Raw genomic sequence first — 56,575 nt, forward strand, 5'->3', positions numbered from 1 at the left:
ATCCAAACAAATAAATAAATTCTTAAATTTCAATATATTAATCATTTATAACGGTTATCTTAACAACGTCATGAAGTTTTTTCTGTGAGGTGGCGAGGGGAATTTTCCGCAAATCAGCCATTGCAAATCGATTAAAACAGTGCCAGCATTAATCACAACAAGTCATATAGTGATTACTTTTGATTAAAACCAGGAGTCAAACGATGAGTAAAGTGAAAACCATCACCCGTGAATCATGGATTCTGAGTACCTTTCCGGAGTGGGGTAGCTGGCTGAACGAAGAGATCGAGCAGGAACAGGTTGCTCCTGGCACATTTGCGATGTGGTGGCTGGGCTGCACCGGGATCTGGCTGAAATCAGAAGGCGGCGCCAACATTTGTGTTGATTTCTGGTGCGGCACCGGCAAACAGAGCCACGGCAATCCACTGATGAAAAAAGGCCACCAGATGCAGCGTATGGCCGGCGTTGAAAAGCTCCAGCCGAACCTGCGCACCACGCCTTTCGTGCTGGATCCTTTTGCCATTCGTCAGATCGACGCCGTACTCTCTACCCACGATCACAACGATCATATCGACGTGAACGTGGCGGCAGCGGTAATACAAAACTGCGCGGACGACGTACCGTTTATTGGGCCGCAGACCTGCGTGGATTTGTGGATTGGCTGGGGCGTGCCAAAAGAGCGCTGCATCGTGATGAAGCCGGGCGACGTAGTGAAAATCAAAGACATTGAAATTCACGCGCTGGATGCCTTTGACCGTACCGCGCTGATCACCCTGCCTGCCGACCAGAAAGCCGCAGGCGTACTGCCAGACGGGATGGATGAGCGCGCGGTGAACTACCTGTTCAAAACGCCTGGCGGTTCCCTGTATCACAGCGGTGACTCCCACTACTCCAACTATTACGCGAAGCACGGTAACGAGCATCAGATTGACGTGGCGCTTGGCTCTTACGGTGAAAACCCGCGCGGGATCACCGACAAAATGACCAGCGCAGACATGCTGCGTATGGCCGAAGCGCTGAACACCAAAGTGGTGATCCCGTTCCACCACGATATCTGGTCAAACTTCCAGGCCGATCCGCAAGAGATCCGCGTCCTGTGGGAGATGAAAAAAGACCGCCTCAAGTATGGCTTCAAGCCGTTCATCTGGCAGGTTGGCGGCAAGTTCACCTGGCCGCTGGATAAAGACAATCTTGAGTACCACTACCCGCGTGGTTTCGATGATTGCTTTACGATTGAACCCGATCTGCCGTTCAAATCCTTCCTCTGATTCTGAGGCCCAATCGCCAGACCTTGCGTCTGGCGATGTCATATTTATCTTAGTAATTTCACGCTATTTCAAATATCATCTTTTCAAATCAATTCTTATCGGAATAGCTCATGACGGAAGCGCAACGGCATCAAATTTTACTGGAACTCCTGGCGCAAACAGGGTTTATCACCGTCGAGAAAGTGATCGAACGTTTAGGGATCTCCCCCGCTACCGCGCGGCGGGACATTAACAAGCTGGATGAGGGCGGCAAGCTGAAAAAAGTCCGCAACGGTGCAGAGGCCATCAGCCAGCAGCGTCCACGCTGGACGCCGATGAACATCCACCAGGCGCAGAATCACGATGAAAAGGTGCGGATTGCCAGAGCGGCATCACAGCTGGTAAATCCTGGAGAAAGCGTGGTGATCAACTGCGGTTCGACGGCGTTTCTGCTGGGCCGTGAGATGTGCGGCAAGCCGGTGCAGATCATCACCAACTATTTGCCGCTGGCCAACTATCTCATTGACCAGGAACATGAAAGCGTGGTGATCATGGGCGGCCAGTATAACAAGAGCCAGTCCATCACCCTTAGCCCGCAGGACAGTGAAAACAGCCTCTACGCCGGGCACTGGATGTTTACCAGCGGCAAAGGTCTGACGGCGGATGGCCTGTATAAAACCGATATGCTCACCGCAATGGCAGAACAGAACATGCTTAACGTAGTGGGCAAACTGGTGGTGCTGGTCGACAGCAGCAAGGTCGGTGAACGCGCCGGCATGCTTTTCAGCCGCGCCGAGCAAATCAGCATGGTGATCACCGGCAAAAACGCCAACCCCGAGATCCTCAGCAAGCTGGAGGATCAGGGTGTCACAGTGCTGCGCGTTTAAAGGTGCTGACGGAAGAATTCCACGGTTGACTCCAGCGCGGCCGGGGTAATACGGTGCCGGACACCTGCTCCCCACAGGCAGGTCAGATTGCTGTCCAGCCCTTCGCGCTGTAGCGCCTGTTGCAGGCGGAACGTTTCACCGGGCGGTACGACGTCATCGGCGTCCCCATGCCACAGAAGCAGCGGACGATCGGCCAGCTGCGAAAGCGCATGGCTGACGTCCCATTCAGACAACAGGGCCTCAATCTCCTGAGGGGCCTGCGGCGGGAACAGCGTCTTTGCCAGTGATGTAAAGTAGCCCGATCCCATCAGGCAAGCGACGGACGTCACCTCCGGATGCCTGGCCATGATCCCCAGCGCCGTCATTCCGCCCATTGATGCGCCTGCGACCGCCAGCCGTTTCCCCTCCACCAGCCCGGCCTGCAAGAGCGCGTCACGCAGCCCGGCGAACTCGGTCAGATTGCCGTGCAGCGTTTGCCAGAACAGCCCCAGCCGCGCCTGCTCATCGCCCGTAAAGCGTGCCCCATGATTCGGCGCATCAGGCATGACCACCCGGAAACCGGCCTGCGCCAGCGCGACGGCAAAATAGCTGTAGACCAGCTTCGAGGAGAGAAAGCCATGATAGAAAACTACCGTCGGCAGCGGCTGTTCACCTTTACCAGCCGAAAAAGCATGGATGATTTCATGCCCACTCAGCTGGCGAGTTTCAATTTCAATCATTGTCGATCCTGTGCTGATGAATGATTCATAATGTTGAGAGCTGGATTACGGTTTCACGATATTTTCATTCGAAATCTACGTCCCAGATAACACTTCGGGAACATTCCCCCAAAACTAAATTCGCAGACAACTACACTATGGCTATCAGGAAAAGAGACAGGTTTATGCGCAGGCTTACGGCTTTATTGCTGGTCTCACTGCTCAGCGGATGTTCCATATTGCAGGGTACGCCAGAACCGGCGCCGCCGGTTACCGATCATCCTCAGGAAATTCGTCGTAATCAGACGGAAGGATTACAACGCCTGGGTACCGTATCCGCGATGGTTCGTGGTTCCCCGGATGATGCAGAAGACGCAATTGAAGCACAGGCAGTTGCCGCAAAAGCAGATTATTACGTCATCACGATGATTGATGAAACCATTATTACGGGACAGTGGTACGCCCAGGGAATTTTGTACCGTAAGTAAGCATCATCATTTGAACGACTTTTACACTGCTTTGCGTCCGTAGACATTTTCCTGTCCACAATAAACTCCATGCCAGCAACAATGGAAATGAGTTTATTCGCGAAGGATTGCCCGGCGGATACCGGAGACACGTGAAAAGGAGCTGACGATGAAACGAACCCTTGCTTTAACGACGCTATTGCTTTCAGCGGGCCTGCTGAGCACCACGGCGCAGTCGGCCGAATTTGCCAGCGCGGATTGCGTCACGGGCCTGAACGAGATTGGTCAGATCTCCGTCAATAATATCACGGGGAGTCCGCAAGACGTTGAACGTGTCGTCGCCCTGAAGGCCGATGAACAGGGCGCATCCTGGTATCGCATCGTCCAGATGCAGGAAGATCACCATGTTAATCACTGGCGCGTGCAGGCCATTCTTTATGCATAATCCCTTCCGATAAAAGCCACTTAATTTTAGTGGCTTTTCACTTTTGCAAATTTTTTACCTCTCCCGAAACTTAATAAAAACAAATATGTAACATTCAGTTACATTAAACAGATAAACGTTCTCTTCGCTCTGCCGTTGAACAGCCATCACTTTTCAATAATGAGCAATTTATGATCACCTTTTTCCGCCGGGCAGGTCTGGGCACGAAGCTATCGCTGCTAACAGGTGCAAGTGTCGCCACGCTTTTTTTGCTGTTCACTTTTCTGTTGAGCCACAACGCCAGCCAGCAGCTTGAAGATCTTGCGGTTGAAGACCTGCATAACCAGTCCACCGGCATGGTGGATATGGTAGAGATGTTCAACACCAGCCTGAGCGAAGAGGTTGAAAGCTATACCCGTCTGTTCACCACCTTTTTGCCACAGCCGCTGAACAGCGACAGCAGCCAGAGCCGGACCATAAACGGGCTTACCGTTCCTCTGCTGAAAGGCGGCGAAACGGAGTTGCATGAAAACAATACGCTTTCTGATGACTTCCTGAGCCGAACGGGCGCCATCTCGACGCTGTTTGTCCGCAGCGGTAACGATTTTATCCGCGTGGCCACGTCGCTGCGCAAAGAGAATGGCGACCGCGCCATCGGAACCGTTCTTGATACCACCAGCCCGGCATTTGCGGCTGTCACCAAAGGGGAGGTCTATCGTGGCCTCGCGCTTCTGTTCGGCAAGCGCTATATCACGCAGTACCAGCCTGTTAAAAATGCGGAAGGCCAGGTTATCGGGATTATCTTTGTCGGCGTGGACATCACCCATTCGTGGAACGTCATGCGCGAGAAAATCCTTAACCGTCGTCTGGGCGAGAGCGGCCACTTCTTTGTACTGGATCGCAGCAGCGGCAAAACGCGCGGACAGTATCTGTTCCATGCCAGCGATGAGGGCAAACTGCCCAACTGGGACACGGCGACACAGCAGCAGCTTCTGAGTGATAAAGCCGGCACGCTGGAGCGCGTGAGCGCAGATGGCCGTACGCTCAAAGTTGCCTACACGCCGCTGCCGGGCTGGAACTGGACCATCGTGGGTGAAGTGGATAAAGCCGTACTGCTTTCAAGCGTCACCACGCTGCGCGATCGCTTCCTGATGGCGGGCGTGGTGCTATCCGCGCTCTTCGCGGGCCTGTTCGTTATCCTCATTCGCCGGATGCTAACCCGCCCACTGCGCGCAGTGATCGCGCTTGCCCGGCAGTATGCCGCAGGCGATCTGCGCGCCAGCCTGCCGGTAACCCGCCAGGATGAGGTCGGCCAGCTGATTGATGCCATCAACGGGATCGGGGGCGGCCTGCAAAAAATTGTGTTGCAGGTCCGCGAGGCCGCAAGCGAAATCCATCTGGGGACTAACGCGCTGGCTTCAGACACCGGCGAGATCTCTGAACAGATCAACAAACAGGCCAGCAGCGTTGAGGAGACCTCCGCCAGCATGGAGCAATTAGCCGCCACCGTGCAGCAAAATGCCGCCAACATGGAGCAAACTCAGCAGCTGGTGGGGGAAACCTCACGCGCGGTGCATCAGGGTGGAGAGACGGTGACCCACGCAGTTTCCACCATGGATGATATTCGTGATGCATCGAAACGCATTGAAGACATTACCCGCGTGATTGAGTCCATCGCTTTCCAGACCAATATCCTGGCGCTCAATGCGGCGGTTGAAGCGGCGCGGGCGGGCGAGCACGGGAAAGGTTTCGCAGTGGTGGCGCAAGAGGTGCGCGCCCTGGCCGCACGCAGTGCCAACGCGGTAAAAGAGATTGAACAGCTGATTGGCGACACGCTGAACAAGGTGAGCGAAGGCCATGCGCTGTCTGAGCAGACGCGTCTGGCGATGGATGCCATCATTGTTCATATCGATAACATCAGCCAGCTTGTCACCGAGATCAACCACGCCTCCCGCGAGCAGTCTGCGGGGATTGGTCAGGTGAATCTGGCGATGACGCACATCGGTGAGGCATCGCATATCAATGCCGATCGCATCTCACGCAGCGAGCAGACGGCACAGACGCTGCGCGAGAAGGGTTCACATCTCACCCGGCTGGTGAGCCTGTTCCATCTGAAAGCTTAACCGACCCGGCCCGTGGCGCGCAGCAGCAGGTCGGTTTGCACCTGTTCGCTCATCAGCGTGCCGCCTCGGGTATCCAGCATCATGCGGCACCACGCCTGCGCCACGGGCGGCGATGCGTGCCGCAGCATCTGGCTTCCGGCCCCGAGTAAAAAGAGCTGCCGCGCGATCTCCCTGCCCTGCGCTTCCTGCGGTTTACGCAGCTTCTGCTGTAGCTGCCGCCAGCTGCGATCGAAATGCCTGTCCTGGCCTTTGACCTGCGCGAAATCATCGGCGAGCAGGTCGAGAATACCCGACTGCTTCGCCAGTACGCGCAGTACATCCAGGCACATAATATTGCCAGAGCCTTCCCAGATGCTGTTGACGGGCATTTCACGGTACAACCGTGGAAGCTCACTCTCTTCGCAATAGCCTGCGCCGCCCAGCACCTCCATTGCCTCTGCCACAAACGGTATGCCCGCTTTGCAGACGCTGTATTTTGCCGCCGGAGTGAATAGCCGCGCCCATGCGGCCTCCTGCGGGTCGGTGCGGTTGTCCCACGCCCGGGCGAGTCGGAACAGCAGTGCCGTGTGTCCCTCCAGCACCAGCGCCATACGGCTTAGCACGTCGCGCATTAACGGCTGGTCGATCAGATTTTTGCCGAAGGTCTGCCGCTGATGGGCATGATAAAGCGCCACCGAGAGCGCACGGCGCATCAATCCGTGGCTGCCAAGCGCACAGTCAAAGCGCGTCAGCCCGCCCATCTTCAGAATTTGCCGGACACCTTCACCCTCTTCGCCCAGCAGCCAGCCGTAAGCATCAAGGAACTCAGCCTCACTGCTGGCATTTGAACGGTTACCGAGCTTGTCCTTCAGACGCTCAAGGCGCACGGCATTACGTTGCCCGTCGGGTAAAAAACGCGGAACAAAAAAGCAGGAAAGCCCGCCCTTCGCCTGCGCCAGCACCAGATGCGCATCGCTCTGCGGCACGGAGAAAAACCATTTGTGCCCCACCAGCCGGTAACTGCCATCACTGCATTTCTCTGCTTTGGTGGTATTACTGAGTACGTCCGAACCGCCCTGCTTTTCCGTCATCCCCATACCGATCAGCAGGCCGCGCTTTTGCGCCCCCGGCGCGAGATGGGGATCGTAGCGATCGCTCATCAGCGGCGTTAACCAGTTGTCAAACGGTTTGGGCAGTGACTGTAGCAACAGCGGCGTGGCGGCGAAGGTCATGGTCACCGGGCATAGCGTTCCCGCCTCCACCTGAGCATGCAGCACAAAACGCGCGGCCCGGGCGACGAACGATCCTTTCCTCGCCTCCTCCTCCCACGCCAGGTTGTGCACCCGGTTGGCGCAAAGCCCCTGCATCAGAAGATGCCATGCCGGATGAAAGCGGACGTCATCCAGCCTCGCTCCCGTGGCGTCATAACGCAGCAGCTCCGGCGGATTAACGTTCGCCAGCCTGCCCAGCTCCAGCGACTCCGCCGTACCCAACTGCTGTCCGATGCTGGCAAGAAGATCCACATCCCACTCAGCCCCTTCGCGCGCTACCGCATCGCGCAGGGCGCAATCAGAGAGAAAAAGGTTGCTATTCGATAGCGGTGCAGGTTGATTAAAAACGGTATGTGTCTGCCAGTGCATGCTGTCTCCCACCTTTCATTGGCAATAAAGGTAAGTATGGACAGAGGGCATGCACGCTGCATGGGAGGGGGGTCACACGATGACGATCGTGTTGATATCATTCGTGAAATAGCTCACAGAACATAAGAATAAACTATTTCATTACTTCACCAATGCTGAATAATTTATTCTTACCCCGTTTATGTGAGGATCGTTATGCAACAGGATGCGCACAAGCGTGCATTAATTGCAGGCTCCATCGGTAATTTCATCGAGTGGTATGAATTTGCGGTCTACGGTTTTCTGGCAACGGTGATTGCCAGAAACTTCTTCCAGCTTGAGGGGGAAGCGGAGCTCACCAGCCTGATCCTCACCTGGGCCTCGTTCGCCATCGCTTTCTTCTTCCGTCCGCTGGGTGCAGTGGTCTTTGGCCGCATTGGCGACAGGATTGGCCGCAAACCGACGCTGATTATAGTGCTGGTATTGATGACGCTCGCCACCGCTGCCATCGGTATTGTGCCGGTCTACGCCAGTATCGGGATTGCCGCGCCGCTGATCGTTACGCTCCTGCGTATTCTGCAAGGACTGTTCGCGGGCGGTGAGTATGGCGGTGCGGTCTCATTGATGACGGAGTTCGCCCCGCGCGGCAAGCGCGGTCTTTACGGGGCATGGCAGTCCTTTACCGTGGCGCTCGGGCTGTTAGCGGGCGCAGGCATTGTCGCGTTGCTCTCTGCCCTGCTCTCCCCTGAAGCCTTGCACGACTGGGGCTGGCGCATTCCGTTCTTCCTGGCGCTGCCGATGGGTGCGGTCGCGCTATGGCTGCGGGTGAGCATGGAAGAGACGCCGAGCTTTGTGCAGCAACGGGAAAAACCGGTTGTTACTCAGGCCAGCACCGCCGCCACGTTCAAAACCATCCTGATGGGCATTGGCCGCGTGATGGTCTGGTCTGCGGCGGGTTATACCTATCTGGTGATTATGCCGACCTATCTGCAATCTGCGCTGCACACCGGTTTTAACCAGGCGTTACTGATTGCGGTGATTTCTAACATTGGGTTTGCGCTCACGATCATTCCGTCGGGCATGCTGAGCGACAGGATCGGGCGGCGCACGGTGATGATTATCGCCACCGTGCTCCTGCTGATCCTCGCCCTGCCGCTGCTGAAAATTTTGCAGGCGGAATCCAGTACGCTGGCAGTCAAAGCGATTGTGGTGCTGATTGCGGGGGGTCTGGTTGGGATGCTGGCAGGGCCGGGGCCGGCAATGCTGTCTGAGATGTTCCCGACGCGCGTGCGTTATACCGGGCTGGGGCTGGCCTATTCTCTGTCGAATGCGATCTTCTCGGGCTGTGCGGGGCTGATCATTACCGGGCTGATTAAAGAGACGGGCAATCTGGATATTCCGGCGTACTACGTGATGGCAACGGCGGTGGTGAGTATTTTCGCGCTGATGACGCTGAGAAAGGATGACCATTTACGGTCGTTAGAGGAGTGAGATTGTTGCCCGGTGGCGCTACGCTTACCGGGCCTACGGTACCATGCTTTTGTAGGCCGGGTAAGGCGAAGCCGCCACCCGGCACAACAGGCTACCCGCGCTGACGCACCGCTTCAAACAGGCAGATACCCGTCGCAACAGAAACGTTCAGGGACGATACGCTGCCCGCCATCGGGATGCTGATCAGCTCATCGCAGTGCTCGCGCGTCAGACGACGCATACCTTCGCCTTCCGCTCCCATCACCAGTGCCATACGGCCGGTCATTTTGCTCTGGTACAGGGTGTGATCCGCTTCACCGGCTGTTCCTACGATCCAGATATTTTCTTCCTGCAACAGACGCATGGTGCGCGCCAGGTTAGTCACGCGGATTAACGGGACGTTTTCCGCCGCGCCGCAGGCGACTTTTTTAGCGGTAGCGTTAAGCTGCGCGGAGCGATCTTTTGGCACAATCACCGCATGCACGCCTGCTGCATCGGCGCTACGCAGGCACGCGCCCAGGTTATGTGGGTCGGTTACGCCATCGAGGATCAGGAAGAACGGGTTCTCCAGCCCGGCGATCAGATCCGGCAGATCGTTCTCCTGATACTGACGGCCCGGCTTCACGCGCGCGATAATGCCCTGGTGTACAGCACCTTCGCTTTTTTCATCCAGATACTGGCGGTTCGCCAGCTGGATCACTACGCCCTGCGCTTCCAGCGCGTGGATCAGCGGCATCAGACGTTTGTCTTCACGCCCTTTCAGAATAAAAACTTCCTGAAAACGCTCCGGCGCGCGCTCCAGCAGGGCCTGCACCGCGTGGATGCCGTAAATCATTTCACTCATTGATGGTTCTCGTAATAAATATTTTCCCTCTCCCGTTGGGGAGAGGGTCAGGGTGAGGGGAAATTACTCCGCCTGCTGTTTCTTCGCCGCGCGCTTCGCTTTGGTCGCGGCCGCTATTTTTTGGGTCTTGGTCGACGGTTTTTTCGCTTTACGAGCGTCTTTTTTCGCCGCCTTGGGCTTCTGTTTCTTCTCGCCACGGAAAGCACTGTCTGGCTCAAAGTTTACTCTTTTACCTGCCTGACGTCGCTTACCGCCCGCTTTACCGTTACCGCCTTTTTTCGCTTTCTCACGCTCGGTTTTGCCGACGTTACGCGGAGCACGCTCGCTGGAGATGAGGCTGAAGTCGATTTTACGGTCGTCCATATTCACGGCTTCAACCTTCACTTCCACCCGATCGCCCAGACGGTAGGTCTGACCGCCGGATTCGCCGATCAGACGTTGTCCGACCTGGTCGAAGCGGTAGTAATCGTTATCGAGGCTGGAAACGTGCACCAGACCGTCGATAAACAGCTCATCCAGACGCACGAAGAAGCCAAAGCCGGTGACGCTGGCAATCACGCCTTTAAAGACGTTACCCACCTGATCCAGCATAAAGTCACACTTCAGCCAGTCCGCCACGTCGCGCGTCGCTTCATCCGCACGACGCTCGGTCATGGAACAATGCTGGCCCAGTTGCAGCATCTCTTCCATGGAGTAGTGATACCCTCCGGTTTCGGTCGTGTTGCCTTTATGACCCTGCTCGTGCGCCAGCAGATACTTGATCGCACGGTGCAGGGACAGATCCGGATAACGGCGGATCGGCGAGGTAAAGTGCGCGTACGACTGTAACGCCAGACCAAAGTGGCCCCGGTTTTCAGGATCGTAAATCGCCTGCTTCATGGAGCGCAGCAGCATGGTTTGCAGCATTTCCGCGTCAGGACGATCGCTGATGGATTCCAGCAGCTCGGCGTAATCGCGTGGCTCAGGCTTATTACCGCCAGGCAGCTCCAGGCCGAGTTCAGCCAGCACGGAGCGGAACGAGGTTACGGCTTCCGTGGTTGGCTTGTCGTGAATACGGAACAACGCAGGCTCTTTGGCTTTCTCAACGAAACGTGCCGCCGAGATGTTCGCCAGGATCATACACTCTTCAATCAGCTTGTGCGCATCGTTACGCTGAGTCTGTTCGATACGCTCGATACGTCGCTCAGCGTTAAAGATAAACTTCGCCTCTTCACTCTCAAACGAGATCCCACCGCGCTCTTCGCGCGCCTGATCCAGCGTTTTGTAGAGGTTGTGCAGCTCTTCGATGTGTTTGACCAGCGGCGCGTACTGTTCGCGAAGATCCTGATCGCCCTGCAACATATGCCAGACCTTGGTATAGGTCAGGCGCGCATGAGAACTCATCACCGCTTCGTAGAACTTATAGCCCGTCAGACGTCCCTTGCTGGAGATGGTCATTTCGCAGACCATACACAGGCGGTCCACCTGCGGGTTGAGGGAACACAGGCCGTTGGAGAGCACTTCTGGCAGCATCGGTACAACCTGCGACGGGAAGTAGACCGACGTACCGCGGCTGCGCGCTTCGTTATCCAGCGGCGTGTGCGGACGCACGTAATAGCTCACATCCGCGATAGCCACCCACAGACGCCAGCCGCCACCGCGTTTTTTCTCGCAATATACGGCATCATCGAAGTCACGGGCGTCTTCACCATCAATGGTGACCAGCGGCAGATCGCGCAGATCCACGCGGCCTGCTTTGGACTCTTCCGGCACTTCTTCACGCAGGTTTTCAATCTGATCTTCAACCGCTTTCGGCCAGACATACGGAATTTCATGGGTACGCAGCGCCATATCGACGGCCATGCCGGTGCCCATGTTATCGCCCAGCACTTCGACGATTTTACCCACCGCTTTGGTGCGACGGGTTGGGCGCTGGGTGAGTTCCACCACCACCACAAAGCCCATGCGTGCGCCCATCACCTCTTCAGGCGGGATGAGAATGTCGAAGCTCAGACGGCTGTCGTCCGGCACCACAAAGCCTACGCCCGCATCGGTAAAGTAACGGCCTACAATCTGGCTGGTTTTCGGCACCAGCACGCGGACCACGCGCGCTTCGCGGCGGCCTTTACGGTCTGCACCCAGCGGCTGCGCCAGGATCTGGTCGCCGTGAATACACATCTTCATCTGTTCGGATGAGAGGTACAGGTCGTCTTTACGGCCTTCCACGCGCAGGAAGCCGAAGCCATCGCGATGACCAATAACGGTGCCTTTCAGCAGGTCGAGGCGTTCTGGCAGCGCGTAGCACTGGCGACGAGTAAAGACAAGTTGCCCGTCACGTTCCATGGCGCGCAGGCGGCGGCGAAGGGCTTCAATTTGCTCTTCACCTTCAATGTTCAGTTCAACGGCAAGTTCTTCACGATTGGCGGGTTTTTCGCGTTTTGTTAAGTGTTCAATGATGAACTCGCGGCTGGGGATAGGATTCGCGTATTTTTCGGCTTCGCGTTCCTGGAAAGGATCTTGTGACATGTCGGTTCCTCCGTTGTCAGCTCCGGTGGAAATTTTCTTCATTCCACCAGCAATAATTTATAAAGCGGTTGATTCTCTTCAACCAAATCGGCCAGCGTGTAGTTATCCAGTTCCTTGAGAAAACTTTGCACGGCCTTTGAAAGCGCCTGTTTCAGGCGGCAAGCGGGCGTAATGTGGCAGAACGCGCTGCTACAGTTCACCAGAGAGAGCGGCTCCAGTTCACGTACCACATCGCCAATACGGATACTCTGCGCCGGTTTACCGAGACGGATCCCTCCATTCTTCCCGCGGACGGCAGCAACGTATCCGGCACGACTAAGTTGATTGATTATTTTGACCATATGATTACGGGACACACCGTACACCTCTGTGACTTCAGAGATGCTGGTCATCTTCCCATCGGGTAACGACGCCATGTAAATCAGCGCGCGTAAGCCGTAATCGGTGAAACTTGTTAACTGCACATCAACCTCAGGAAAAAGGGAAAACGCGGTCAAACCGCAGAGATATTCATTAATGATGATAAACCAGCCAGATAGTTAGCGGCTAATTTATTTGACAGACGGGGCGAAAAAGCGGAGATCCAGGAGCGGTCGCCGGATGGCGCTGCGCTTATCCGGCCTACGGGTTTCCCCGCAGGCCAGCAGTCACGAAGATTATGCGTCGAACGGGTCGCGCAGGATCATCGTTTCAGTACGATCCGGGCCGGTAGAAATAATATCGATCGGCACTTCGGTCAGTTCTTCAATGCGCTTGATGTAGTCCAGCGCGGCTTTTGGCAGGCCACTACGCTCTTTCACACCAAATGTGGTCTCAGACCAGCCCGGCATAGTTTCGTAGATTGGCTCAATGCCTTCCCAGTCGTCAGCAGCCAGCGGAGTGGTGGTCACCTCGCGGCCATCAGGCATACGGTAGCCTACGCAGATTTTTACTTCTTTCAGGCCGTCCAGTACGTCCAGCTTAGTCAGGCAGAAGCCAGACAGGGAGTTGATCTGCACTGCGCGACGTACGGCAACGGCGTCCAGCCAGCCGGTACGACGACGACGACCGGTGGTCGCGCCAAACTCGTTACCCTGCTTGCAGAGGAACTCGCCGGTCTCATCAAACAGTTCGGTCGGGAATGGACCTGCACCCACGCGAGTGGAGTACGCTTTAATGATGCCCAGAACGTAATCGACATAACGCGGGCCCAGACCGGAGCCGGTTGCCACGCCACCCGCGGTGGTGTTAGAGGACGTTACGTACGGATAGGTACCGTGGTCGATGTCCAGCAGCGTACCCTGCGCACCTTCAAACATGACGAAATCGCCACGCTTGCGCGCCTGGTCCAGCAGATCGGACACATCAACAACCATACCGGTCAGAATATCAGCAATCGCCATGACGTCATCCAGCACTTTCTGGTAGTCAACGGCTTCGGCTTTGTAGAAGTTCACCAGCTGGAAGTTGTGATATTCCATCACTTCTTTCAGTTTTTCAGCGAAGGTCGCTTTGTCGAAGAGGTCACCCACGCGCAGACCGCGACGAGCCACTTTATCTTCGTAAGCGGGGCCGATACCACGACCGGTGGTGCCGATCGCTTTCGCGCCACGCGCTTTTTCACGCGCCACGTCCAGCGCCACATGATAATCCAGGATCAGCGGGCAGGCTTCGGAGAGCAGCAGACGCTCACGAACAGGGATACCACGGTCTTCCAGACCTTTCATCTCTTTCATCAGCGCAGCGGGAGACAGCACAACGCCGTTACCGATGATGCTGGTGACGTTTTCGCGAAGAATGCCTGATGGAATAAGATGGAGGACGGTTTTTTCACCGTTGATTACGAGAGTATGGCCCGCGTTGTGACCGCCCTGGTAGCGTACAACATATTTGGCCCGTTCAGTCAGAAGATCAACAATCTTCCCTTTACCTTCGTCACCCCATTGGGTGCCCAGTACGACGACGTTGTTACCCATTTTTTCAAAATCACCGTTTGCTTAAAAATGGATTCTACCATCGCTTTTTCAGATATACAGCACTTTTTGACCCTAAAATATGCCAATTGCGGTTAGTTTTTGATCAGCCAATCGTTTTCCTCAACATGTAGTAGATAACGATACCGGCAACCACAAGACCACCGCCAAAACGACGCAAAATATTGTCCGGGAATTGGCTCATTGTCGCGATCATCCGGCGCCATGCGCGCGGATAGAGCATCGGGCCGAGGCCTTCCAGCACCAAAACCAGGGCCAGTGCGAGCCAGATCGTGGAGTTCATTTTTCATCCTTATAAAAGAAAACCACCGCTCCGTGAAGAGCGGTGGTTTGAATACTCAAACGAGCCTGAGTTTATCGCGTTGCGTTGGTCGGCGTCTTCATATAACGGAAAAAATCGCTGTCCGGGCTGAGCACCATCACATCCTGGTTGCTCTTGAAGCTATTCTCGTAAGCGCGAAGGCTACGGATGAAGGCGTAGAAGTCTGGATCCTGGCTGAATGCATCAGCAAACAGTTTAGCCGCTTCGGCATCACCTTCACCGCGCAGGATACGCCCCTGGCGCTCAGATTCCGCCAGCGTCTTGGTGACTTCATAGTCCGCTGCCGCGCGCAGTTTTTCCGCTTCTTCCTGACCCTGTGAACGGTGACGACGGGCTACCGCTTCACGCTCGGCGCGCATACGGTTGTAGATCGCCTCGGACACTTCCGCTGGCAGGTTGATCTGCTTGATGCGCACATCAACCACTTCGATGCCCAGCGCCGCCATACTGTTCGGGTTGATCACCGGCACTTTACCGTTGGTTTCAGCCTGAACACGTTCAGCCGCTTTGGCAATCGCATCGTCTGCCGCCGGGGTTTCAACTTCATCCTCGGTGCCCGCAGAGCCGGAGTTCAGCGCATCACGCACTTCCAGCGTCAGACGACCACGGGAGTCGGTCACAATGTCTTTCACATCCAGACGACCAATTTCAGAACGCAGACGGTCAGAGAACTTACGTTTCAGCAGCACTTCTGCCTGAGAAACGTCGCCACCCCCGGTTGCCAGGAAGTAGCGGCTGAAATCGCTGATGCGCCATTTGATATAGGAATCAACGATCAGGTCTTTCTTCTCTTTGGTCACGAAACGATCGGCCTGGTTATCCATGGTCTGGATACGCGCATCGAGCGTTTTCACTGACTGAATGAACGGGATCTTAAAGTGCAGACCCGGCTCATAAATCACCGGACGCTTGTCGCCATCACGCACGACGCTGCTGAACTGGAACTTGATCCCACGCTCGCCCTCTTTCACCACAAAGATGGAGGTGTAGAGCACGACCAGTACGATGATGATGATCGCAATAACTGACTTACGCATCCTTATTCCCCCTGACGCTGGTAGTCGTTACGCTGCGCGTTAGCACGGCGTTGGTCCATAATGTCACCATCGTTCGAAGAAGGCGTTGTGTTCGCGCTGGCGCTGCCAGACGAGGCCGGTGGCAGACGCAGCAGGTTGTTCGCACCGCTGTTGTCTTTTGCTGCCGGTGCAGAACCGCTTTTCAGCATCTGATCCAGCGGCAGGACCATCAGGTTTCCGCCTTTGTTGTCGTTAACCAGCACTTTACGCGTATGGCTCAGCACTTTTTCCATGGTCTCGATATAGAGACGCTCACGGGTAATTTCCGGCGCGGCTTTATATTCCGGCAGGATCTTCGCAAAGCGAGCCACTTCACCCTGTGCTTCCAGGATGGTCTGGGTCTTATACGCACGCGCTTCTTCCAGAATACGCTGCGCCTGACCGTTTGCACGCGGCTGAACTTCGTTGGTGTACGCTTCCGCTTCACGGATGTACTGCTGTTCGTTTTCACGCGCGGCAATCGCATCGTCAAACGCGGCTTTCACCTCTTCCGGCGGACGTGCAGCCTGGAAGTTGACGTCCAGCAGGGTGATACCCATGTTGTACGGACGGATGGTCTCTTCCAGCTCACGCTGGGTATCGCTACGAATAACGGTACGACCTTCGGTCAGGATACGGTCCATGGTGTATTTGCCGATCACGCCACGCAGGGCACTGTCGGTCGCCTGACGCAGGCTGTCATCGGCGCTGGTCACGCTAAACAGATAACGTTCCGGATCGGTCACGCGGTACTGTACGTTCATCTCAACGCGCACCACGTTCTCGTCAGAGGTCAACATCACGCCAGAGGCGGCCAGTTCACGGACGGACTCCACGTTAACCGCGGTCACGTCATCAATGAAGGTCGGCTTCCAGTTCAGGCCCGGTTCAACCAGATGGCTGAACTTACCGAAACGGGTGACCACGCCGCGTTCTGCTTCTTTAATGGTGTAGAACCCGCTGGCTGCCCAGATGATTACCACCGCAGCGGCGACAATGCCCACCACGCGGCCACCCATTGGCGGGCGCGGACTCTGAGTGGAATTGCCACCCGAGCCAGAACCTTTTCCTCCGCCAAGGCCACCAAGCTTTTTGCTCAGTTTGCGGAAGATATCATCCAGATCCGGCGGCCCCTGCTCGCGACCACCTTTGTTGCCATTTCCCCCAGAGTTGCCGCCTTGATTATTGCTGCTTCCCCACGGGTCGCGGTCTTGTCCGTTATTACCGGGCTGATTCCACGCCATGTATATGCTCCATATTTGTTATGCAAGGGCGAATTTTTCAGGCTTCCCCTTTCTGATCAGACGATATAGTCCGCCAGCGCAGGTTCTTGTTTACAGAGGCGACGCCAGTCAACGATCGGCATACGCACCTGCATCCCCACGCTGCCGTCATCCTCCATCCACTCTTTTTCTATCGCCTGAAGCTGATAAAACCGGCTGCGCAGCCTGCCTTCCTGTGGCGGCAGTCGCAGCGTGTGCTGAGCTACCTCACCGGAAAGACGTTCTGTCAAAGCCTGGAAAAGCAGTGGCACACCAATCCCGGCCTGAGCAGACAGCCAGACCCGAATCGGTTTGTTCTCTTCGTCTCGGTCGATACGCGGTTCGAAATCGTCCAGCATATCGATCTTGTTCATCACCAACAGGGTGGGAATTTCGTGGGCGTCGATCTCTTCGAGCACCACGTTCACCGCGTCGATGTTCTCCTGCACGCGTACGTCAGCCGCATCAATCACATGCAGCAGCAGGGTCGCCTGACGCGTCTCCTGCAACGTCGCTTTAAACGCCGCGACCAGATCGTGCGGCAGATGGCGGATAAACCCTACGGTATCCGCCAGCACCGTTTCACCCACGTCTGCGACGTCAATACGGCGCAGGGTTGGGTCCAGGGTCGCAAACAGCTGGTCTGCGGCATACACCTGGGCCTCGGTTATCTGGTTAAACAGGGTGGATTTACCGGCGTTGGTATAACCCACCAGCGACACCGTTGGGATATCGGCTTTCGTTCGCGCCCGACGCCCCTGTTCGCGCTGTTTCTCTACACGTTCCAGACGTGAAAGGATCTGGGTTATACGCCCACGCAGCAAACGGCGGTCGGTTTCGAGCTGGGTTTCACCCGGGCCGCGCAAACCAATCCCGCCTTTTTGTCTTTCAAGGTGTGTCCAGCCACGCACCAGACGCGTCGCCAGATGGCGCAACTGCGCCAGCTCAACCTGCAACTTACCCTCGTGGGTACGCGCACGCTGAGCAAAAATATCTAAGATCAACCCCGTGCGATCGATTACACGGCATTCGCAGAGAGCTTCCAGGTTACGTTCCTGAGCCGGAGACAGCGCATGATCAAACAGCACAACGGATGCGCCGGTTGCTTTTACGGCATCCGCAATTTCAACTGCTTTACCTTCACCAACAAAGTACTTCGGGTGCGGCGCTTTACGGCTACCGGTAATCACCTGCATTGCTTCGACACCGGCGGAAGAGACCAGAGATTCAAACTCCTGGAGGTCTTCCATATCTTTGTCTTGCGAAAAATAGATGTGTACCAGCACCGCCTGCTCACCGGCGTCATAACGGTCAAACAAGCGTAAACCTCTCTAAAAAGATCAGCGGGGAACGCAGGATCCCTGGCTCCCCGTGTGGATAACAGCCCAAAACCTTATTCGGTTTCTTCGCTGTCCTGCGCTGGTGTTGAAGAACCCTGCGCGTTGCTGCCGTGATGGTAGTTACTGCCAGTGCCGCCGCCAGCGTTATTGCTGTGATGAGATACCGGACGGGACGGAACAACAGTAGAAATCGCGTGCTTATAGACCATCTGGCTGACCGTGTTTTTCAACAGGATCACGAACTGATCGAAAGACTCAATCTGACCTTGCAGCTTAATACCATTCACCAAATAAATAGAAACTGGAACACGCTCCCGACGCAATGCGTTCAGGAACGGATCTTGTAAAGATTGCCCCTTAGCCATTCTATCTTTTCCTTATATGCTTGTTTTGTACTTAGAACCTTGCGATTCTGAAAAATTGCGCACGATACGGCTTAATTGTACACATTCAGTCAGCGATATCACCAATAACCTCAATCACTTCGTTTAACGCCTGTTGTGGTTTTTCACTGTCTAACCAGTGAACACCCTCCCAACCGCGTAACCAGGTGATCTGGCGCTTCGCTAACTGTCTCGTGGCGCAAACACCTCGATAAACCATTTCATCGTATGAAATCTCACCTTCAAGATACGACCACATCTGGCGGTATCCCACACAACGAATGGAAGGCATGTCCGTATGCAAATCTCCACGGGCAAAAAGCGCCCGCACTTCTGCTTCAAAATCTGAAGCCAACATCTGATGAAAACGCTGCTCAATTCGTTGATGGAGCAGTTCACGGCTCGCCGGGGCGATGGCGAACTGATGCACCTGATACGGCAGAGCGTCTCCTGACGTTTGCGTCAGTTCCGTTAAAGTTTTACCCGAAATGAAAAAAACTTCCAGTGCCCGGGAAAGCCTTTGCGGATCGTTTGGGTGGATCCGCGCTGCGGCAACCGGATCAATCTCTTCCAGTTGCCTGTGCAAAGCGTCCCACCCCTGCTCTGCCGCCTGCCGCTCAATCTTCGCTCTCACTTCCGGATCGGCCGATGGCAGAGGCGATAACCCCTCCAGCAGCGCCTTAAAGTAGAGCATCGTGCCGCCAACTAACAGCGGTATGCGTCCCGCGGCGGTAATCTCGGCCATCTCGGCTAAGGCGTCGCGGCGAAAATCTGCCGCGGAGTAAGCCTGTGCCGGGTCGAGAATATCCAGTAAACGGTGCGGTGCCGCACGCAGTTCGTCTGCGTTGGGCTTCGCCGTGCCGATGTCCATCCCTCGGTAGATGAGGGCTGAATCAACGCTAATCAACTCTACTGGCAAAACTTTACGTAACTCAATGGCTAACGCCGTTTTACCGGAGGCCGTTGGCCCCATTAAAAAAATCGCCTTTGGCAGGCTCGCCTTACTTACATCAGTCATGTTTCAGGGCGGTCATCGCCGTTTGTAAATCAACAGGTTGTAACAAACCACCTGGAGGCGCTTTCACCAGCTGTGGACAGAGGCGCTCCACCTCCGCCAGAACGGTAATCGCCTGCGCCATACTCCACGGTGCATGCTCGCTGGCCAGATGGCGGGCGATCCACTGCGCGGTATCGGCGGCATCAAACGTCGTTTGCTGCGCCAGGTAGCCTATCAGTTCAGGAATCAAGTTTTGTAAATTTTGTTGGCGTAAGGGTAAAGGCACTGCGCGAATTGTCACATGCTGCGCGTCCAGTACGATTTCAATCCCCATTTCGGCCAGTTGCGTCTGCACGCGCCGCAAAACCCCTGTTTCTTCAGGGGATATTTTCAGGCGAACGGGGATCAACAGCGGCTGCGCGCAGGCGGCATTCACCCCCGGGGTTAACTGCGCCTGTTTGAGCCAGCGCTCCGCCACGGAAAGCGCCAGCAACAGCAGTTTACCTTCGCGTTCAAGCAACGCCATGTCGGGAGCAATAATGGTCAATACCCGACCAAAACTCTGGCTATGCCCATCCAGAGAGGGGGTTGAAACCGTGATGTGCTCTTTATGCTCCACCGCCGGCGTATCCAGCAGTTTGCGGTACAGCGCCCCCTGCTGTTTGTGGTAGCCCGGCTGAGCGTTGGGATAGTTGGCACCGGTTGGTCGCGGCGCGTTGCCCGCCGGGGATAAACGTGGAGCAGCCGGCTCGCGCGCTACCGCCGGTTCGGCAAAATGGTTACGCCCGGCCGCCACGCGGTTTTCCGGAAGTGGGCGCGGCGCGGGCTCTTCTTTTGCCAGCGGCAACTCTGGCTTTGCCTGCTGCTGCAATACAGCGGCAACGCCCTGGTAGATGAAATCATGCACCAGGCGCGACTGGTGGAAACGCACCTCGTGCTTGGCGGGGTGCACGTTAACGTCAACCTGGTGCGGGTCGATCTCCAGATAAAGCACAAAGGCGGGCTGTTGATCGGCGCCGAGCTTATCTTCGCAGGCCTGTCGAATAGCGTGGTTAATCAGGCGGTCGCGCATCATGCGGCCGTTGACGTAGCAATACTGGATTTCTGCGAACGCGGCGCTGCTGGCGTTCGGATCGGCAACCCAGCCGCGGAGGGCCAGATCGCCATGCTGCCACTCAATGGCCAGCGCTTTTTCCAGAAACGGTGTGCCGCAGATGGCGCCCAACCGACGCTCCTTTTGTCCACCCTCCGCCACCGCGCGGTACTGGCGCATCACCTTACCGTTATGGCTGAGGTTGATGGTGACATCAAAGCGCGCCAGCGCGATGCGGCGGATGATCTCGTCGATATGTCCGAATTCGGTCTTCTCGGTTCGCATAAACTTGCGCCGGGCGGGCGTGTTATAGAAGAGATCCAGCACTTCAAGCGTGGTGCCTACCGGGTGCGCCGCAGGTTTAACCGTGACGTCCATATCACGCCCTTCGGCGTAGGCCTGCCAGGCTTCCTGCTGGTCGGCCGTGCGGGAGGTCAACGTTAAGCGGGAAACGGAGCTGATACTGGCCAGCGCTTCGCCGCGAAAACCCAGGCTGATAATCGCTTCCAGATCGTCAAGTGAGGCAATTTTACTGGTGGCATGACGCGCTAGCGCCAGCGCCAGCTCGTCCTTTTTGATGCCACAGCCGTTATCACGAATGCGGATAAGCTTTGCGCCCCCACGTTCGATATCAATATCAATGCGGGTCGCCCCTGCATCGAGGCTGTTTTCCACCAGTTCCTTCACCACCGACGCAGGGCGTTCCACCACCTCACCGGCGGCGATTTGGTTCGCGAGCTGCGGCGGTAGAACCTGAATCGGCATGAACTCTCCTTAATTAGTCGCGGTCATCTCACCCGGCAGCGCGGCGCTTGCCGTCTGGGCGGCCCCGCCCTGCGGAGCAGACTGAAGCGGATGCGCGTCAAAGTATTTACGCAGACCGTTATAAATCGCTTCGGCAATTTGCTGCTGATAGCTGTCGCTGCCCAACAGGCGCTCTTCGCCGTTGTTACTGATAAAGCCCGTCTCTACCAGAATCGACGGAATATCCGGCGAACGCAGGACACCGAGGCTTGCATGCTCAGGGCGACGCTTATGCAGCGATCCAATGCTTTGCAGCTGGCTCAGTACGTTAGTGGCGACATCATACCCGACGCGCTGAGAATGACCGAACTGTAAATCCAACACCGCCTGGCTGAGATACGGATCGGCCTGGCTGTTTGCCAGCACGTCGCCTGCCCCGCCTAACAGTTCAGACTGCTTCTCGTGCTCTTCAAGCCAGTTCGCCATTTCACTGTTGGCGCGACGGTTCGACAGCACCCATACCGACGCGCCGGTGGCGTTACGGTTCGGCGCAGCATCCGCGTGAATCGACACCAGGAAGTTGGCGTTTTGCTTACGCGCCACATCCGAGCGTCCCATCACTGAAATAAAGTAGTCTCCGTCGCGGGTCATGACCCCTTTAAACATCGGATCGTCATTCAGAAGCGCACGCAGCTTACGGGCGATGGCGATAGTGACGTTTTTCTCCCGCGTGCCGCCCGGGCCAATCGCGCCAGGATCTTGCCCGCCGTGTCCGGCGTCGATGGCGATAATCACTTTGTCGCCACTGACCGGCGTACGCCGCGCGCTGACCGCCGGACGCGTCACCGTGTTGCTGCTGGTCACGGCGGTAAGTCGGTCATTTTGTGATTTAAACGGATTACGGGCTGGCTCAGACGGCCTTGGGGTATAAACCGGCGCCTCCACGCGTTTTGCTACAACAGGTGCAGGCGGTGGCGGGGGCGGAACATCAGCATTAATGGTAAAGACCACCGTATAATTGGCGCCGTTTTGCTGCTTAACCGCCTTCGTCTTGCCCTTTTCGGTGAGATCGACCACCAGACGCAGAGACTGTGCATCCTTCGGCGTCCCCGAACGGATGCTTTTCACCAGATTGTTGCCGCTGAACTGGAGCGGCAGCCCCTGGATCACCCCGGTCTGTTTAATATCGAGCGCCACGCTGCGGCTGTCGATTTGTGAGAAAGCATATTCAGGATCGCCCATAAAGCTGAACGTAATACGGGCCTGGCTATCGCCATTCGACACCTGAATATCCGAGAGGCTGGCCGCCCCGGCCTGCGCGCACAGCAGGACCGTGGCAGCCAGCACCCAACCTTTAACGCGATTAATCATCCCGTTATCCCTACGCTCAACCGGCTAAACGCGCCAGTAAGGAACAGCCTGATGAGGAAACCGCACTGATGCGCGCCTCACGCCCTTGTGCCTGGTAATCTAAGTGAATTTCGACATCCGGGTCAGGCAGCACACCCGCACCTTGTTGCGGCCACTCCACCAGGCAGATGGCGTCGTTGGCAAAGTAATCGCGGATCCCCATAAATTCCAGCTCCTCAGGATCCGCAAGACGATATAAATCAAAGTGGTACACCATGATATTTTCAAGCGTGTACGGTTCTACCAGCGTATAGGTCGGGCTTTTTACGTTCCCGTTATGGCCTAACGCCTGCAAAAAGCCACGGCTGAAGGTTGTTTTACCCGCGCCTAAATCACCATACAGATAAATGACGGTCGCCCCCTGACAGGCCTGCGCCACGCGCTTGCCGAGATCTAAAGTGGCTTGTTCATCAGGTAAAGGAATCGCTCGATTAGTCATTTTCTACGTCAATCACATCCGGGTTAACAACACGCCGCAGCGTGCAAAAAAGATCGGTGGCCAGCATTCCGCGCGTTCCGTAACGAGCAGCCAGCCTGTCAGCCGCCGTACCGTGGGCCACGCAGCCGGCACAGGCTGCATCATAAAGGGGAAGTTTCTGTCCGAGCAATGCGCCAATGATGCCAGAGAGCACATCGCCCATGCCGCCGCTCGCCATGCCTGCATTACCGGCATCAACGATGCCCATCGCACCATCGCTGGCGATAACGGTCCCCGCCCCTTTCAAAACAGCAACACCTCCGTAACGTTTTACCAGACGTTGGGCTGAAAGTAAGCGATCGCTTTCAATTTCTGCCACGCTACAGTTAAGCAGCCGTGCGGCTTCGCCGGGGTGCGGCGTCAGAATGCGATTGTGACGCTTATCCGGGTTTATTGCCAGAAGGTTAAGCGCGTCGGCATCCCAGAGCATCGGTTTACGAAAATTCTCGGCCTTTTGCAGGGCCTGTTTACCCCACTCCTGCTGACCCAGGCCCGGACCAATGACCACCACGTCCGCCCACTCAAGACCCTCTTCAATCGCCTGCGGGGTAAGCTCGTGGACCATCAGCTCCGGCCGCGCGGTAATAATGGGCGGGATGTTTTCGCTGCGGGTCAGCACGCGTATTAATCCGGCGCCGCTGCGCAACGCGGCCTCTCCGGTCATACGAATCGCACCTGCCGTGCCGCGATCGCCGCCGATAATCAGCAGTCGGCCATGGTCGCCCTTATGGGACGTGGGACGGCGCGGCGGCAGCCACTGTGCAAGCAGGGAGGCATCAAAGCGGGTGATGTGGGTATCCTGTCCGGCCAGCCAGTTTTCCAGCCCCAGGGCGTTGTGGTGTAACGTGCCCACGACATCCCGCGCTTTACCGGTCAGTAAACCCGGCTTCAGGGCGATAAAGGTCACGGTGCGCGCCGCCTCAATCGACACGCCCGGCGTCACGCCGGTTTGCGCCATCAGGCCGGAGGGAATATCCAGCGCTACCACCGGGGCGGGGTGCGCATTAGCGCGCGTAATCAGCGCGGCGACGTCATCGCGAGGCGCGCTCATCAGTCCCGTCCCCAGCAGACCGTCAACAATCACGTCGACATCCTCGGGCCAGACGATATCAGGCGCATGAATAATGCCCCCCGCATTCAGCCAGGCCTCTCTCGCCATGCCCGCTTCTTCCGGTAACGGCTTGTCGCTCTCCAGCGCCAGCAGGGTGACGCGCAGCCCCGCCGCCACCGCAAGACGAGCCACCACATAACCATCGCCACCGTTATTGCCGTGTCCGCACAGGATCAGATAGTGCGAAGCCTCCGGATAAGCCGTACGCGCCACGTTAAACGCCGCCTCGCCCGCGCGCTGCATCAGTTCGTAAAGGGTAATGCCCAGGCTATCTGCGGCCTCTTTCTCGGCCCGACGGAGGTCATCCGCATGCCAGATGGAATGTGGTATACTTGCGGGGTTTTTCTTCACAGTATGGTCCGTCATGTCACAGCCCCTCGATCTCAATGAATTAGCGCAAAAAATAAAACAGTGGGGTGCTGAACTGGGCTTCCAGAAGGTCGGTATTACTGACACCGACCTCTCTGCCAGCGAGCCTAAGCTCCAGGCATGGCTGGATAAACAATACCACGGCGAGATGGAGTGGATGGCGCGTCACGGTATGATGCGTGCCCGCCCCCACGAGCTGTTGCTGGGTACGCTGCGCGTTATTAGCGTACGCATGAACTATCTGCCTGCTAACGCGGCCTTTGCGCGCACGCTAAAAAATCCTTCGCTGGGTTACGTCAGCCGATACGCTCTGGGACGTGACTACCATAAACTTCTGCGCAACCGTCTAAAAAAGCTCGGGGAAACCATTCAGCAGCACTGTGTTTCGCTGAATTTTAGACCCTTTGTCGATTCTGCGCCTATTCTTGAGCGTCCGATCGCCGAAAAAGCCGGGCTCGGCTGGACAGGTAAGCACTCACTTATCTTAAGTCGCGACGCGGGCTCATTCTTTTTCCTGGGTGAACTGCTGATTGATTTACCCCTGCCGGTAGACGGTCCGGTGGAAGAAGGCTGTGGTCGCTGTGTGGCCTGTATGACCATCTGCCCAACGGGCGCTATTGTCGAACCGTATACCGTTGATGCGCGCCGCTGTATCTCTTATCTCACTATCGAGCTGGAAGGCGCCATTCCAGAGGAATTTCGTCCGCTTATCGGCAACCGCATCTACGGCTGTGATGACTGTCAGCTGATTTGTCCGTGGAACCGTTATTCACAGTTGACGGACGAAGAAGACTTCAGTCCGCGCAAGGCGTTACATGCCCCGCAGTTGATCGAACTGTTCGCCTGGAGCGAAGCCTGGTTCCTGAAGGTGACGGAAGGTTCCGCCATACGTCGTATCGGCCACCTGCGCTGGCTGCGTAATGTGGCCGTTGCGCTGGGGAATGCCCCGTGGGATGAGGCAAATCTTCAGGCGCTCGAAAGCCGCAGAGGTGAGCACCCACTTCTTGATGAGCACATAGAATGGGCGATTGCGCAGCAAATTGAGAAGCGAAATGCCGGCGTGGTTGAAGTGCAGTTACCGAAGAAACAGCGCCTGGTCAGGGTGATTGAAAAAGGGCTGCCGCGGGATGTGTGATATATTCACAGGCTGTGAATAAAAATAAGAATTCAGGCGCCATCAGCTCTGGCAAACAGGTCAAGTGATCTCAATAACATTTTGAAATCAAATTTTCTTCATAAATTACAATGAATTACGAAGATATTATTCACCCTGCTAACATTTCGTACAGACTGGTTTTATCACGGTTTCTGTGGATAACTCTGTTCACAAGAGTATTTCAGACATAATAGAAAACGTCCCCAACGAAGCACTTCGCTGTGGATAATCTGGAGATGAAGAAGAATTTGGAGCGGGAAACGAGACTCGAACTCGCGACCCCGACCTTGGCAAGGTCGTGCTCTACCAACTGAGCTATTCCCGCTTGGGTGTTCTGGTGCTATGCGTATCTTGCGATACTTTCAAATTTTGGAGCGGGAAACGAGACTCGAACTCGCGACCCCGACCTTGGCAAGGTCGTGCTCTACCAACTGAGCTATTCCCGCTTGGGTGTTCTGGTGCTGGCGTATCTTGCGATACTTTTCAAATTTTGGAGCGGGAAACGAGACTCGAACTCGCGACCCCGACCTTGGCAAGGTCGTGCTCTACCAACTGAGCTATTCCCGCTTGGGTGTTCTGGTGCTGGCGTATCTTGCGATACTTTTCAAATTTTGGAGCGGGAAACGAGACTCGAACTCGCGACCCCGACCTTGGCAAGGTCGTGCTCTACCAACTGAGCTATTCCCGCAAATCTGTACTGCTTTTGTTGCTGTCGTAACGTGTAATTCTCTGTCGTTACGGGAGGCGCATTATACGAGAAATCCGTTTAGCTGCAACCCCCCTCAAAGCGATTTTTTTGAAATTCAGTTCAAGTGCTTATTTAATCGGCAAGCTGAACAATTTAGCGACAAAAACCCGGCCACGCAAGGCGCCGGATCGCAAAATCAGAGCTTAATAAAGTTTTCGCGATAGTACGCCAGCTCCGCAACAGACTCACGGATGTCGTCCATCGCCTGGTGCGTCCCCTGCTTTGTAAAGCCGTCGAGAATTTCCGGTTTCCAGCGGCGGGCCAGCTCTTTCAGGGTGCTCACATCCAGATAGCGGTAGTGGAAGTAGGACTCCAGCTCCGGCATGTACTTAAACAGGAAACGACGATCCTGACCGATGCTGTTGCCACAGATAGGCGATTTTCCTGCCGGCACCCACTGCTTCAGAAATTCAAGCGTCGCCAGCTCCGCTTCGCGGTCGCCCAGGGTGCTGGCCTTCACGCGTTCCACCAGCCCGCTGCCGGTATGGGTACGCACGTTCCACTCATCCATCAGCGCAAGCTGGTCATCGGACTGGTGCACGGCAATCGTTGGGCCTTCCGCCAGAATATTGAGATTGGCATCGGTGACCAGTGTGGCGATCTCAATAATGCGATCGCGCTCGGGATCCAGGCCGGTCATCTCCAGATCGATCCAAATCAGGTTGTTTTCGTCCGCGCTCATGTTATTTTCCACCCTTCTCGCATAACCGGCAGTAGCAGGTTAACTAGTATTAATTAGAGTGTATCATAGAGGTTTTGCCCGCTACGGGCGACCAGGAGCCAGCGCGATTGAGTAAAAATAAACTCTCCAAAGGGCAGCAGCGCCGCGTGAATGCAAATCACCAGCGCCGTCTTAAAACCACTACGGAGAAGCCCGATTACGACGACAACCTGTTTGGCGAAGCGACAGAAGGCGTTGTGATTAGCCGCTTCGGCATGCACGCCGATGTCGAATCCGCCGACGGGGATATCCACCGTTGCAATATCCGTCGCACCATCCGTTCCCTGGTGACCGGTGACCGCGTGGTCTGGCGTCCAGGCAAAGAGGCGGCGGAAGGGGTAACGGTTAAAGGTATCGTTGAAGCCGTGCATGAACGCACGTCGGTTCTGACCCGTCCGGATTTCTACGACGGCGTGAAGCCCATTGCCGCCAACATCAATCAGATAGTGATCGTTTCAGCGATTTTGCCTGAGCTTTCGCTCAATATTATTGACCGTTATCTGGTGGCCTGCGAAACGCTACAGGTTGAGCCGCTCATCGTGCTGAATAAAATCGATCTGCTGGATGACGAGGCCATGGCCTTTGTAAATGAGCAGATGGATATTTACCGCAACATTGGCTATCGCGTGTTGATGGTTTCCAGCCGCACCAAAGATGGCCTGAAGCCGTTAGAAGATGCGCTGACCGACCGCATCAGCATCTTTGCGGGGCAGTCCGGCGTAGGTAAATCGAGCCTGCTTAACAACCTGCTCGGCCTTCAGCAGGAGATCCTGACCAACGATGTGTCTGACGTCTCGGGCCTGGGCCAGCACACCACCACTGCCTCACGTCTCTATCACTTCCCGCACGGTGGCGATGTGATTGACTCCCCGGGCGTGCGTGAGTTTGGTCTCTGGCACCTCGAGCCGGAACAAATCTTTAACGGATTTGTCGAATTCCATGACTATTTAGGCGCTTGCAAATACCGCGACTGTAAACATGACAACGATCCGGGCTGCGCTATCCGCGAAGCGGTAGAGAACGGAGAAATTGCGGAAACCCGTTTCGAAAATTACCACCGTATTCTCGAAAGCATGGACCAGGTAAAAACGCGTAAAAACTTTTCTGATTCTGATAACTGACAACTAAGCTAAGCGTCGCTAAAATCGTCCCCTTTTTTCAGGTTCCGGCAGCGTAATGCCGGATCAGGAACGACAAAACAATGGCCTGGAGGCTACCTTGTTAAACTCATTTAAACTTTCGCTTCAATACATTCTGCCGAAACTGTGGCTCACTCGCCTGGCGGGCTGGGGCGCGAGCAAACGAGCGGGCTGGCTGACCAAACTGGTCATCGACCTGTTCGTGAAATACTACAAGGTCGACATGAAAGAAGCGCAGAAGCCGGATACGGCAAGCTACCGCACCTTCAACGAATTTTTTGTGCGTCCGCTGCGCGACGAAGTGCGCCCGCTGAATACCGACCCGAACGTGCTGGTGATGCCAGCGGACGGCGTGATCAGCCAGCTGGGTAAAATTGAAGACGACAAAATTTTGCAGGCGAAAGGCCATAACTACAGCCTTGAAGCGCTGCTGGCCGGTAACTACATAATGGCCGATCTGTTCCGTAACGGGACTTTCGCGACCACCTATCTCTCCCCACGCGACTACCACCGCGTGCATATGCCGTGTAACGGTATTCTGCGCGAGATGATCTACGTGCCGGGGGATCTGTTCTCCGTAAACCACCTGACGGCGCAAAACGTTCCTAACCTGTTTGCCCGTAACGAGCGCGTCATCTGCCTGTTTGATACTGAATTTGGCCCAATGGCGCAGATTCTGGTGGGTGCTACCATTGTAGGCAGCATCGAAACCGTCTGGGCGGGCACCATTACGCCGCCGCGCGAAGGCGTGATCAAGCGCTGGACCTGGCCTGCCGGCGAAGAAGAAGGTTCTGTGGCCCTGCTGAAAGGTCAGGAAATGGGTCGCTTCAAGCTGGGCTCAACGGTCATCAACCTGTTCGCACCGGGCAAAGTTAACCTGGTCGACGAGCTGGAAAGCCTGTCCGTGACCAAACTCGGCCAGCCTCTGGCAGTATCGACGGAGGTCTTTGTGACGCCAGAGGTTGCGCCTGCCCCGTTGCCGGAAGAAGAGATCAAAGCCGAGCACGACGCCAGCCCGCTGGTTGACGACAAAAAAGACGAAGGCTAACAACAGAAGGATCGCTGACGTGCGCCCGATTATCGTATTACTGATGGCCTGGTGCCTCAGCATGGGGGCGTACGCAGCGACGGCCCCCGACGCCAAACAGATAACCCAGGAGCTGGAGCAGGCAAAAGCGGCGAAACCCGCTCAGCCGGAGACCGTTGAGTCACTCCAGTCTGCACTGAACGCGCTTGAGGAACGAAAGGGTTCCCTTGAGCGCGCGCAGCAGTATCAGCAGGTTATCGACAACTTCCCCAAACTCTCTCAGACCCTGCGCTCGCAGCTAAACAACCTGCGCGATGAACCACGCCAGGTCCCCGCGGGGATGACGTCCGAGGCGCTTAATCAGGAGATCCTGCAAGTCAGCAGCCAGCTGCTGGAAAAAAGCCGTCTGGCGCAGCAGGAGCAGGAGCGGGCGCGTGAAATTGCCGATTCCCTCAGCCAGCTTCCACAGCAGCAAACCGATGCCCGCCGTCAGTTAAATGAGGTGGAACGTCGCATCGGGACGCAGACAGGCAGCATACCGCAGAATCAGGCGCAAAATCTTGGGTTACAGGCGGAATCCGCCAGACTAAAAGCGCTGGTTGATGAACTGGAGCTGGCGCAGCTTTCCGCTAACAACCGCCAGGAGCTGTCGCGGATGCGTTCCGAGCTGGCGCAGAAGCAGAGCCAGCAGCTGGATGCATATCTCCAGGCGCTGAGAAATCAACTCAACAGCCAGCGTCAGCGTGAAGCTGAACGTGCGCTGGAAAGCACCGAGTTACTGGCCGAAAACAGTGCTAACCTGCCCGACAGCATCGTCGCCCAGTTTAAGGTTAACCGCGAGCTTTCTGCCGCGCTGAATCAGCAGGCGCAGCGCATGGATTTGGTGGCCTCGCAGCAGCGTCAGGCCACCAATCAAACCCTCCAGGTTCGTCAGGCGCTCAACACGCTGCGTGAACAGTCCCAGTGGCTTGGCTCGTCTAACCTGTTGGGCGAAGCGTTACGCGCCCAGGTGGCTCGTCTGCCAGAGATGCCAAAACCGCAGCAGCTTGATACGGAGATGGCGCAGTTGCGCGTTCAGCGTCTTCATTATGAAGATCTCCTCAACAAGCAGCCGCAAATCCGCCAGATCCGTCAGGCTGACGGACAGCCGCTCACCGGCGAGCAAAGTCGTATTCTGGAAGCGCAGCTGCGCACCCAACGCGAACTGCTCAATTCCCTGTTGCAGGGAGGCGATACGCTGATCCTTGAGCTGACTAAGCTGAAAGTCTCGAATAGCCAGCTGGAGGATGCGCTGAAAGAGGTCAACGAAGCCACGCACCGTTACCTTTTCTGGACGTCCGACGTGCGGCCGATGACCTTCGCCTGGCCGATTGAGATTGTGCAGGATCTGCGCCGCCTAATTTCGCTGGACACCTTCAGCCAGCTGGGCCTCGCCAGCGTAATGATGATAACCAGCAAGGAGACCATCTTCCCGCTGCTGGGGGCGCTGATTCTGGTGGGCTTCAGTATTTATTCCCGTCGTCACTTCACCCGTTTCCTTGAGCGCTCCAGCGCCCGAGTGGGAAAAGTAACCCAGGATCACTTCTGGCTGACGTTGCGTACTGTGTTCTGGTCAATTCTGGTCGCGTCTCCGCTGCCGGTGCTGTGGATGACGCTCGGATACGGCCTGCGTGAAGCCTGGCCCTACCCGCTTGCCGTCGCGATTGGCGATGGCGTGACCGCCACCGTTCCGCTGCTGTGGGTGGTGATGATTTGCGCCACGTTTGCGCGGCCAAATGGTCTGTTCATCGCTCACTTTGGCTGGCCGCGTAATCGCGTTGCGCGGGCGATGCGTTACTACCTGATGAGTATCGGGCTGATTGTGCCGCTGATTATGGCGTTGATCATGTTCGATAATCTCAATGACCGTGAGTTCTCCGGCTCGCTGGGACGGTTGTGCTTTATGCTGATCTGCGGGGCGTTAGCGGTAGTGACGCTCAGCCTGAAACGCGCCGGGATCCCGCTCTATCTCGACAAGACCGGCAGTGGCGATAACATGTTTAACCGTCTGCTGTGGAACCTGCTGCTCAGCGCGCCGCTGGCGGCGATGCTGGCGGCAGCGGTCGGTTATCTCGCCACGGCGCAGGCGCTGCTCGCCCGACTAGAAACGTCGGTGGCTATCTGGTTCCTGCTGCTGGTGGTCTACCATGTTATTCGCCGCGGCATGCTGATCCAGCGTCGTCGTCTGGCGTTTGACCGTGCCAAACACCGTCGCGCAGAAATTCTGGCCCAGCGCGCGCGGGGTGAAGAAGAGCCGAACCACGTCAACAGCACCGAAGGGACCACAGACGCCGATGACGTCGAACTGGATCTGGATGCGATCAGTACCCAGTCCCTGCGGCTGGTACGCTCAATTCTGATGCTGGTTGCCCTGCTGTCGGTGATCTTCCTGTGGTCGGAAATCCACTCCGCGTTTGGCTTCCTGGAGAACATCTCTTTATGGGATGTGACGTCCACGGTGCAGGGGGTCGAAAGCCTGGAGCCCATCACCTTAGGGGCCGTGCTGATTGCGATTCTGGTGCTGATCATCACCACGCAGCTGATCCGTAACTTCCCTGCCCTGCTGGAGCTGGCGCTGTTGCAGCATCTGGATTTAACCCCCGGCACGGGCTATGCGATCACCACCATCACCAAGTATTTAATCATGCTGTTTGGTGGGCTGGTTGGCTTCTCGATGATTGGTATCGAATGGTCAAAACTGCAATGGCTGGTTGCCGCCCTGACCGTAGGCCTGGGTTTTGGTTTACAGGAGATTTTTGCCAACTTCGTCTCTGGTCTGATCATTCTGTTTGAAAAGCCGATTCGAATTGGCGATACGGTGACCATCCGCGATCTCACCGGCAGCGTCACCAGGATCAACACCCGCGCCACCACCATCAGCGACTGGGACCGTAAAGAGATCATCGTCCCGAACAAGGCGTTTATCACCGAGCAGTTTATCAACTGGTCGCTGTCCGACTCCGTCACGCGTGTGGTGCTGACCGTACCCGCTCCGTCGGATGCCAACAGCGAAGAGGTGACGCAGATCCTGTATACGGCTGCTGAACGCTGTTCGCTGGTAATCGACAACCCGCCGCCGGAAGTGTTCCTGGTTGATTTGCAGCAGGGGATCCAGATTTTCGAGCTGCGTATCTACGCCGCCGAGATGGGACACCGTATGCCGCTGCGCCATGAGATCCACCAGTTGATTCTGGCTGGCTTCCGCGAGCACGGAATTGATATGCCGTTCCCACCGTTCCAGATGCGTCTGGAAACGCTGGACGGACGTAAGACGGGAAGAACGTTGACGTCAGCGGCGCGTACGCGCCCGGCGGGAAGTTTGTAATCCTTTCCCCCTCCCCGTCGGGAGGGGGTCAATCCTTTACGCCACTTCTGCTACACAGGCCGTCGAGCGACGACGGTAATGCTCATAAATCCCCATTGCCAGCAGCGAGAAGAAGATCGGTCCGCCAACCATCCACAGCGTGCTGTTCCAGTCATTTGCCTCAACCACAGGCTGAATGACGGTAAAGATGTTGGCGAACGCGACGACCAGCACCACAACAGTGGTCGCCAGCAGCGTCGCCGCGCGGGTTTTGAAGATCACAAACGGCCGCTCCAGATCCCGCTTCGCCTTAAAGAACGGGAACGCCAGGGTCAGGAACAGATACGGAAGCGTCATCGATACGTTCGCCATCAGGGTCAGCTTGTTATAGAACGCCGACGCGGTATCACCGCCGAAGGACACCAGCAGAATGAACACGCACACCAGCAGGCACTGCATCCACATCGCGTTGGCAGGCATACCGGCAGCGTTCAGCTGCGTCATACGTGCGGGCCACAGCGCCTTTGGCGTCCCCTGAATAATCGCTTTCAGCGGCGAGTAGATCAGCGTGAAGAATGCGCCAGTATAGGCGAGGAACATCGACAAGCCAGTAATCCGCGCAAACCAGATCCCCAGGGTGGCCGACGTTTCCGGCGCGAGATCCATGGCGTTGCCCAGCGTCACCCCCAGGCTTTTCATCAGCACGTAGGTAATGTTGCCGAGGTTGGTGGTGTTATTACTTAACATCTGCTGCCAGTTGGTGCTGACGCCCCAGAGGAAAATCGCCAGTGAGTAGCCAATGGAAATGACGATGGCGGCAAAGATAATGCCTTTAGCGAAGTTCTTTTCCGGATTTTCGGTTTTGTCGACCAGCCCGCCCACGGCTTCAATTCCACCGTAAGCAAAGATGGCAAACACCACGAAGGAGAGCATGGCCAGCCCGGACTGGTAACCCGGATTAGGCGATGAAACGAAGTTGACTTCCTGTGCGAAATGCCCGCCGTTCAGGCACAGAATGGCGATGCTGACCAGCAGCAGCACCAGGTTCAGGCACATCACGGAAATACCGCCAACGGCAGTGATACGGGCAATTTTGTTGATGCCTTTCGAGGCCACCAGGGTGACCACCACCATCCAGCACACTGCCAGAATACCGACCACCTGCGTGGAGCTCAGCCCCGCCAGAGACCAGACCTGCGTTTTATCCGCACCGAAGAGAAACGTTGAGAACGGCACCCAAACCTTGGCCGCCGTGCTGACCATCCAGACGACGTAGGATGAAAACCACATGAACGTACCGATAAACGCGTAACGCGGACCGACGCTGTTGTTCATCCACGAATAGATGCCGCCCTCTTCTTTCCTGTACGCCGAGCCCATCTCCGCCATCATCAGCGCAAACGGGATAAAGAAGAACAGAGCGGAAACGATATAAAACGGCGTCGCGCTGTAGCCCATCAGATAAAACGCGGACGGGCTATTGGCAAAGCCAAAGACTGACGTAAAAATCATCAGAATGAGCCCGGTAAGGGTCATTTTTTTGAGTGAGTGAGACATATAACCATCCGAAACGGAATTAAACTGCGCGGATGGTAGCAGATGACCAGACAAACAATGTGGCTATCCGAGTCAAATTAAGAAAAAGACCCGTATAGAGAGAAATGAGCAGTTTTTAATGTGGCAGAGTTAAATGACCGAGCAGGCCGGGTAAGCGCAGCGCCACCCGGCATTTTTTCAGGCGCGATCGACCGTAAAGGCGATCACATCGCCCAGGTGCTCGGCACCCAGCGCCAGCATGACCAGGCGATCCACACCCAGCGCCACGCCGGAGCAGTCCGGCAGACCGGCTTTAAGCGCTTCCAGCAGATGAGTATCAATCGGCTGCTGCGGCAGACCGCGCGCGTTGCGCTTGCGGTTATCCTGCTCGAAACGCTGCTGCTGTTCGCGCGCGTCGGTCAGCTCGTGGAAACCGTTCGCCAGCTCGATGCCTTTGAAATACACCTCAAAACGCTCCGCCACGCGGTGATCTTCGGTGCTGATCTGCGCCAGTGAGGCCTGGCTGGCCGGGAAGTGATAGACAAACGTCGGACGATCTTTGCCAATCTGCGGTTCAACACCAAAGGTGAACAGCAGTTGCAGCAGCGTGTCGCGATCCTCTTCGTTATCCGCCACGTTGCTCAGATCCAGTTTTGCCGCCACTTCACGCAGCTGTGTTTTATCAGCCGACAGTGGATCGATTTCCAGATGGCGCTGGAAGGCCTGCTGATAGGAGAGCGTTTCAGCTTCCGCGCAATCCAGCACCTGTTGCAGCAGATCGTCAACTTCGTTCATCAGACGATACATGTCGTAGTGCGGGCGGTACCACTCCAGCATGGTGAATTCCGGATTATGGTGTCGGCCCATCTCTTCATTACGAAAGCTACGGCACAGCTGATAGACCGGACCACACCCGGCCGCCAGCAGACGCTTCATATGGTATTCCGGGCTGGTCATCAGATACAGATTCATGCCCTGAGAGTGGCCTGGGCCAACAAAACGGGTTTCAAACGGGACCAGATGAATATCCGTGACCGTCGCCTGACTCATGCACGGCGTTTCCACCTCCAGGACGCCGCGATCGGCAAAGAAACGGCGGATCTCCGCCATAATTGCTGCGCGCTTTAGCAGGTTTGGAATGGATGCGCTCGGCTGCCAGGTGGCCGTTTCGCTCATGAGTTATTTCTCCGTTTTCAGACAAGGGCACGAAGTCTACTCGTAAGCCGGGGCAGAGACAAATTTTGCACAGTAAAAGTCCTTTTTCATTGCACAGAGAAATACTGTGACGCCATTCATTAATCACGATGATAAATCACCGCACAGAACAGCAAAAAAATCGAACACGTCAAATTTCCCTCACTTCTACGCGGTTATACTGTTTTACCCATAAAGGAGCAGTGGAATCGCTTCCGCAATCGCCCGTTCGGGCAGGTGAACGTCCTTTAGTTCATCCCGTTGCGGGAAAACAAAAATCTGGAGGAATGTCGTGCAAACTTTTCAAGCCGATCTTGCCGTAATAGGCGCTGGCGGGGCTGGATTACGCGCTGCAATTGCTGCGGCACAAGCCAATCCGAACGCTAAAATCGCATTGATTTCAAAAGTCTATCCGATGCGCAGCCACACGGTAGCCGCAGAAGGAGGATCCGCCGCCGTCGCGCAGGATCATGACAGCTTCGAATACCATTTCCACGACACGGTTGCAGGGGGCGACTGGCTTTGCGAACAGGATGTCGTTGATTACTTCGTGCACCATTGCCCAACGGAAATGACCCAGCTGGAACAGTGGGGATGCCCGTGGAGCCGCCGTCCGGACGGGAGCGTCAACGTCCGCCGCTTCGGTGGCATGAAGATCGAACGCACCTGGTTTGCCGCCGATAAGACCGGCTTCCACATGCTGCACACCCTGTTCCAGACCTCCCTCCAGTTCCCACAAATCCAGCGCTTTGACGAACATTTCGTTCTCGACATTCTGGTCGACGACGGTCATGCGCGCGGACTGGTGGCGATGAACATGATGGAAGGCACGCTTGTCCAGATCCGCGCTAAGGCGGTGGTGATGGCAACGGGCGGTGCGGGTCGCGTATACCGCTACAACACCAACGGCGGCATCGTCACCGGTGACGGTATGGGCATGGCACTCAGCCACGGCGTCCCGCTGCGTGATATGGAGTTCGTCCAGTATCACCCAACCGGCCTGCCGGGCTCCGGCATACTGATGACGGAAGGCTGCCGCGGTGAAGGCGGTATTCTGGTCAACAAAAACGGCTATCGCTATTTGCAGGATTACGGCATGGGTCCGGAAACCCCGCTTGGCGAGCCGAAAAACAAATACATGGAACTCGGCCCACGCGACAAAGTTTCTCAGGCTTTCTGGCACGAGTGGCGCAAAGGCAACACCATCTCAACGCCGCGCGGCGACGTGGTGCATCTCGACCTGCGTCATCTCGGCGAGAAGAAACTGCTGGAGCGTCTGCCGTTTATCTGCGAGCTGGCGAAAGCCTATGTGGGCGTCGATCCGGTGAAAGAGCCGATCCCGGTGCGTCCAACCGCGCACTACACCATGGGCGGTATCGAAACCGACCAGCAGTGCGAAACCCGCATCAAAGGGCTGTTTGCGGTGGGCGAGTGTTCCTCCGTCGGTCTGCACGGCGCAAACCGTCTGGGCTCGAACTCGCTGGCTGAGCTGGTGGTCTTTGGTCGCATGGCGGGCGAACGTGCGATGGAGCGTGCCGCAACGGCAGGTGAAGCTAACAGCGCGGCGCTGGATGCGCAGGTTGCAGACGTCGAAAAACGCCTGAAAGACCTGGTGAACCAGGAAGGTAACGAAAACTGGTCGAAGATCCGCGACGAAATGGGGCTGTCGATGGAAGAAGGCTGCGGGATCTACCGTACGCCAGAGCTGATGCAGAAAACCGTCGACAAGCTGGCCGAGTTGCAGGAGCGCTTCAAACGCGTGCGCATCACCGACACCTCCAGCGTCTTCAATACCGATCTGCTTTATACCATTGAACTGGGCCACGGCCTGAACGTCGCAGAATGTATGGCCCATTCCGCCCTGGCGCGTAAAGAGTCCCGCGGCGCGCACCAGCGCCTGGATGAGGGCTGCACCGAACGTGACGACGTCAATTTCCTTAAACACACTCTCGCCTGGCGCGATGCGGATGGCACTACGCGACTGGACTACAGCGACGTGAAAATCACCACGCTGCCACCGGCGAAACGCGTGTACGGTGCAGAAGCAGAAGCCGCCGATAAGAAGGAGAAGGCGAATGGCTGAGATGCAAAAACTGAAAATTGAAGTGGTGCGCTACAATCCGGAAGTGGACGCCGCGCCGCACAGCGCTTTCTATGAAGTCCCTTACGACGAGCAAACCTCCCTGCTGGATGCGCTCGGCTATATCAAAGATAACCTGGCCCCAGACCTGAGCTACCGCTGGTCCTGCCGCATGGCAATTTGCGGCTCCTGCGGCATGATGGTCAACAAGGTGCCAAAGCTGGCGTGTAAAACCTTCCTGCGTGATTACACCAAAGGTATCAAGGTTGAAGCGCTGGGCAACTTCCCAATTGAGCGCGATCTGGTGGTGGACATGACCCACTTTATCGAAAGCCTCGAAGCGATTAAGCCGTACATCATCGGCAACCCGCGCACGCCGGATCAGGGGCCAAACACCCAGACGCCCGCGCAGATGGCGAAATACCATCAGTTCTCCGGCTGCATCAACTGCGGCCTGTGCTACGCCGCCTGTCCGCAGTTTGGCCTGAACCCTGAGTTTATCGGCCCGGCCGCCATTACCCTGGCGCACCGTTATAACGAAGACAGCCGCGACCACGGCAAAAAAGAACGTATGGCCCAGCTGAACAGCCAGAACGGGGTCTGGACCTGCACGTTTGTCGGTTACTGCTCCGAAGTCTGTCCGAAGCATGTCGACCCGGCCGCCGCCATTCAGCAGGGAAAGGTGGAAGGCTCGAAAGACTTTCTTATCGCTACCCTGAAACCACGCTAAGGAGTGCATGATGACGACTAAACGCAAAGCCTACGTGCGACCAATGCCGTCCACCTGGTGGAAAAAACTGCCGTTTTATCGCTTCTATATGCTGCGTGAAGGCACGGCTGTTCCCGCGGTCTGGTTCAGCCTCGAACTGCTGTACGGGGTTTATGCCCTCAAGCACGGCCCGGAAGCCTGGGCCAGTTTTGTGGGCTTCCTGCAAAACCCAATCATCGTTGTGCTGAACCTGATTGTGCTCGCCGCCGCGCTGCTTCATACCAAAACCTGGTTTGAACTGGCGCCAAAAGCAGCGAACATCATTGTAAAAGGCGAAAAAATGGGGCCAGAGCCGGTCATTAAAGGGCTCTGGGCAGTGACGGCAGTTGTCTCTGTGGTCATTCTGTTTGTCGCACTGTTCTGGTAAGGAGACTACTGTGATCAATCCAAATCCAAAACGTTCAGACGAGCCGGTCTTCTGGGGGCTGTTTGGCGCAGGCGGCATGTGGAGCGCCATTATTGCCCCGGTCATTATCCTGCTGGTCGGGATCATGCTGCCGCTGGGGCTGTTCCCGGGCGATGCGCTGAGCTATGAGCGCGTACTGGCCTTTGCGAGCAGCTTTATTGGCCGCGTGTTCATCTTCCTGATGATCGTCCTGCCGCTGTGGTGTGGTCTGCACCGTATCCACCATGCGATGCACGATCTGAAAATCCATGTGCCAAGCGGTAAATGGGTCTTCTACGGTCTGGCGACCATTCTAACGGTCGTCACGTTGATTGCCGTGGTCACCATCTGACTGAACAGGCCCGCCATCCGGCGGGCTTTTTACTTTTTCATCTTCTCCACCAGCCACCGTGAAAATTCGCGCATGGCTGGCGTTTCTGCCCGGGACTGCAATCGGGTCAGCCAGTAGCTGCCGAGCTCAATCTGCGTCGCAAAGGGCTGCACAATGCGCTCGCTGGCTAACAGATGGGTAAACATATCGACAGGCGCAATAGCAATACCCACCCCTGCCTGAGCGGCCTCCAGCATGGTCACGGACGAATCAAATACCATCACGCGGTGCGTTGGCGAAGGGGGATGCTCGCCGGCCGCCTGCATCCACGCGGTCCACTCGTCGCGTCGGTAGGAGCGCAGCAGCGTAAACCTGAGGATGTCGGCCGGACTGTGCAGACTGGCGGCAATATCAGGCGTACACAGCGGCGCGAGCGGCGCATGACAAAGAAATTCAGCCTCGGTACCGTGCCACGCCCCGCCACCGTAGCGGATCGTATAGTCAAGCCCTTCGGCAGCCGGATCAACGCGGTTGTTATGGGTGGAAAGCTGAAGATCGATGTGCGGATAGCCACGGCGAAAATCCTCCAGCTGCGAGAATAAGACCCCGGTGGCAAACGTACCCACCACGCCGATTTTCAGCTTCTCCTGCGCACGATGGTTAGCGAAGCGATCCAGCATTCCGGCTATACGATCGAACGAATCATTCAGCACCGGCAGTAAATTTTCGCCCTCGGTAGTCAACATCAGCCCGCGCGACACGCGAACGAACAGCTGACAGTTCAGGTGCTGCTCCAGCGTTTTCACATGCTGGCTAATAGCCGAATGCGTCACGTTCAGTTCAATGGCCGCATGCGTAAAGCTGAGATGTCTTGCGGCGGCCTCAAAAGCCCGAAGCGAATTGAGGGGGAGATAGCTTCGCGTCATGGTCGCTTCCGTTAGAAAAATTAACAGCTAATGCTAAATTTAACCGTTTGTCAGGCACAGTCAAATCCAACAGACTACGCCTGTCTGACGGGCCCGGACATCCCCTTGACTCGCTATTACGGAAGATTACTGATGATGAAAAAATCCCTTTGCTGCGCCCTGCTGCTCGGCATCTCTTGCTCTGCTCTCGCCACGCCAGTGTCAGAAAAACAGCTGGCGGAGGTGGTAGCGAATACGGTTACCCCGCTGATGAAAGCCCAGTCTGTTCCAGGCATGGCGGTGGCCGTTATTTATCAGGGAAAACCGCACTATTACACGTTTGGCAAGGCCGATATCGCGGCGAATAAACCCGTTACGCCTCAGACCCTGTTCGAGCTGGGTTCTATAAGTAAAACCTTCACCGGCGTTTTAGGTGGGGATGCCATTGCTCGCGGTGAAATTTCGCTGGACGATCCGGTGACCAGATACTGGCCACAGCTGACGGGCAAGCAGTGGCAGGGTATTCGTATGCTGGATCTCGCCACCTACACCGCTGGCGGCCTGCCGCTACAGGTACCGGATGAGGTCACGGATAACGCCTCCCTGCTGCGCTTTTATCAAAACTGGCAGCCGCAGTGGAAGCCTGGCACAACGCGTCTTTACGCCAACGCCAGCATCGGTCTTTTTGGTGCGCTGGCGGTCAAACCTTCTGGCATGCCCTATGAGCAGGCCATGACGACGCGGGTCCTTAAGCCGCTCAAGCTGGACCATACCTGGATTAACGTGCCGAAAGCGGAAGAGGCGCATTACGCCTGGGGCTATCGTGACGGTAAAGCGGTGCGCGTTTCGCCGGGTATGCTGGATGCACAAGCCTATGGCGTGAAAACCAACGTGCAGGATATGGCGAACTGGGTCATGGCAAACATGGCGCCGGAGAACGTTGCTGATGCCTCACTTAAGCAGGGCATCGCGCTGGCGCAGTCGCGCTACTGGCGTATCGGGTCAATGTATCAGGGTCTGGGCTGGGAGATGCTCAACTGGCCCGTGGAGGCCAACACGGTGGTCGAGGGCAGCGACAGTAAGGTAGCGCTGGCGCCGTTGCCCGTGGTAGAAGTGAATCCACCGGCTCCCCCGGTCAAAGCGTCCTGGGTCCATAAAACGGGCTCTACTGGCGGGTTTGGCAGCTACGTGGCCTTTATTCCTGAAAAGCAGATCGGTATTGTGATGCTCGCGAATACAAGCTATCCGAACCCGGCACGCGTTGAGGCGGCATACCATATCCTCGAGGCGCTACAGTAAAACATTGCCGGGTGGCGCTGCGCTTACCCGGCCTACACAACGCGTGAACTTTGTCGGCCGGGTAAGGCGAAGCCGTCACCCGGCAAAACACCCTGCACAATCTCCCGCATTTTCCTTGCTGTCATCTACACTTAACAAAAAACAGTAAGGAAACTCCTATGCGCATTCTGCCTGTTATTGCCGCAGTAACAGCCGCGTTTTTAGTGGTTGCTTGCAGTTCCCCTACTCCTCCGCCTGGCGTCACGGTAGTCAGTAATTTCGACGCACAGCGCTTCCTCGGCACCTGGTATGAAATCGCCCGAATGGACCATCAGTTCGAACGGGGCTTAGAAAAAGTCACGGTCAGCTACAGCGCGATGGATGACGGCGGGATCCGGGTCATTAACCGCGGTTATAACCCGGACCGCCAGATGTGGCAGCAGTCAGTTGGTCAGGCCTATTTCACCGGCGCGTCTAACCGCGCGGCCATGAAAGTCTCTTTCATCGGCCCATTCTACGGCGGGTATAACGTCATTGCGCTGGACAGAGAGTACCGCCATGCGCTGGTGTGTGGGCCGGATCGCAACTATCTATGGCTCCTCTCCCGCACGCCAACGATCTCGACGGAAATGAAACAGCAGATGCTGGACATAGCGACCCGGCAAGGGTTTGACGTGACGAAATTAATCTGGGTAAAACAGCTGCATTAGTGCGTACTGAGTTTTAACCCGATGATACCCGCGACGATTAACGCGAGGCTGGCGATACGCGCCAGACTCGCAGACTCCCCCAGCAGCAGAATGCCGGTAATGGCAGCTCCTACCGCGCCAATTCCAGTCCAGACAGCGTAAGCCGTTCCGACTGGCAAGGTTCGCATCGCCCATGACAGCATGACGATACTGACAATCATTGCGGCGATAGTGATGACGCTGGGCGTCAGGCGGGTAAAACCGTGGGTATATTTCAGGCCAATTGCCCATACCACTTCGAGCAAACCGGCAATAACAAGAACGATCCAGGACATATCAGGCTCCTTAACTTAACGACAAGTTGGGGCCGTCCCCGATGAATGAAGCGCTTACGGGTCGTCCCGCAAGGCTGAGGTTGCGCCTTATATTTTGGTTAGCATGGAATTTTTTTTCAAACTTTTTCTGCTGAACACGTTAAGGCAAGAAATAGCCTCAGTAAGGCACGGAGTTCAGGCATTTATGACTCATCCGACTTCTCTATGATGATAGGCTTTCTGATGGCAGGAAGCCAAACCACTAGCCGACTGCGAAAATTATATGTTCAAAATTCTTTTGATTGACCGTTGTCACTTCACCCGCACGGGATTTGAAGCCTGGCTCAATCATTCAGACCTGTTTTCGGGTCATTTCGTCGTAACCGGGGTAAATAATCTTTTCCTCGCCAGAGAGCATATCCTGCAATGGAAACCTGCGCTGGTCATCGCTGATTTATCGGGCTTCCGGCAGGATTTACACCATTTTCAGCAGCTATCTTCCCTGCTTATTGCCAGCGAAACATTGCCTTTTATTATGCTGCAATCGGGGCAGGAGCAGGAGATGACAGATTATCTGGCGCAGTTCCCGATATGGTCTTCACTTTCCAAAAATACCGATCTGGAAAAACTGGCGGCGGTGATAAACGACGCGCTAACGACATGCGCAAGCGCGGAGCTTCCGGAAATGGCGGCACCGTTACTGACGCGTCAGGAAGAGAGAGTACTGACCCTGTGGATGGATGGTGCGAGCAACCAGAAAATTGCCAGCAATCTGCGCATTAACGGAAAAACGGTGTATACGTACAAACGCAATATCCGCATGAAGCTTCATATGGATACGCGTTACTCCCCGTTTTTATCGCTACAGGAAGTGGAGAATTGACGGTACGGTGAAGTTAGCTGCCGTACCGTCGCTTTCATTAGTTCTGAGCTTTAGTTGCTGCGCCAGAAATCGCGTTACCACCGTCGGAGATATCTTCCCCTACGCCACGGGTGGTGTTACATGCAGTCAGTACCGAAGAAAGCACCAGAACAGAAAAGATCGCTGCAATTGTTTTCTTAACCATAATATCTTCCTTTTATAGCCAAAGTTATTTTGTGTATAGCAACTTAAGAATAGACAAGATCTTGTCGTTTGACGGAAAAGGAAGAATTTTTAGGAAAATTAGACGGAATTAGCTGGCCGCATGGGAAATGATATGGCCGAGATCCTGAATATCTTCGCCCACGCCACGCGCGGTGTTGCAACCGGAGAGAATTGCGCTGGAGAACGCTAACAGAAGCAGAATTTTAACGGTACGTTTCATCTTCCCTGCCTGCAAAATCAGGCGCAGCGGGCGCTGCGCCTTTAATCATGACGTAAATTACTTCACGCGGGATACGTATTCGCCGGAGCGGGTATCCACTTTGATCACTTCACCGATCTGTACGAACAGTGGCACTTTAACCACCGCGCCGGTAGACAGGGTGGCAGGCTTGCCGCCAGTACCTGCGGTATCACCTTTCAGACCTGGATCGGTTTCAACGATTTCCAGCTCAACGAAGTTCGGAGGCGTAACCGCGATAGGCTGACCGTTCCACAGAGTAACGATGCACTCAGCCTGATCCAGCAGCCACTTGGCGTTGTCGCCAATCGCTTTCGCGTCCGCAGACAGCTGCTCGAAGGTTTCGTTGTTCATGAAGTGCCAGAACTCACCGTCGTTGTACAGGTAAGTCAGGTTCATATCGACAACATCAGCGCCTTCAGCGGAGTCAGTAGATTTGAAGGTTTTCTCAACACGGGTACCGGTCAGCAGGCGGCGCAGCTTAACGCGTGCGAATGCCTGGCCTTTACCTGGTTTAACGAATTCGCTGGCTTCAACCGCGTACGGTTCGCCGTCCATCATGATTTTAAGACCAGCACGAAAATCGTTGCTATAGTACGTTGCCATAAGGCCCTCTAAATTTGTTAACTGGTAGCTAAGCCACAAAATGGCGCATATTGTAACCCTAAACACCCCGTCCAGAGAAGATTGGTTATCGCAACTTGCCGATGTAATCACCAGTCCTGATGAATTGCTGCGTCTTTTAGACCTCGAACAGCACGAAGCGTTGCGTGCAGGTCGTGAGGCGAAGCGCCTTTTCGCCCTGCGCGTTCCCCGCGCGTTTGTTGCCCGAATGGAAAAGGGTAACCCTGATGATCCATTATTAAAACAAACGCTTACCTCTCAGGATGAGTTTATTACCGCCCCCGGATACAGCACCGATCCGCTGGAAGAGCAAAACAGTGTCGTACCGGGTTTGCTGCATAAATACCGTAATCGCGCCCTGCTGCTGGTTAAGGGTGGTTGCGCGGTAAATTGCCGCTATTGCTTCCGTCGCCACTTCCCGTACGCCGAAAATCAGGGCAATAAACGCAACTGGCAGGTGGCACTGGACTACATCGCGGCGCACCCGGAGCTGGATGAAATCATCTTTTCCGGCGGCGACCCGCTGATGGCAAAAGATCATGAGCTGGACTGGCTGCTGACTCAGCTTGAGACCATCCCGCACATTAAGCGTCTGCGCATTCACAGCCGTTTACCGATCGTCATCCCGGCGCGTATCACCGACGCCCTGGTCACGCGCCTGGAGCAGTCCCGTTTGCAGGTGCTGCTGGTGAACCATATCAACCACGCGAATGAAATTGACGCGGACTTTCGTGCGGCGATGGCGCGTATGCGAAAGGCAGGCGTGACGCTGCTCAACCAGAGCGTATTACTGCGCGGCGTGAACGACAGCGCCCGCGTGCTGGCCGATCTCAGCAATGCCTTATTTGATGCGGGCGTAATGCCCTATTACCTGCATGTTCTGGATCGCGTCCAGGGCGCGGCGCACTTCATGGTGACAGATGAAGAGGCCCGGAAGATTATGCGCGAGCTGTTAACGCTGGTTTCGGGTTATATGGTGCCGAAGCTGGCACGTGAGATTGGCGGAGAGCCGAGTAAGACGCCGCTGGATTTGCAGCTACGGCAGCAGTAAAAAGGCAGGTGGCGCTACGCTTACCTGCCCTGGAGATAAAGCGGCAGCGCCATCAAAAAGTTATATCAGTTCGGGCACTTATAGACCTGGCCGTTCATCTGGCTGGCGGTTGGCACAAAGCTGGACAGCATCCCCTGCGTCGGGCTGCTCACCCCGTAAATGACGTTGCCGCCCATTGCCGCAGCCTGATTACGCAGGGCATTGGCCGCACCGCGCATAGAGCCGCCCTCTTCGCCGTGCTGCCCCGACATCCAGTTGCTTTGCTCGCCAGTGGCGGTGCCTAACAGCTGGCATTCGCTGCCCGGCTTATCTTCCACAAAGCGAACGCTCTGGCCCGCTGCCGTCAGCTCATTGCTGGTGCTACAACCCGCCAGCAGCAATGCTGCACCTACAATCCCTGCACAGACTTTTATGCGCATGTTATTCCTCGTTTTCAATAAGCTGGACAGTAGTTGTCCGCGTGTAAACCTTATACTAAAAAGATGACCAAAAGAAAAATGCTGAGCATTTCTGCGAGCCAGATTCCGCTGGCACTCCTCCGACATCTTAAATGAATTCTGATAATAACCTTTGGGATATCGTGTTTTAGCCCCCGATCGTTTTTAGTGATGCGACGTACAACTTTTGTACGCGACTCAAAAAAGGGGGTTTCATGAGTGCATCATCCTCAGGAGAGGAAAAAGTAACCTGGGTGGGCTATCTGGCGTTCGTGCTCACCATCGTATTTTTCTCAGGTTTTTTCGCCAAAAGTACTGAATGGTGGCGCGTGCTGGATTTTACCGTGCTGAACGGCAGCTTTGGACCGGTGAACGGCGCGCTGACGTTTCGCGGCGAGGGCGGCACAGGAGCGAAAGACGGTTTTTTATTTGCCCTTGAACTGGCGCCCTCGGTCATTTTATCGCTCGGGATCATTGCCGTTACCGAGGGGCTGGGCGGGCTGCGTGCCGCACAACAGCTCATGACGCCCATTCTGCGCCCGCTGCTCGGCGTGCCGGGCATCTGCTCTCTGGCGCTTATCGCCAACCTGCAAAATACCGATGCAGCCGCAGGGATGACCAAAGAGTTGACTGACGAAGGGGCGATTACTGACCATGAACGCGCCATTTTTGCCACCTTCCAGACCAGCGGTAGCGCCATTATTACCAACTATTTTTCTTCTGGTGCCGCACTCTTTACCTTTATTACCGTCCCGGTGATCACGCCGCTTGCCGTCATTCTGGTGTTCAAATTTGTTGGCGCGAACTTCCTGCGACTGTGGATCGCCCACATGGAAGTTCGCCGCGTTCAGGAGGAAAGATGATCGCCCAGCCGCGTAAAAATATCATGGACCTGTTTATCGATGGCGCCCGCCGCGGCTTTACCATCGCCACCACCAGCCTGCTGCCGAACGTGGTCATGGCGTTTGTCATCATTCAGGCGCTCAAGGTAACCGGCCTGCTGGATATTGTCGGCAGGGTATGCGAGCCCATCATGGCCCTGTGGGGGCTTCCGGGTGCGGCGGCAACGGTTCTTCTGGCCTCGGTAATGAGCATGGGCGGCGGTGTGGGGGTCTGCGCCAGTCTGGTCGCTGCCGGCACGCTCAACGGTCACGATGCCACCATCCTGCTGCCCGCCATCTATCTGATGGGTAATCCGGTGCAAAACACGGGCCGTTGCCTTGGCACCGCAGGCGTCAACCCGAAGTATTATCCGCACATCATCACTATCTGCGTCATTAACGCCCTGCTCTCAATGTGGGTGATGCAGCTACTCTTCTGAGGAGATAAAAATGGATTTTTCAGTGCTGGAACCGCACCTTTTCCGCAATGCGCAGCTTTACGCTCCCGAGGATCTTGAGCATTGCGATCTGCTGATTGCCGGAGGAAAAATCGTCGCAGTCGAAAAAGCGGGCCACGCCACAACGAGGCCAGACTGTCCTGAAAGCGATCTCGCCGGAGCGGTGGTTTGTCCGGGGTTTATCGATCAGCATGTACACCTGATTGGCGGCGGCGGTGAAGCCGGTCCCCACACCCGGACGCCAGAGGTGCGATTGTCTGCGCTGGTGGCGGCTGGCATCACCTCCGTTGTTGGCCTGCTGGGCACCGACGGCGTGACCCGCCATCCCGAGTCGCTGCTGGCGAAAACGCGGGCGCTTGAGCATGAAGGGATCAGCGCGTGGATGCTGACAGGCGCGTATGGCCTGCCTTCTCCGACGATTACCGGCAGTATCGAAAAGGATGTGGCGCTGATTGATAAAATCATTGGCGTGAAATGCGCGATTTCCGACCATCGCTCTTCCGCTCCGGCAGATGACCAGCTCGCGAATATAGCCGCCCAGTCGCGAGTCGGCGGGCTGGTGGGCGCCAAAGCGGGGATATCCGTGTTTCACCTCGGCAACAGCCCGAAACTGCTGGAGCCGCTGCTTAACATCCTGAATAACGCCGACGTGCCCCGCACGAAGCTGCTGCCAACTCACGTCAACCGCGCCCAGGCACTGTTCCACGCCGCACTGGACTATGCCCGCGAAGGGGGGTACATCGACATCACCACCAGCATCAGCGAGCCTGTTGATGCCGCCACCGCTATCGCGACGGCCCGTGAAGCACAGGTGCCGTTTAACCGGCTCACGCTCAGCTCGGATGGCAACGGCAGCCAGCCGAATTTTGACGCAAATGGTAATCTTGTTGGCATTGGCGTGGCGGGATTTGAATCCCTGCTTGAGACGCTACAGCAGCTGGTCGGCCGGTATCACCTGCCGCTGGAGGAGGCGCTTCTGCCGTTTACGCGTAACGTGGCGGAATTTCTCGGCCTGGAGCATAAAGGGCGGATCGCGCCCGGATGCGATGCCGACGTCCTGGTGCTGACCGATGATCTGAAGATCCGCGAGGTCTGGGCGAAAGGCCGCCAGATGGTGAGTGGAGGCGTTGTGTGCGTGAAAGGCACGTTTGAGTAGAAGACAATAAAAAACCCCGGGCATTGCTGCCCGGGGTTCGTTCTGAGAGGTTCAGAACAACATGATTACATCATGCCGCCCATGCCACCCATGCCGCCCATACCACCAGCAGCACCTAAGTCAGGCGCGTCGCCTTTAGGCAGGTCGGTCACCATGCACTCGGTCGTGATCATCAGACCAGCTACAGATGCCGCGTATTGCAGTGCAGAACGGGTCACTTTAGTTGGATCCAGGATACCGAAGTCGATCATGTTGCCGTATTCTTCAGTTGCCGCGTTGTAACCGTAGTTACCTTCACCCGCTTTCACGTTGTTCGCAACCACAGACGGCTCTTCACCGGCGTTGGACACGATCTGACGCAGAGGAGCTTCCATCGCGCGCAGCGCAACTTTGATACCCACGTTCTGGTCTTCGTTCTGAGCAGTCAGGCCAGCCAGTTTAGCGGCTACACGCACCAGCGCGACACCACCACCAGCAACCACGCCTTCTTCTACCGCAGCACGGGTCGCGTGCAGGGCGTCGTCAACGCGTGCTTTCTTCTCTTTCATTTCAACTTCGGTAGCCGCACCGACTTTGATTACCGCTACGCCGCCTGCCAGTTTTGCTACGCGCTCCTGGAGTTTTTCACGGTCGTAATCGGAAGTTGCTTCTTCGATCTGCTTACGGATCTGACCAACACGGCCCTGAATAGCAGCTTCTTCACCCACACCGTCGATGATGGTGGTGGTGTCTTTGTTGATCACAACGCGTTTCGCCTGGCCCAGGTCTTCCAGGGTCGCTTTTTCCAGCTCCATACCGATCTCTTCGGAGATCACGGTACCGCCAGTCAGGGTAGCGATATCCTGAAGCATCGCTTTACGACGATCGCCGAAGCCAGGTGCTTTAACCGCTGCCACTTTCACGATGCCACGCATGGTGTTAACCACCAGAGTCGCCAGCGCTTCGCCTTCAACGTCTTCAGCAATGATTACCAGCGGCTTGCCTGCTTTCGCAACGGCTTCCAGCACTGGCAGCATTTCGCGGATGTTGGAGATTTTCTTGTCAGCCAGCAGGATGAACGGGCTTTCCAGCTCAACAGCGCCAGTTTCTGGCTTGTTGATGAAGTATGGAGACAGGTAACCGCGGTCGAACTGCATACCTTCAACCACGTCCAGTTCGTCTTCCAGACCAGTACCGTCTTCAACGGTGATCACGCCTTCTTTACCGACTTTATCCATCGCTTCAGCGATCAGTTTACCTACGGTTTCGTCGGAGTTAGCGGAGATAGTACCAACCTGAGCAATGGCTTTAGAGTCAGAGCACGGTACGGACAGCGCTTTCAGTTCTTCAACAGCAGAGGCGACAGCTTTGTCGATACCACGTTTCAGATCCATTGGGTTCATGCCCGCAGCAACGGCTTTCAGGCCTTCGGTGATGATCGCCTGCGCCAGTACGGTCGCGGTGGTGGTACCGTCACCGGCAGCGTCGTTCGCTTTAGAGGCAACTTCTTTCACCATCTGTGCGCCCATGTTTTCGAACTTGTCTTCCAGCTCGATTTCACGTGCAACAGAAACACCATCTTTGGTGATGGTTGGCGCGCCGAAGGATTTGTCCAGCACTACGTTACGGCCTTTCGGGCCCAGAGTGACTTTCACTGCGTCTGCCAGTACGTTTACGCCGCGGAGCATTTTTACACGAGCGTCGTTACCGAATTTTACGTCTTTAGCTGCCATGTTCTTATTTCCTCAAATTCGTACAGTTTCGTGCGTTAATTACGCTTCAACAATTGCCAGAATGTCGCTCTCGGACATGATCAAAACTTCTTCATTGTCGATCTTCTCGGATTTCACGCCGTAGCCATCGTTGAAAATGACGATGTCACCAACTTTAACGTCCAGTGGCTGCACAGTTCCGTTTTCCAGGATGCGGCCCTTACCGACAGCGATGATTTCGCCACGCGTTGATTTTGCTGCTGCTGAACCGGTCAGAACGATGCCGCCAGCAGACTTGGTTTCAACTTCTTTACGTTTGACGATCACACGATCATGTAACGGACGAATACTCATTGATAGCTCTCCTTTGAGAAAGTCATTATCAGTTATGGATGACGCCGGTCCGCATGCGGTTTTCCGGCTAGTGCCCTGAGAGATGGGGATAGCTTTTTACCCCTTCAAGGGGTAATCGAAAAAAAATTTGCGAAAGTGTTACCATCCACTCTCTTTTGATGGTGGCGGGACGAGGTAAATGAGTGGACTCAGGCAGGAGTTGGGGCTGGCGCAGGGCATTGGCTTACTCTCAACGTCTTTATTAGGCACGGGGGTATTTGCGGTTCCCGCGCTGGCGGCATTGGTTGCCGGCAATAACAGTCTTTGGGCATGGCCGGTGCTGATCGTGCTGGTGTTTCCGGTGGCGATTGTTTTTGCCATACTCGGGCGGCACTTCCCGAGCGCAGGCGGCGTAGCGCATTTTGTCGGCATGGCGTTTGGGCCGCGAATGGAGCGCGTCACCGGCTGGCTATTTTTGTCGGTGATACCCGTTGGCCTTCCGGCAGCCCTGCATATCGCAACCGGCTTCGGACAGGCGCTGTTTGGCTGGCACGATGAACAGCTGCTGCTGGCTGAACTCGGTACGCTGGCGATTGTCTGGTGGGTAGGCTCACGCGGGGCCAGCTCCAGCGCCAATCTGCAAACGCTGGTCGCCGTGTTAATTGTCGCGCTGATCGTCGCCATCTGGTTTGCGGGTGACATTACCGTGGCGGATATTCCTTTCCCCGCGATTAACGACATCGACCACGCACAGCTTTTCGCTGCACTATCCGTTATGTTCTGGTGTTTCGTCGGTCTGGAGGCGTTCGCTCATCTGGCATCCGAGTTTAAACAGCCCGAGCGTGATTTCCCCCGCGCCCTGATGATTGGCCTGCTGCTGGCGGGTACCGTGTACTGGGCCTGTACCGTACTGGTGCTGCACTTCAACGCGTTCGGTGAAGAGAAAGCCGCCGCCGCGTCGCTGCCGGGCATCGTGGTGCAGCTGTTTGGCGTTAAGGCCCTGTGGGTAGCCTGCGTGATTGGCTATCTCGCCTGCTTTGCCAGCCTCAACATCTATATTCAGAGCTTCGCCCGGCTGGTGTGGTCTCAGGCACTTTATAAACCGGATAGCCCCCTCTCACGCCTGTCAAAGCGTCAGCTTCCGGTGAATGCGCTGAATACCGTACTGGGCTGCTGCGTGGTGAGTTCCCTGGCCATTTATCTCCTCGACATCAACCTTGACGCGCTGATTGTCTACGCCAACGGTATTTTCATCATGATTTACCTGCTGTGCATGCTGGCGGGCTGTCGGCTACTGAAAGGACGCTTTAAGGCGCTGGCGGCTGTCGGGTGTGTCCTGTGCCTGATGCTGCTGGCGATGGTGGGATGGAAGAGTGTGTACGCCATCGTCATGCTGGCGGGGCTGTGGGTGTTTTTACCGAAGCGGCAAAAGCCGCAGGCCCGGTGAGCGAGCGCCACCGGGGCACAAACTCACCGATCGTCTTTATGATCTAATCGGTCGCGCTGCTCATCCTTACGCTGATATTCCCCTTCAAAGGTATCCCCCGGGCCGGTGCTGAAACCACCGCCTGGCATACGGCTGAAACGCAGGTGCGGCAGCAGCTTCATGGTCAGATGCTTCTGCACCGGCGGCAACAGCAACAGCAGGCCGAGGAAGTCGGTGAAGAAACCAGGCAGGATCAGCAGCAGGCCAGCAATAATCAGCGACACGCTTTTGATCATCTCGGCTGCCGGGCTTTCGCCTGCGGCCATCTTCTGCTGCATTAACAGGAAATTTTTGAAACCCTGATTGCGCACCAGCGACATGCCGATGACGGAGGTGAAGATCACCAGAATCAGCGTCAGCAGGACGCCCAGCACATGGGCAACCTGAATGAAAATCGAAATCTCAATGTAAACATAAAGAAAGAAAGCAATAAATGGTATCCAGCGCACTGGCATCTCCTGTGTGGCAGGTGCCTTCAGGCCCCTGACTGAATGTATTCGCGAAGCGCGTAGATAAGAAATGGTGACGGTTAGCCAAAATTCAATCGGTTTGCACGGATATTTTTTCTGGAAATATTAAAGCGGTGACATATTTCACAGATTAATAATTATCATGAAATCGGGTCGATAATAAGTGATCCAGCTTACGGCAATTCGCTATCATCAGCATATGATCTCGAACATCTGGCCGATTGAGGGAATAATCGTCGGTCATAAAATATTCAAAACCACATATATACTGTGTGTTTAGTACAATCCATCGGCAGCTTGAAAAGAAGGTTCACATGTTAAACAACATTCGTATCGAAGAAGATTTGTTGGGTACCAGGGAAGTTCCAGCGGATGCCTACTATGGTGTTCACACTCTGAGAGCGATTGAAAACTTCTACATCAGCAACAGCAAAATCAGCGACATCCCTGAATTTGTGCGTGGCATGGTGATGGTAAAAAAAGCCGCGGCTCTGGCGAACAAAGAGCTGCAAACCATTCCTAAAAGCGCTGCAAATGCGATTATCGCCGCGTGCGATGAGGTGCTGAACAACGGCAAATGCATGGATCAGTTCCCGGTCGACGTCTATCAGGGCGGCGCGGGCACCTCCGTCAACATGAACACCAATGAAGTGCTGGCAAACATCGGCCTGGAGCTGATGGGTCATCAGAAAGGTGAATACCAGTACCTGAACCCGAACGATCACGTTAACAAATGTCAGTCCACCAACGACGCCTACCCAACCGGCTTCCGCATCGCGGTGTATGCCTCTATCGTCAAACTGGTCGACGCGATTAATCAGCTGGGCGATGGCTTCCAGCGTAAAGCCGTAGAGTTCCAGGACATCCTGAAAATGGGCCGTACCCAGTTGCAGGACGCGGTGCCAATGACCCTCGGACAGGAATTCCACGCGTTTAACGTGCTGCTGAATGAAGAGACGAAAAACCTGCTGCGCACGTCCGAACTGTTGCTGGAAGTTAACCTGGGCGCAACCGCCATCGGTACACGCCTGAACACGCCAGATGGCTATCAGCAGCTGGCGGTACAGAAGCTGGCTGAAGTGTCCAACCTGCCGGTTGTGCCTGCGGAAGACCTGATTGAAGCTACCTCAGACTGCGGCGCCTATGTGATGGTACACAGCGCCCTGAAACGTCTGGCGGTGAAACTGTCCAAAATCTGTAACGACCTGCGCCTGCTCTCCTCCGGTCCGCGCGCTGGCCTGAATGAAATCAACCTGCCAGAGTTGCAGGCGGGTTCATCCATCATGCCAGCTAAAGTGAACCCGGTGGTGCCAGAAGTGGTGAACCAGGTTTGCTTCAAGGTTATTGGTAACGATACGACCGTCACCATGGCATCCGAAGCCGGTCAGCTCCAGCTGAACGTGATGGAGCCGGTGATTGGCCAGGCAATGTTTGAATCTATCCATATTCTGACCAACGCCTGCTACAACCTGCTGGAAAAATGCATCAACGGCATCACCGCGAATAAAGAAGTGTGTGAAGGCTACGTCTATAACTCCATCGGCATCGTCACCTACCTCAACCCGTTCATCGGCCACCACAACGGCGATATCGTCGGGAAGATTTGTGCCGAAACCGGTAAGAGCGTGCGTGAGGTGGTTCTCGAGCGAGGATTGTTGACCGAAGCCGAACTGGACGATATCTTCTCCGCCCAGAACCTGATGCACCCGGCATATAAAGCGAAACGATATACCGATGAAAGCGAACAGTAACCGTTCAGGCTAAGCTTCCGAAAGGCACGTCACTTGTGACGTGCCTTTTTTCTTTATGGGCGTTACCAAAACACAACAATTCAATATCAACTTGTTAATGAGCAAGGCAGGTCTTTATGTTTGGAGCAGAACTCGTCATCGTCCTGTTGGCGATTTATTTGGGCGCACGACTCGGGGGTATCGGCATCGGTTTTGCCGGCGGTCTCGGGGTGCTTGTACTTACCCTGATCTTTCAGATTAAACCCGGCGCAATCCCTTTTGACGTTATCGAAATCATCATGGCGGTTATTGCTGCTATCGCGGCTATGCAGGTCGCAGGCGGTATGGACTACCTGGTGAGCCTGGCGGAGCGAATGCTGCGTCGCCATCCGAAATACATCACCTTCCTTGCCCCACTGGTGACCTGGTTTATGACCATTCTCGCCGGTACCGGCCACACCGCTTTCTCCACGCTGCCGGTAATCACCGAAGTGGCGAAAGAGCAGGGTATTCGCCCGTCTCGCCCTCTTTCTATTGCCGTGGTCGCCTCCCAGATTGCGATTACCGCCTCGCCTATTTCCGCGGCGGTGGTCTTCTTCGCGGGTATCCTTGAGCCGATGGGCGTAAGTTACCTGACGCTGCTGGCAATCTGTATTCCGGTCACGCTGATCGCGGTAATGATCACTGCCGTACTGTGTAACTTCCTCGGTGCCGAGCTGAAAGACGATCCGGTTTACCAGGAGCGTCTGGCAAAAGGTGAAGTGAGCCTGCGCGGTAGCCAGGTCTTCGAGCTGAAGCCGCATGCAAAACGCTCCGTGCTGCTGTTCCTGATTGGTATCGTCGCCGTGATGTTCTACGCCACCGCCATCAGCGACACGGTAGGTCTGATCCAGAACCCGGTTCTGCCGCGTAACGAAGCCATTGTGGTATTTATGCTGACCATCGCGACGCTGATCAGCATCACCTGTAAAATCGACACCAGCGAAGTGCTGAACGCCAGCACCTTCAAATCCGGTATGAGCGCCTGCGTGTGCGTGCTGGGCGTGGCGTGGCTCGGTGATACCTTTGTGAAAGCGCACATTAGCGATATCCAGACCGTTGCAGGCGACCTGCTGCACAACTATCCGTGGCTGCTGGCGGTAGTGCTGTTCTTTGCCGCGACGTTGCTGTACTCCCAGGCTGCGACTACCAAAGCGCTGATGCCTGCGGCACTGATGCTGGGCGTAACGCCGCTGACGGCGATTGCCTCTTTTGCAGCAGTTTCCGCCCTGTTCGTTCTGCCCACCTACCCAACCCTGCTGGCCGCGGTTGAGATGGATGACACCGGCTCAACCCGTATTGGTAAATACGTGTTTAACCACGCGTTCCTCATCCCGGGCGTGGTGGCGATTACGCTCTGCGTGATCCTCGGCTTTATCATCGGCGGCATTGTGCTGTAAACGATTAGCCGTTGTAAAAATAGTTAAAAACGGGCCGCTCTGCGGCCCGTTTCATTAATGACCAACCGCCTTGCGTGATATAGTGAAGACTTTCGTGATGAGGAGGTCGACTTGTGAACACGCCTGATGCTGTTGTTGTACTGTGCACCGCCCCTGATGAAGCTTCTGCCCAGGATCTGGCCGCCAAAGTGCTGGCCGAAAAACTGGCTGCCTGTGTCACACTTCTTCCCGGTGCCACCTCCCTTTATTACTGGGAAGGTAAGCTGGAGCAAGAGTACGAAGTCCAGATGTTGCTCAAAACCAACCTGACAAACCAGCAGGCGCTCCTCGACTGCCTCAAGTCTCATCATCCATACCAAACCCCGGAGCTGCTGGTTCTGCCAGTGGTCCACGGCGATAACGATTATCTCTCATGGCTCAACGCTTCATTACGCTGATCCTGCTGCTGTGCAGCACGTCAGCTTTTGCCGGATTGTTTGACGCACCCGGCCGTTCGAACTTTATTCCTGCCGACCAGGCGTTTGTTTTCGACTTTCAGCAAAACCAGCACGATCTCAGTCTCACCTGGCAGGTGAAAGAGGGTTACTACCTCTATCGCAAGCAGGTCAGCATCACGCCGGCAAAGGCGAACGTCGGCGCATTGCAGATGCCCGCTGGCGAGTGGCACGAGGACGAGTTCTACGGTAAGAGTGAAATTTATCGTCAGCGCTTAAGCGTGCCCGTCACGGTGAATCAGGCGGATAAAGGCGCTACCCTGACGGTGACGTATCAGGGCTGCGCCGATGCGGGATTCTGTTACCCACCTGAAACAAAGGTCGTTCCGCTTAGCGAAGTGAAAGCGGCGGCCTCCCCTCTCCCCTCAGGGGAAAGGGGCGAAGGCAAAGCCGCTTCAGACCTTCCGTTCTCAGCGCTTTGGGCGTTATTGATTGGTATCGGCATCGCCTTTACGCCCTGCGTACTGCCCATGTATCCGCTTATCTCTGGCATCGTGCTGGGCGGTAAACAACGCCTTTCCACTACCCGCGCGCTGTTGCTGGCCTTTATCTATGTGCAGGGCATGGCGTTAACCTATACGGCGC

At 55.8% G+C, this 56,575-nt stretch carries 54 protein-coding genes and 4 tRNA genes (1 of these 58 only partly in view); 26 read left to right on the forward strand and 32 right to left on the reverse strand.

The genetic code is table 11. The features are described from left to right. Window positions 1-203 precede the first annotated feature (203 nt). Window positions 204-1,268: an L-ascorbate 6-phosphate lactonase gene (gene ulaG / locus ACOTYH_RS14295; RefSeq protein WP_033487877.1), complete on the forward strand. Its 1,065-nt coding sequence runs from the start codon at window positions 204-206 to the stop codon at window positions 1,266-1,268. 110 nt (window positions 1,269-1,378) lie between these two features. Beyond that, window positions 1,379-2,134, forward strand: a complete 756-nt coding sequence (ulaR, locus tag ACOTYH_RS14300) for an HTH-type transcriptional regulator UlaR (RefSeq protein ID WP_128772044.1) — start codon at window positions 1,379-1,381, stop codon at window positions 2,132-2,134. Here ulaR and yjfP read toward each other — a convergent pair. Then, entirely contained in the window at window positions 2,131-2,853 is a 723-nt protein-coding gene (yjfP, locus tag ACOTYH_RS14305) for an esterase (RefSeq protein ID WP_023302960.1), read from the reverse strand. The two genes, ulaR and yjfP, sit on opposite strands and share 4 nt — an antisense overlap. 137 nt (window positions 2,854-2,990) lie before the next feature. Between yjfP and bsmA the strand changes: the two genes are divergently transcribed. From bsmA to ACOTYH_RS14320, 3 genes are all read left to right on the forward strand, one after another. Next, window positions 2,991-3,320, forward strand: coding sequence for a biofilm peroxide resistance protein BsmA (gene bsmA, locus ACOTYH_RS14310; protein ID WP_017383949.1), 330 nt, complete (start codon window positions 2,991-2,993; stop codon window positions 3,318-3,320). A gap of 148 nt (window positions 3,321-3,468) precedes the next feature. Continuing rightward, window positions 3,469-3,744: a DUF1471 family protease activator YjfN gene (yjfN, locus tag ACOTYH_RS14315; protein WP_003856009.1), complete on the forward strand. Its 276-nt coding sequence runs from the start codon at window positions 3,469-3,471 to the stop codon at window positions 3,742-3,744. Window positions 3,745-3,914: 170 nt separating this feature from the next. After that, window positions 3,915-5,846: a methyl-accepting chemotaxis protein gene (locus ACOTYH_RS14320; RefSeq protein WP_128772045.1), complete on the forward strand. Its 1,932-nt coding sequence runs from the start codon at window positions 3,915-3,917 to the stop codon at window positions 5,844-5,846. Here the strand turns inward: ACOTYH_RS14320 and ACOTYH_RS14325 are convergent. Continuing rightward, complete coding sequence (locus tag ACOTYH_RS14325; RefSeq protein ID WP_040117115.1) at window positions 5,843-7,465, reverse strand: isovaleryl-CoA dehydrogenase; 1,623 nt, start codon at window positions 7,463-7,465, stop codon at window positions 5,843-5,845. The two genes, ACOTYH_RS14320 and ACOTYH_RS14325, sit on opposite strands and share 4 nt — an antisense overlap. Before the next feature lie 195 nt (window positions 7,466-7,660). Between ACOTYH_RS14325 and ACOTYH_RS14330 the strand changes: the two genes are divergently transcribed. Continuing rightward, the gene (locus ACOTYH_RS14330; RefSeq protein ID WP_015572471.1) at window positions 7,661-8,935 is read left to right on the forward strand and encodes an MFS transporter; all 1,275 of its coding nucleotides are present in this window, start codon (window positions 7,661-7,663) and stop codon (window positions 8,933-8,935) included. A 91-nt stretch (window positions 8,936-9,026) separates the two neighbouring features. Here ACOTYH_RS14330 and rlmB read toward each other — a convergent pair whose 3' ends face one another. The 14 genes from rlmB to nnr all read right to left on the reverse strand — a co-directional run bounded on the left by rlmB (window position 9,027) and on the right by nnr (window position 24,797). Then, window positions 9,027-9,758: a 23S rRNA (guanosine(2251)-2'-O)-methyltransferase RlmB gene (gene rlmB / locus ACOTYH_RS14335; protein ID WP_015572470.1), complete on the reverse strand. Its 732-nt coding sequence runs from the start codon at window positions 9,756-9,758 to the stop codon at window positions 9,027-9,029. 63 nt (window positions 9,759-9,821) lie between these two features. Further along, window positions 9,822-12,263: a ribonuclease R gene (rnr, locus tag ACOTYH_RS14340; RefSeq protein WP_032104769.1), complete on the reverse strand. Its 2,442-nt coding sequence runs from the start codon at window positions 12,261-12,263 to the stop codon at window positions 9,822-9,824. A gap of 38 nt (window positions 12,264-12,301) precedes the next feature. Continuing rightward, window positions 12,302-12,727: a nitric oxide-sensing transcriptional repressor NsrR gene (gene nsrR, locus ACOTYH_RS14345; protein ID WP_003855998.1), complete on the reverse strand. Its 426-nt coding sequence runs from the start codon at window positions 12,725-12,727 to the stop codon at window positions 12,302-12,304. A 192-nt stretch (window positions 12,728-12,919) separates the two neighbouring features. Beyond that, window positions 12,920-14,218, reverse strand: coding sequence for an adenylosuccinate synthase (locus ACOTYH_RS14350; RefSeq protein WP_003855997.1), 1,299 nt, complete (start codon window positions 14,216-14,218; stop codon window positions 12,920-12,922). A gap of 103 nt (window positions 14,219-14,321) precedes the next feature. Continuing rightward, window positions 14,322-14,519: a DUF2065 domain-containing protein gene (locus ACOTYH_RS14355; RefSeq protein ID WP_421637793.1), complete on the reverse strand. Its 198-nt coding sequence runs from the start codon at window positions 14,517-14,519 to the stop codon at window positions 14,322-14,324. Window positions 14,520-14,590: 71 nt separating this feature from the next. Then, window positions 14,591-15,595 carry a protease modulator HflC gene (gene hflC, locus ACOTYH_RS14360; protein ID WP_003855994.1) on the reverse strand — a complete coding sequence of 335 codons (1,005 nt, stop codon included), beginning with the start codon at window positions 15,593-15,595 and terminating at the stop codon, window positions 14,591-14,593. A gap of 2 nt (window positions 15,596-15,597) precedes the next feature. After that, window positions 15,598-16,857, reverse strand: coding sequence for an FtsH protease activity modulator HflK (hflK, locus tag ACOTYH_RS14365; RefSeq protein ID WP_252010767.1), 1,260 nt, complete (start codon window positions 16,855-16,857; stop codon window positions 15,598-15,600). A gap of 56 nt (window positions 16,858-16,913) precedes the next feature. Then, the gene (gene hflX / locus ACOTYH_RS14370; RefSeq protein WP_003855991.1) at window positions 16,914-18,194 is read right to left on the reverse strand and encodes a ribosome rescue GTPase HflX; all 1,281 of its coding nucleotides are present in this window, start codon (window positions 18,192-18,194) and stop codon (window positions 16,914-16,916) included. A gap of 74 nt (window positions 18,195-18,268) precedes the next feature. Then, the gene (gene hfq / locus ACOTYH_RS14375) at window positions 18,269-18,580 is read right to left on the reverse strand and encodes an RNA chaperone Hfq (RefSeq protein WP_003855990.1); all 312 of its coding nucleotides are present in this window, start codon (window positions 18,578-18,580) and stop codon (window positions 18,269-18,271) included. 85 nt (window positions 18,581-18,665) lie between these two features. After that, window positions 18,666-19,616: a tRNA (adenosine(37)-N6)-dimethylallyltransferase MiaA gene (gene miaA / locus ACOTYH_RS14380; protein WP_017383956.1), complete on the reverse strand. Its 951-nt coding sequence runs from the start codon at window positions 19,614-19,616 to the stop codon at window positions 18,666-18,668. Then, entirely contained in the window at window positions 19,609-21,453 is a 1,845-nt protein-coding gene (gene mutL / locus ACOTYH_RS14385) for a DNA mismatch repair endonuclease MutL (protein ID WP_017694677.1), read from the reverse strand. The genes miaA and mutL overlap by 8 nt, the downstream gene beginning before the upstream one ends. Before the next feature lie 9 nt (window positions 21,454-21,462). Continuing rightward, window positions 21,463-22,803: an N-acetylmuramoyl-L-alanine amidase AmiB gene (gene amiB / locus ACOTYH_RS14390; protein WP_023295800.1), complete on the reverse strand. Its 1,341-nt coding sequence runs from the start codon at window positions 22,801-22,803 to the stop codon at window positions 21,463-21,465. Between the two features lie 16 nt (window positions 22,804-22,819). Continuing rightward, entirely contained in the window at window positions 22,820-23,281 is a 462-nt protein-coding gene (tsaE, locus tag ACOTYH_RS14395) for a tRNA (adenosine(37)-N6)-threonylcarbamoyltransferase complex ATPase subunit type 1 TsaE (RefSeq protein ID WP_003855970.1), read from the reverse strand. Next, window positions 23,274-24,797 (reverse strand): bifunctional ADP-dependent NAD(P)H-hydrate dehydratase/NAD(P)H-hydrate epimerase, encoded by a 1,524-nt coding sequence (gene nnr, locus ACOTYH_RS14400; RefSeq protein ID WP_252032532.1) that lies wholly within the window; start codon window positions 24,795-24,797, stop codon window positions 23,274-23,276. Before nnr ends, tsaE begins: the two co-directional genes overlap by 8 nt. Here nnr and queG point away from each other — a divergent pair. Further along, window positions 24,796-25,935 (forward strand): tRNA epoxyqueuosine(34) reductase QueG, encoded by a 1,140-nt coding sequence (gene queG, locus ACOTYH_RS14405; RefSeq protein WP_421637794.1) that lies wholly within the window; start codon window positions 24,796-24,798, stop codon window positions 25,933-25,935. The genes nnr and queG overlap by 2 nt on opposite strands. Before the next feature lie 270 nt (window positions 25,936-26,205). Here queG and ACOTYH_RS14410 read toward each other — a convergent pair. The 5 genes from ACOTYH_RS14410 to orn form a co-directional block, all read right to left on the reverse strand. Beyond that, a tRNA-Gly gene (locus ACOTYH_RS14410) sits at window positions 26,206-26,281 on the reverse strand. A 45-nt stretch (window positions 26,282-26,326) separates the two neighbouring features. Beyond that, window positions 26,327-26,402, reverse strand: a tRNA-Gly gene (locus ACOTYH_RS14415). 45 nt (window positions 26,403-26,447) lie between these two features. Further along, a tRNA-Gly gene (locus tag ACOTYH_RS14420) sits at window positions 26,448-26,523 on the reverse strand. A gap of 45 nt (window positions 26,524-26,568) precedes the next feature. After that, window positions 26,569-26,644, reverse strand: a tRNA-Gly gene (locus ACOTYH_RS14425). Window positions 26,645-26,840: 196 nt separating this feature from the next. Next, the gene (gene orn / locus ACOTYH_RS14430) at window positions 26,841-27,386 is read right to left on the reverse strand and encodes an oligoribonuclease (protein WP_003855965.1); all 546 of its coding nucleotides are present in this window, start codon (window positions 27,384-27,386) and stop codon (window positions 26,841-26,843) included. 107 nt (window positions 27,387-27,493) lie between these two features. Here orn and rsgA point away from each other — a divergent pair, with 107 nt between their 5' ends. From rsgA to mscM, 3 genes are all read left to right on the forward strand, one after another. Beyond that, the gene (rsgA, locus tag ACOTYH_RS14435; protein WP_003855964.1) at window positions 27,494-28,546 is read left to right on the forward strand and encodes a small ribosomal subunit biogenesis GTPase RsgA; all 1,053 of its coding nucleotides are present in this window, start codon (window positions 27,494-27,496) and stop codon (window positions 28,544-28,546) included. Between the two features lie 97 nt (window positions 28,547-28,643). Then, window positions 28,644-29,612, forward strand: coding sequence for an archaetidylserine decarboxylase (gene asd / locus ACOTYH_RS14440; protein WP_026080660.1), 969 nt, complete (start codon window positions 28,644-28,646; stop codon window positions 29,610-29,612). 19 nt (window positions 29,613-29,631) lie between these two features. After that, a complete protein-coding gene (gene mscM / locus ACOTYH_RS14445; protein WP_421637795.1) occupies window positions 29,632-32,955 on the forward strand; it encodes a miniconductance mechanosensitive channel MscM in 3,324 nt (1,107 codons plus the stop codon). 36 nt (window positions 32,956-32,991) lie between these two features. Here the strand turns inward: mscM and yjeM are convergent, their stop codons facing one another. Both yjeM and epmA read right to left on the reverse strand, forming a co-directional pair. Further along, a complete protein-coding gene (gene yjeM, locus ACOTYH_RS14450; RefSeq protein ID WP_015572460.1) occupies window positions 32,992-34,491 on the reverse strand; it encodes a glutamate/gamma-aminobutyrate family transporter YjeM in 1,500 nt (499 codons plus the stop codon). 177 nt (window positions 34,492-34,668) lie between these two features. Then, window positions 34,669-35,646 carry an elongation factor P--(R)-beta-lysine ligase gene (epmA, locus tag ACOTYH_RS14455; RefSeq protein ID WP_015572459.1) on the reverse strand — a complete coding sequence of 326 codons (978 nt, stop codon included), beginning with the start codon at window positions 35,644-35,646 and terminating at the stop codon, window positions 34,669-34,671. 310 nt (window positions 35,647-35,956) lie between these two features. Between epmA and frdA the strand changes: the two genes are divergently transcribed. From frdA to frdD, 4 genes are read left to right on the forward strand one after another with little or no spacing between them, the layout of a single operon-like run. Beyond that, window positions 35,957-37,747, forward strand: a complete 1,791-nt coding sequence (gene frdA, locus ACOTYH_RS14460) for a fumarate reductase (quinol) flavoprotein subunit (RefSeq protein ID WP_017383963.1) — start codon at window positions 35,957-35,959, stop codon at window positions 37,745-37,747. Next, complete coding sequence (locus ACOTYH_RS14465; RefSeq protein WP_058688893.1) at window positions 37,740-38,474, forward strand: succinate dehydrogenase/fumarate reductase iron-sulfur subunit; 735 nt, start codon at window positions 37,740-37,742, stop codon at window positions 38,472-38,474. Before frdA ends, ACOTYH_RS14465 begins: the two co-directional genes overlap by 8 nt. 10 nt (window positions 38,475-38,484) lie before the next feature. Beyond that, window positions 38,485-38,880 (forward strand): fumarate reductase subunit FrdC, encoded by a 396-nt coding sequence (frdC, locus tag ACOTYH_RS14470; RefSeq protein ID WP_017383964.1) that lies wholly within the window; start codon window positions 38,485-38,487, stop codon window positions 38,878-38,880. Window positions 38,881-38,890: 10 nt separating this feature from the next. Further along, a complete protein-coding gene (gene frdD / locus ACOTYH_RS14475; protein WP_000609653.1) occupies window positions 38,891-39,250 on the forward strand; it encodes a fumarate reductase subunit FrdD in 360 nt (119 codons plus the stop codon). 29 nt (window positions 39,251-39,279) lie between these two features. On the opposite strand, the gene ampR is transcribed toward frdD, so the two are convergent. Then, window positions 39,280-40,155, reverse strand: coding sequence for a LysR family transcriptional regulator AmpR (gene ampR / locus ACOTYH_RS14480; RefSeq protein WP_003855952.1), 876 nt, complete (start codon window positions 40,153-40,155; stop codon window positions 39,280-39,282). 132 nt (window positions 40,156-40,287) lie between these two features. On the opposite strand from ampR, the gene ACOTYH_RS14485 reads away from it, so the two are divergent. Further along, window positions 40,288-41,433, forward strand: coding sequence for a cephalosporin-hydrolyzing class C beta-lactamase ACT-56 (locus tag ACOTYH_RS14485; RefSeq protein ID WP_033487869.1), 1,146 nt, complete (start codon window positions 40,288-40,290; stop codon window positions 41,431-41,433). Between the two features lie 158 nt (window positions 41,434-41,591). Continuing rightward, a complete protein-coding gene (locus tag ACOTYH_RS14490) occupies window positions 41,592-42,122 on the forward strand; it encodes a lipocalin family protein (protein ID WP_023295791.1) in 531 nt (176 codons plus the stop codon). Here ACOTYH_RS14490 and sugE read toward each other — a convergent pair. Continuing rightward, window positions 42,119-42,436: a quaternary ammonium compound efflux SMR transporter SugE gene (gene sugE / locus ACOTYH_RS14495; protein ID WP_015572453.1), complete on the reverse strand. Its 318-nt coding sequence runs from the start codon at window positions 42,434-42,436 to the stop codon at window positions 42,119-42,121. The two genes, ACOTYH_RS14490 and sugE, sit on opposite strands and share 4 nt — an antisense overlap. A 262-nt stretch (window positions 42,437-42,698) precedes the next feature. On the opposite strand from sugE, the gene ACOTYH_RS14500 reads away from it, so the two are divergent. After that, a complete protein-coding gene (locus ACOTYH_RS14500; RefSeq protein WP_015572452.1) occupies window positions 42,699-43,298 on the forward strand; it encodes a helix-turn-helix transcriptional regulator in 600 nt (199 codons plus the stop codon). A gap of 37 nt (window positions 43,299-43,335) precedes the next feature. Here the strand turns inward: ACOTYH_RS14500 and ecnB are convergent, their stop codons facing one another. The 3 genes from ecnB to efp form a co-directional block, all read right to left on the reverse strand. Then, complete coding sequence (ecnB, locus tag ACOTYH_RS14505) at window positions 43,336-43,482, reverse strand: lipoprotein toxin entericidin B (protein ID WP_003855942.1); 147 nt, start codon at window positions 43,480-43,482, stop codon at window positions 43,336-43,338. 108 nt (window positions 43,483-43,590) lie between these two features. Beyond that, window positions 43,591-43,722 carry an entericidin A/B family lipoprotein gene (locus ACOTYH_RS14510; RefSeq protein ID WP_015572451.1) on the reverse strand — a complete coding sequence of 44 codons (132 nt, stop codon included), beginning with the start codon at window positions 43,720-43,722 and terminating at the stop codon, window positions 43,591-43,593. 57 nt (window positions 43,723-43,779) lie between these two features. Continuing rightward, window positions 43,780-44,346 (reverse strand): elongation factor P, encoded by a 567-nt coding sequence (gene efp, locus ACOTYH_RS14515; RefSeq protein WP_003855940.1) that lies wholly within the window; start codon window positions 44,344-44,346, stop codon window positions 43,780-43,782. A 40-nt stretch (window positions 44,347-44,386) separates the two neighbouring features. Between efp and epmB the strand changes: the two genes are divergently transcribed. Further along, entirely contained in the window at window positions 44,387-45,415 is a 1,029-nt protein-coding gene (gene epmB, locus ACOTYH_RS14520; protein WP_023295789.1) for an EF-P beta-lysylation protein EpmB, read from the forward strand. A gap of 65 nt (window positions 45,416-45,480) precedes the next feature. Here epmB and ACOTYH_RS14525 read toward each other — a convergent pair whose 3' ends face one another. Then, on the reverse strand, window positions 45,481-45,834 hold the full coding sequence (locus ACOTYH_RS14525; protein WP_003855938.1) for a DUF4156 domain-containing protein: 354 nt from the start codon (window positions 45,832-45,834) through the stop codon (window positions 45,481-45,483). Window positions 45,835-46,067: 233 nt separating this feature from the next. Between ACOTYH_RS14525 and ACOTYH_RS14530 the strand changes: the two genes are divergently transcribed. The 3 genes from ACOTYH_RS14530 to iadA are packed head-to-tail and all read left to right on the forward strand — an operon-like array spanning window position 46,068 to window position 48,347. After that, complete coding sequence (locus tag ACOTYH_RS14530) at window positions 46,068-46,715, forward strand: nucleoside recognition domain-containing protein (RefSeq protein WP_015572449.1); 648 nt, start codon at window positions 46,068-46,070, stop codon at window positions 46,713-46,715. Continuing rightward, on the forward strand, window positions 46,712-47,173 hold the full coding sequence (locus ACOTYH_RS14535; protein ID WP_015572448.1) for a YjiG family protein: 462 nt from the start codon (window positions 46,712-46,714) through the stop codon (window positions 47,171-47,173). The genes ACOTYH_RS14530 and ACOTYH_RS14535 overlap by 4 nt, the downstream gene beginning before the upstream one ends. 10 nt (window positions 47,174-47,183) lie before the next feature. Next, window positions 47,184-48,347 (forward strand): beta-aspartyl-peptidase, encoded by a 1,164-nt coding sequence (gene iadA, locus ACOTYH_RS14540; protein ID WP_086626215.1) that lies wholly within the window; start codon window positions 47,184-47,186, stop codon window positions 48,345-48,347. A 65-nt stretch (window positions 48,348-48,412) separates the two neighbouring features. On the opposite strand, the gene groL is transcribed toward iadA, so the two are convergent. Next, window positions 48,413-50,059, reverse strand: coding sequence for a chaperonin GroEL (gene groL / locus ACOTYH_RS14545; RefSeq protein ID WP_015572446.1), 1,647 nt, complete (start codon window positions 50,057-50,059; stop codon window positions 48,413-48,415). A 39-nt stretch (window positions 50,060-50,098) separates the two neighbouring features. Beyond that, window positions 50,099-50,392 carry a co-chaperone GroES gene (locus ACOTYH_RS14550; RefSeq protein ID WP_003855929.1) on the reverse strand — a complete coding sequence of 98 codons (294 nt, stop codon included), beginning with the start codon at window positions 50,390-50,392 and terminating at the stop codon, window positions 50,099-50,101. A gap of 178 nt (window positions 50,393-50,570) precedes the next feature. On the opposite strand from ACOTYH_RS14550, the gene yjeH reads away from it, so the two are divergent. After that, window positions 50,571-51,818 (forward strand): L-methionine/branched-chain amino acid transporter, encoded by a 1,248-nt coding sequence (yjeH, locus tag ACOTYH_RS14555; protein ID WP_017383970.1) that lies wholly within the window; start codon window positions 50,571-50,573, stop codon window positions 51,816-51,818. Window positions 51,819-51,841: 23 nt separating this feature from the next. Here the strand turns inward: yjeH and ACOTYH_RS14560 are convergent, their stop codons facing one another. Then, window positions 51,842-52,306, reverse strand: coding sequence for an FxsA family protein (locus ACOTYH_RS14560; protein WP_003855925.1), 465 nt, complete (start codon window positions 52,304-52,306; stop codon window positions 51,842-51,844). A gap of 335 nt (window positions 52,307-52,641) precedes the next feature. Here ACOTYH_RS14560 and aspA point away from each other — a divergent pair, with 335 nt between their 5' ends. The 4 genes from aspA to ACOTYH_RS14580 all read left to right on the forward strand — a co-directional run. After that, window positions 52,642-54,078 carry an aspartate ammonia-lyase gene (aspA, locus tag ACOTYH_RS14565; RefSeq protein ID WP_015572444.1) on the forward strand — a complete coding sequence of 479 codons (1,437 nt, stop codon included), beginning with the start codon at window positions 52,642-52,644 and terminating at the stop codon, window positions 54,076-54,078. Between the two features lie 116 nt (window positions 54,079-54,194). After that, window positions 54,195-55,496, forward strand: a complete 1,302-nt coding sequence (locus tag ACOTYH_RS14570) for an anaerobic C4-dicarboxylate transporter (RefSeq protein WP_003855921.1) — start codon at window positions 54,195-54,197, stop codon at window positions 55,494-55,496. A 113-nt stretch (window positions 55,497-55,609) separates the two neighbouring features. Beyond that, window positions 55,610-55,933 carry a divalent cation tolerance protein CutA gene (gene cutA / locus ACOTYH_RS14575; protein ID WP_003855908.1) on the forward strand — a complete coding sequence of 108 codons (324 nt, stop codon included), beginning with the start codon at window positions 55,610-55,612 and terminating at the stop codon, window positions 55,931-55,933. Then, a protein-coding gene (locus tag ACOTYH_RS14580; protein WP_421637796.1) for a protein-disulfide reductase DsbD crosses the window boundary here: on the forward strand, window positions 55,909-56,575 show its start. 1,025 nt of this gene lie beyond the right edge of the window; 667 of the gene's 1,692 nt are visible here — the first part of the coding sequence; its start codon is at window positions 55,909-55,911; its stop codon lies off the right edge, out of view. The genes cutA and ACOTYH_RS14580 overlap by 25 nt, the downstream gene beginning before the upstream one ends.

Source organism: Enterobacter cloacae complex sp. SHL001, assembly GCF_049236825.1.
In the GTDB taxonomy this organism is placed as follows: domain Bacteria; phylum Pseudomonadota; class Gammaproteobacteria; order Enterobacterales; family Enterobacteriaceae; genus Enterobacter; species Enterobacter hormaechei_C.

Bases quoted from the DNA above. Each gene is read 5' to 3' on its own strand.
- ACOTYH_RS14510 (WP_015572451.1), bottom strand. From the start codon at position 43,722: ATGAAACGTACCGTTAAAATTCTGCTTCTGTTAGCGTTCTCCAGCGCA.
- groL (WP_015572446.1), bottom strand. From the start codon at position 50,059: ATGGCAGCTAAAGACGTAAAATTCGGTAACGACGCTCGTGTAAAAATG.
- ACOTYH_RS14320 (WP_128772045.1), top strand. From the start codon at position 3,915: ATGATCACCTTTTTCCGCCGGGCAGGTCTGGGCACGAAGCTATCGCTG.
- ACOTYH_RS14485 (WP_033487869.1), top strand. From the start codon at position 40,288: ATGATGAAAAAATCCCTTTGCTGCGCCCTGCTGCTCGGCATCTCTTGC.
- hflC (WP_003855994.1), bottom strand. From the start codon at position 15,595: ATGCGTAAGTCAGTTATTGCGATCATCATCATCGTACTGGTCGTGCTC.
- rlmB (WP_015572470.1), bottom strand. From the start codon at position 9,758: ATGAGTGAAATGATTTACGGCATCCACGCGGTGCAGGCCCTGCTGGAG.
- mutL (WP_017694677.1), bottom strand. From the start codon at position 21,453: ATGCCGATTCAGGTTCTACCGCCGCAGCTCGCGAACCAAATCGCCGCC.
- iadA (WP_086626215.1), top strand. From the start codon at position 47,184: ATGGATTTTTCAGTGCTGGAACCGCACCTTTTCCGCAATGCGCAGCTT.
- hflK (WP_252010767.1), bottom strand. From the start codon at position 16,857: ATGGCGTGGAATCAGCCCGGTAATAACGGACAAGACCGCGACCCGTGG.
- yjeM (WP_015572460.1), bottom strand. From the start codon at position 34,491: ATGTCTCACTCACTCAAAAAAATGACCCTTACCGGGCTCATTCTGATG.
- tsaE (WP_003855970.1), bottom strand. From the start codon at position 23,281: ATGACTAATCGAGCGATTCCTTTACCTGATGAACAAGCCACTTTAGAT.
- ulaR (WP_128772044.1), top strand. From the start codon at position 1,379: ATGACGGAAGCGCAACGGCATCAAATTTTACTGGAACTCCTGGCGCAA.
- orn (WP_003855965.1), bottom strand. From the start codon at position 27,386: ATGAGCGCGGACGAAAACAACCTGATTTGGATCGATCTGGAGATGACC.
- yjeH (WP_017383970.1), top strand. From the start codon at position 50,571: ATGAGTGGACTCAGGCAGGAGTTGGGGCTGGCGCAGGGCATTGGCTTA.
- efp (WP_003855940.1), bottom strand. From the start codon at position 44,346: ATGGCAACGTACTATAGCAACGATTTTCGTGCTGGTCTTAAAATCATG.
- ACOTYH_RS14570 (WP_003855921.1), top strand. From the start codon at position 54,195: ATGTTTGGAGCAGAACTCGTCATCGTCCTGTTGGCGATTTATTTGGGC.
- amiB (WP_023295800.1), bottom strand. From the start codon at position 22,803: ATGATTAATCGCGTTAAAGGTTGGGTGCTGGCTGCCACGGTCCTGCTG.
- aspA (WP_015572444.1), top strand. From the start codon at position 52,642: ATGTTAAACAACATTCGTATCGAAGAAGATTTGTTGGGTACCAGGGAA.
- ACOTYH_RS14350 (WP_003855997.1), bottom strand. From the start codon at position 14,218: ATGGGTAACAACGTCGTCGTACTGGGCACCCAATGGGGTGACGAAGGT.
- frdC (WP_017383964.1), top strand. From the start codon at position 38,485: ATGACGACTAAACGCAAAGCCTACGTGCGACCAATGCCGTCCACCTGG.
- yjfN (WP_003856009.1), top strand. From the start codon at position 3,469: ATGAAACGAACCCTTGCTTTAACGACGCTATTGCTTTCAGCGGGCCTG.
- ACOTYH_RS14500 (WP_015572452.1), top strand. From the start codon at position 42,699: ATGTTCAAAATTCTTTTGATTGACCGTTGTCACTTCACCCGCACGGGA.
- ACOTYH_RS14490 (WP_023295791.1), top strand. From the start codon at position 41,592: ATGCGCATTCTGCCTGTTATTGCCGCAGTAACAGCCGCGTTTTTAGTG.
- ACOTYH_RS14530 (WP_015572449.1), top strand. From the start codon at position 46,068: ATGAGTGCATCATCCTCAGGAGAGGAAAAAGTAACCTGGGTGGGCTAT.
- ecnB (WP_003855942.1), bottom strand. From the start codon at position 43,482: ATGGTTAAGAAAACAATTGCAGCGATCTTTTCTGTTCTGGTGCTTTCT.
- ACOTYH_RS14525 (WP_003855938.1), bottom strand. From the start codon at position 45,834: ATGCGCATAAAAGTCTGTGCAGGGATTGTAGGTGCAGCATTGCTGCTG.
- sugE (WP_015572453.1), bottom strand. From the start codon at position 42,436: ATGTCCTGGATCGTTCTTGTTATTGCCGGTTTGCTCGAAGTGGTATGG.
- ACOTYH_RS14535 (WP_015572448.1), top strand. From the start codon at position 46,712: ATGATCGCCCAGCCGCGTAAAAATATCATGGACCTGTTTATCGATGGC.
- ACOTYH_RS14550 (WP_003855929.1), bottom strand. From the start codon at position 50,392: ATGAGTATTCGTCCGTTACATGATCGTGTGATCGTCAAACGTAAAGAA.
- ulaG (WP_033487877.1), top strand. From the start codon at position 204: ATGAGTAAAGTGAAAACCATCACCCGTGAATCATGGATTCTGAGTACC.
- ampR (WP_003855952.1), bottom strand. From the start codon at position 40,155: ATGACGCGAAGCTATCTCCCCCTCAATTCGCTTCGGGCTTTTGAGGCC.
- epmB (WP_023295789.1), top strand. From the start codon at position 44,387: ATGGCGCATATTGTAACCCTAAACACCCCGTCCAGAGAAGATTGGTTA.
- ACOTYH_RS14465 (WP_058688893.1), top strand. From the start codon at position 37,740: ATGGCTGAGATGCAAAAACTGAAAATTGAAGTGGTGCGCTACAATCCG.
- ACOTYH_RS14355 (WP_421637793.1), bottom strand. From the start codon at position 14,519: ATGAACTCCACGATCTGGCTCGCACTGGCCCTGGTTTTGGTGCTGGAA.
- rnr (WP_032104769.1), bottom strand. From the start codon at position 12,263: ATGTCACAAGATCCTTTCCAGGAACGCGAAGCCGAAAAATACGCGAAT.
- nnr (WP_252032532.1), bottom strand. From the start codon at position 24,797: ATGACGGACCATACTGTGAAGAAAAACCCCGCAAGTATACCACATTCC.
- hfq (WP_003855990.1), bottom strand. From the start codon at position 18,580: ATGGCTAAGGGGCAATCTTTACAAGATCCGTTCCTGAACGCATTGCGT.
- epmA (WP_015572459.1), bottom strand. From the start codon at position 35,646: ATGAGCGAAACGGCCACCTGGCAGCCGAGCGCATCCATTCCAAACCTG.
- ACOTYH_RS14330 (WP_015572471.1), top strand. From the start codon at position 7,661: ATGCAACAGGATGCGCACAAGCGTGCATTAATTGCAGGCTCCATCGGT.
- ACOTYH_RS14325 (WP_040117115.1), bottom strand. From the start codon at position 7,465: ATGCACTGGCAGACACATACCGTTTTTAATCAACCTGCACCGCTATCG.
- miaA (WP_017383956.1), bottom strand. From the start codon at position 19,616: ATGACTGATGTAAGTAAGGCGAGCCTGCCAAAGGCGATTTTTTTAATG.
- queG (WP_421637794.1), top strand. From the start codon at position 24,796: ATGTCACAGCCCCTCGATCTCAATGAATTAGCGCAAAAAATAAAACAG.
- yjfP (WP_023302960.1), bottom strand. From the start codon at position 2,853: ATGATTGAAATTGAAACTCGCCAGCTGAGTGGGCATGAAATCATCCAT.
- bsmA (WP_017383949.1), top strand. From the start codon at position 2,991: ATGGCTATCAGGAAAAGAGACAGGTTTATGCGCAGGCTTACGGCTTTA.